The sequence below is a fragment of the Tsuneonella flava genome (assembly GCF_002870965.1).
In the GTDB taxonomy this organism is placed as follows: Bacteria; Pseudomonadota; Alphaproteobacteria; order Sphingomonadales; family Sphingomonadaceae; genus Tsuneonella; species Tsuneonella flava.
In genome coordinates, this window is record NZ_PHSO01000011.1 from 57672 (window position 1) to 113810 (window position 56139).

At 57.8% G+C, this 56139-nt stretch carries 63 protein-coding genes (2 of these 63 running past the window's edge); 12 read left to right on the top strand and 51 right to left on the bottom strand.

Annotated elements, in window-relative coordinates; all coding sequences use genetic code 11:
* Together CV013_RS14755 and CV013_RS14765 are read left to right on the top strand one after the other, a co-directional pair.
* Positions 1-372, top strand: partial view of a DUF4403 family protein gene (locus tag CV013_RS14755; RefSeq protein WP_102156462.1) — the final stretch only. The gene continues 1113 nt to the left of window position 1, outside the view; 372 of the gene's 1485 nt are visible here — the last part of the coding sequence; its start codon lies beyond the left edge, outside the window; it ends in the stop codon at positions 370-372.
* Positions 373-645: 273 nt separating this feature from the next.
* The gene (locus tag CV013_RS14765) at positions 646-1314 is read left to right on the top strand and encodes a trimeric intracellular cation channel family protein (RefSeq protein WP_102156464.1); all 669 of its coding nucleotides are present in this window, start codon (positions 646-648) and stop codon (positions 1312-1314) included.
* An 18-nt stretch (positions 1315-1332) separates the two neighbouring features.
* Here CV013_RS14765 and CV013_RS14770 read toward each other — a convergent pair whose 3' ends face one another.
* The 35 genes from CV013_RS14770 to CV013_RS14940 all read right to left on the bottom strand — a co-directional run bounded on the left by CV013_RS14770 (position 1333) and on the right by CV013_RS14940 (position 24613).
* Positions 1333-2139 carry a hypothetical protein gene (locus CV013_RS14770; protein WP_102156465.1) on the bottom strand — a complete coding sequence of 269 codons (807 nt, stop codon included), beginning with the start codon at positions 2137-2139 and terminating at the stop codon, positions 1333-1335.
* A gap of 123 nt (positions 2140-2262) precedes the next feature.
* Positions 2263-2862, bottom strand: coding sequence for a hypothetical protein (locus tag CV013_RS14775; protein ID WP_102156466.1), 600 nt, complete (start codon positions 2860-2862; stop codon positions 2263-2265).
* Between the two features lie 203 nt (positions 2863-3065).
* Positions 3066-3485 (bottom strand): 50S ribosomal protein L17, encoded by a 420-nt coding sequence (rplQ, locus tag CV013_RS14780; RefSeq protein WP_102156467.1) that lies wholly within the window; start codon positions 3483-3485, stop codon positions 3066-3068.
* Between the two features lie 173 nt (positions 3486-3658).
* A complete protein-coding gene (locus CV013_RS14785) occupies positions 3659-4711 on the bottom strand; it encodes a DNA-directed RNA polymerase subunit alpha (protein WP_102156468.1) in 1053 nt (350 codons plus the stop codon).
* A gap of 103 nt (positions 4712-4814) precedes the next feature.
* Positions 4815-5204, bottom strand: coding sequence for a 30S ribosomal protein S11 (rpsK, locus tag CV013_RS14790; protein WP_047805755.1), 390 nt, complete (start codon positions 5202-5204; stop codon positions 4815-4817).
* Between the two features lie 51 nt (positions 5205-5255).
* On the bottom strand, positions 5256-5624 hold the full coding sequence (gene rpsM, locus CV013_RS14795; RefSeq protein ID WP_102156469.1) for a 30S ribosomal protein S13: 369 nt from the start codon (positions 5622-5624) through the stop codon (positions 5256-5258).
* Between the two features lie 290 nt (positions 5625-5914).
* Positions 5915-6667, bottom strand: coding sequence for an SRPBCC family protein (locus tag CV013_RS14800; RefSeq protein WP_190276562.1), 753 nt, complete (start codon positions 6665-6667; stop codon positions 5915-5917).
* Positions 6668-6723: 56 nt separating this feature from the next.
* Positions 6724-7371, bottom strand: coding sequence for an adenylate kinase (locus CV013_RS14805; protein WP_102156470.1), 648 nt, complete (start codon positions 7369-7371; stop codon positions 6724-6726).
* A 30-nt stretch (positions 7372-7401) separates the two neighbouring features.
* Complete coding sequence (gene secY / locus CV013_RS14810; RefSeq protein WP_102156471.1) at positions 7402-8766, bottom strand: preprotein translocase subunit SecY; 1365 nt, start codon at positions 8764-8766, stop codon at positions 7402-7404.
* A gap of 188 nt (positions 8767-8954) precedes the next feature.
* Entirely contained in the window at positions 8955-9446 is a 492-nt protein-coding gene (gene rplO / locus CV013_RS14815; protein WP_102156472.1) for a 50S ribosomal protein L15, read from the bottom strand.
* Between the two features lie 130 nt (positions 9447-9576).
* Positions 9577-9765: a 50S ribosomal protein L30 gene (gene rpmD / locus CV013_RS14820; RefSeq protein ID WP_102156473.1), complete on the bottom strand. Its 189-nt coding sequence runs from the start codon at positions 9763-9765 to the stop codon at positions 9577-9579.
* A gap of 5 nt (positions 9766-9770) precedes the next feature.
* On the bottom strand, positions 9771-10553 hold the full coding sequence (rpsE, locus tag CV013_RS14825) for a 30S ribosomal protein S5 (RefSeq protein WP_223805383.1): 783 nt from the start codon (positions 10551-10553) through the stop codon (positions 9771-9773).
* Positions 10553-10897, bottom strand: a complete 345-nt coding sequence (rplR, locus tag CV013_RS14830) for a 50S ribosomal protein L18 (protein ID WP_102156474.1) — start codon at positions 10895-10897, stop codon at positions 10553-10555. The genes rpsE and rplR overlap by 1 nt, the downstream gene beginning before the upstream one ends.
* Before the next feature lies 1 nt (position 10898).
* Entirely contained in the window at positions 10899-11432 is a 534-nt protein-coding gene (gene rplF / locus CV013_RS14835) for a 50S ribosomal protein L6 (RefSeq protein ID WP_102156475.1), read from the bottom strand.
* Positions 11432-11827: a 30S ribosomal protein S8 gene (rpsH, locus tag CV013_RS14840; protein WP_102156476.1), complete on the bottom strand. Its 396-nt coding sequence runs from the start codon at positions 11825-11827 to the stop codon at positions 11432-11434. Before rpsH ends, rplF begins: the two co-directional genes overlap by 1 nt.
* Before the next feature lie 11 nt (positions 11828-11838).
* Positions 11839-12144: a 30S ribosomal protein S14 gene (gene rpsN / locus CV013_RS14845; RefSeq protein ID WP_102156477.1), complete on the bottom strand. Its 306-nt coding sequence runs from the start codon at positions 12142-12144 to the stop codon at positions 11839-11841.
* 29 nt (positions 12145-12173) lie between these two features.
* The gene (gene rplE, locus CV013_RS14850) at positions 12174-12755 is read right to left on the bottom strand and encodes a 50S ribosomal protein L5 (RefSeq protein ID WP_102156478.1); all 582 of its coding nucleotides are present in this window, start codon (positions 12753-12755) and stop codon (positions 12174-12176) included.
* On the bottom strand, positions 12748-13068 hold the full coding sequence (gene rplX, locus CV013_RS14855) for a 50S ribosomal protein L24 (protein WP_102156479.1): 321 nt from the start codon (positions 13066-13068) through the stop codon (positions 12748-12750). Before rplX ends, rplE begins: the two co-directional genes overlap by 8 nt.
* Positions 13068-13436, bottom strand: a complete 369-nt coding sequence (gene rplN / locus CV013_RS14860) for a 50S ribosomal protein L14 (protein WP_102156480.1) — start codon at positions 13434-13436, stop codon at positions 13068-13070. The genes rplX and rplN overlap by 1 nt, the downstream gene beginning before the upstream one ends.
* 88 nt (positions 13437-13524) lie before the next feature.
* Complete coding sequence (gene rpsQ, locus CV013_RS14865; protein WP_102156481.1) at positions 13525-13815, bottom strand: 30S ribosomal protein S17; 291 nt, start codon at positions 13813-13815, stop codon at positions 13525-13527.
* A 12-nt stretch (positions 13816-13827) separates the two neighbouring features.
* Positions 13828-14058: a 50S ribosomal protein L29 gene (gene rpmC, locus CV013_RS14870; RefSeq protein ID WP_102156482.1), complete on the bottom strand. Its 231-nt coding sequence runs from the start codon at positions 14056-14058 to the stop codon at positions 13828-13830.
* Positions 14058-14492, bottom strand: a complete 435-nt coding sequence (gene rplP, locus CV013_RS14875; RefSeq protein WP_102156483.1) for a 50S ribosomal protein L16 — start codon at positions 14490-14492, stop codon at positions 14058-14060. Before rplP ends, rpmC begins: the two co-directional genes overlap by 1 nt.
* A 15-nt stretch (positions 14493-14507) precedes the next feature.
* The gene (rpsC, locus tag CV013_RS14880; protein ID WP_102156484.1) at positions 14508-15203 is read right to left on the bottom strand and encodes a 30S ribosomal protein S3; all 696 of its coding nucleotides are present in this window, start codon (positions 15201-15203) and stop codon (positions 14508-14510) included.
* A gap of 3 nt (positions 15204-15206) precedes the next feature.
* Positions 15207-15584, bottom strand: a complete 378-nt coding sequence (rplV, locus tag CV013_RS14885; protein WP_102156485.1) for a 50S ribosomal protein L22 — start codon at positions 15582-15584, stop codon at positions 15207-15209.
* Positions 15584-15859 (bottom strand): 30S ribosomal protein S19, encoded by a 276-nt coding sequence (gene rpsS, locus CV013_RS14890; protein WP_102156486.1) that lies wholly within the window; start codon positions 15857-15859, stop codon positions 15584-15586. The genes rplV and rpsS overlap by 1 nt, the downstream gene beginning before the upstream one ends.
* A gap of 6 nt (positions 15860-15865) precedes the next feature.
* Entirely contained in the window at positions 15866-16702 is an 837-nt protein-coding gene (gene rplB, locus CV013_RS14895; RefSeq protein ID WP_102156487.1) for a 50S ribosomal protein L2, read from the bottom strand.
* A 13-nt stretch (positions 16703-16715) separates the two neighbouring features.
* Positions 16716-17027: a 50S ribosomal protein L23 gene (locus CV013_RS14900; RefSeq protein WP_102156488.1), complete on the bottom strand. Its 312-nt coding sequence runs from the start codon at positions 17025-17027 to the stop codon at positions 16716-16718.
* Positions 17020-17643, bottom strand: coding sequence for a 50S ribosomal protein L4 (rplD, locus tag CV013_RS14905; RefSeq protein ID WP_102156489.1), 624 nt, complete (start codon positions 17641-17643; stop codon positions 17020-17022). Before rplD ends, CV013_RS14900 begins: the two co-directional genes overlap by 8 nt.
* A gap of 2 nt (positions 17644-17645) precedes the next feature.
* Positions 17646-18533: a 50S ribosomal protein L3 gene (gene rplC, locus CV013_RS14910; protein WP_102156490.1), complete on the bottom strand. Its 888-nt coding sequence runs from the start codon at positions 18531-18533 to the stop codon at positions 17646-17648.
* A 184-nt stretch (positions 18534-18717) separates the two neighbouring features.
* Positions 18718-19029 carry a 30S ribosomal protein S10 gene (gene rpsJ / locus CV013_RS14915; protein ID WP_034905023.1) on the bottom strand — a complete coding sequence of 104 codons (312 nt, stop codon included), beginning with the start codon at positions 19027-19029 and terminating at the stop codon, positions 18718-18720.
* A 326-nt stretch (positions 19030-19355) separates the two neighbouring features.
* Positions 19356-20531 (bottom strand): elongation factor Tu, encoded by a 1176-nt coding sequence (tuf, locus tag CV013_RS14920; RefSeq protein ID WP_102156491.1) that lies wholly within the window; start codon positions 20529-20531, stop codon positions 19356-19358.
* Positions 20532-20628: 97 nt separating this feature from the next.
* Complete coding sequence (fusA, locus tag CV013_RS14925) at positions 20629-22722, bottom strand: elongation factor G (RefSeq protein WP_102156492.1); 2094 nt, start codon at positions 22720-22722, stop codon at positions 20629-20631.
* 143 nt (positions 22723-22865) lie between these two features.
* Positions 22866-23336: a 30S ribosomal protein S7 gene (gene rpsG, locus CV013_RS14930; protein WP_102156493.1), complete on the bottom strand. Its 471-nt coding sequence runs from the start codon at positions 23334-23336 to the stop codon at positions 22866-22868.
* A 122-nt stretch (positions 23337-23458) separates the two neighbouring features.
* Positions 23459-23830, bottom strand: a complete 372-nt coding sequence (rpsL, locus tag CV013_RS14935; RefSeq protein WP_006831873.1) for a 30S ribosomal protein S12 — start codon at positions 23828-23830, stop codon at positions 23459-23461.
* Positions 23831-24223: 393 nt separating this feature from the next.
* Positions 24224-24613: an MAPEG family protein gene (locus CV013_RS14940; protein ID WP_102156536.1), complete on the bottom strand. Its 390-nt coding sequence runs from the start codon at positions 24611-24613 to the stop codon at positions 24224-24226.
* Between the two features lie 208 nt (positions 24614-24821).
* Between CV013_RS14940 and rpmF the strand changes: the two genes are divergently transcribed.
* The 7 genes from rpmF to CV013_RS14975 all read left to right on the top strand — a co-directional run bounded on the left by rpmF (position 24822) and on the right by CV013_RS14975 (position 29283).
* A complete protein-coding gene (gene rpmF, locus CV013_RS14945) occupies positions 24822-25001 on the top strand; it encodes a 50S ribosomal protein L32 (protein WP_102156494.1) in 180 nt (59 codons plus the stop codon).
* Positions 25002-25029: 28 nt separating this feature from the next.
* The gene (gene plsX / locus CV013_RS14950; protein ID WP_102156495.1) at positions 25030-26076 is read left to right on the top strand and encodes a phosphate acyltransferase PlsX; all 1047 of its coding nucleotides are present in this window, start codon (positions 25030-25032) and stop codon (positions 26074-26076) included.
* On the top strand, positions 26073-27047 hold the full coding sequence (locus tag CV013_RS14955; RefSeq protein ID WP_102156496.1) for a beta-ketoacyl-ACP synthase III: 975 nt from the start codon (positions 26073-26075) through the stop codon (positions 27045-27047). Before plsX ends, CV013_RS14955 begins: the two co-directional genes overlap by 4 nt.
* A 90-nt stretch (positions 27048-27137) precedes the next feature.
* The gene (locus tag CV013_RS14960) at positions 27138-27437 is read left to right on the top strand and encodes an integration host factor subunit alpha (protein WP_190276561.1); all 300 of its coding nucleotides are present in this window, start codon (positions 27138-27140) and stop codon (positions 27435-27437) included.
* A 27-nt stretch (positions 27438-27464) separates the two neighbouring features.
* A complete protein-coding gene (locus CV013_RS14965) occupies positions 27465-27950 on the top strand; it encodes a MerR family transcriptional regulator (RefSeq protein ID WP_102156497.1) in 486 nt (161 codons plus the stop codon).
* Positions 27951-28624: 674 nt separating this feature from the next.
* Positions 28625-28816 (top strand): hypothetical protein, encoded by a 192-nt coding sequence (locus tag CV013_RS14970; RefSeq protein ID WP_102156498.1) that lies wholly within the window; start codon positions 28625-28627, stop codon positions 28814-28816.
* Positions 28817-28920: 104 nt separating this feature from the next.
* Positions 28921-29283: a hypothetical protein gene (locus tag CV013_RS14975; protein WP_123640006.1), complete on the top strand. Its 363-nt coding sequence runs from the start codon at positions 28921-28923 to the stop codon at positions 29281-29283.
* Between the two features lie 421 nt (positions 29284-29704).
* Here the strand turns inward: CV013_RS14975 and CV013_RS14980 are convergent, their stop codons facing one another.
* The 3 genes from CV013_RS14980 to cysD are packed head-to-tail and all read right to left on the bottom strand — an operon-like array spanning position 29705 to position 33294.
* A complete protein-coding gene (locus CV013_RS14980; RefSeq protein WP_408057064.1) occupies positions 29705-30445 on the bottom strand; it encodes a 3'(2'),5'-bisphosphate nucleotidase CysQ in 741 nt (246 codons plus the stop codon).
* 22 nt (positions 30446-30467) lie between these two features.
* Positions 30468-32387 (bottom strand): sulfate adenylyltransferase subunit CysN, encoded by a 1920-nt coding sequence (gene cysN / locus CV013_RS14985; protein WP_102156501.1) that lies wholly within the window; start codon positions 32385-32387, stop codon positions 30468-30470.
* Between the two features lies 1 nt (position 32388).
* Complete coding sequence (gene cysD / locus CV013_RS14990; protein ID WP_102156502.1) at positions 32389-33294, bottom strand: sulfate adenylyltransferase subunit CysD; 906 nt, start codon at positions 33292-33294, stop codon at positions 32389-32391.
* A 93-nt stretch (positions 33295-33387) separates the two neighbouring features.
* On the opposite strand from cysD, the gene CV013_RS14995 reads away from it, so the two are divergent.
* A complete protein-coding gene (locus CV013_RS14995; protein WP_102156503.1) occupies positions 33388-34494 on the top strand; it encodes a helix-turn-helix transcriptional regulator in 1107 nt (368 codons plus the stop codon).
* 124 nt (positions 34495-34618) lie between these two features.
* On the opposite strand, the gene CV013_RS15000 is transcribed toward CV013_RS14995, so the two are convergent.
* Positions 34619-36583: an alpha/beta fold hydrolase gene (locus tag CV013_RS15000; protein WP_223805396.1), complete on the bottom strand. Its 1965-nt coding sequence runs from the start codon at positions 36581-36583 to the stop codon at positions 34619-34621.
* Positions 36584-36673: 90 nt separating this feature from the next.
* Positions 36674-39673 carry a TonB-dependent receptor plug domain-containing protein gene (locus CV013_RS15005; RefSeq protein ID WP_102156505.1) on the bottom strand — a complete coding sequence of 1000 codons (3000 nt, stop codon included), beginning with the start codon at positions 39671-39673 and terminating at the stop codon, positions 36674-36676.
* 150 nt (positions 39674-39823) lie between these two features.
* Between CV013_RS15005 and CV013_RS15010 the strand changes: the two genes are divergently transcribed.
* A complete protein-coding gene (locus tag CV013_RS15010) occupies positions 39824-40738 on the top strand; it encodes a LysR family transcriptional regulator (protein ID WP_102156506.1) in 915 nt (304 codons plus the stop codon).
* 144 nt (positions 40739-40882) lie between these two features.
* On the opposite strand, the gene CV013_RS15015 is transcribed toward CV013_RS15010, so the two are convergent.
* The 5 genes from CV013_RS15015 to CV013_RS15035 all read right to left on the bottom strand — a co-directional run bounded on the left by CV013_RS15015 (position 40883) and on the right by CV013_RS15035 (position 48292).
* A complete protein-coding gene (locus CV013_RS15015; RefSeq protein WP_102156507.1) occupies positions 40883-41158 on the bottom strand; it encodes a DUF3325 domain-containing protein in 276 nt (91 codons plus the stop codon).
* Positions 41155-42708 (bottom strand): PepSY-associated TM helix domain-containing protein, encoded by a 1554-nt coding sequence (locus CV013_RS15020; protein WP_102156508.1) that lies wholly within the window; start codon positions 42706-42708, stop codon positions 41155-41157. Before CV013_RS15020 ends, CV013_RS15015 begins: the two co-directional genes overlap by 4 nt.
* Positions 42705-43016 (bottom strand): hypothetical protein, encoded by a 312-nt coding sequence (locus CV013_RS15025; RefSeq protein ID WP_102156509.1) that lies wholly within the window; start codon positions 43014-43016, stop codon positions 42705-42707. The genes CV013_RS15020 and CV013_RS15025 overlap by 4 nt, the downstream gene beginning before the upstream one ends.
* Positions 43017-43033: 17 nt before the next feature.
* Positions 43034-45199, bottom strand: a complete 2166-nt coding sequence (locus tag CV013_RS15030; protein WP_232806608.1) for a TonB-dependent siderophore receptor — start codon at positions 45197-45199, stop codon at positions 43034-43036.
* Between the two features lie 579 nt (positions 45200-45778).
* On the bottom strand, positions 45779-48292 hold the full coding sequence (locus CV013_RS15035; RefSeq protein ID WP_102156511.1) for a YadA family autotransporter adhesin: 2514 nt from the start codon (positions 48290-48292) through the stop codon (positions 45779-45781).
* Between the two features lie 450 nt (positions 48293-48742).
* Here CV013_RS15035 and CV013_RS15040 point away from each other — a divergent pair, with 450 nt between their 5' ends.
* Positions 48743-49726 carry a PAS domain-containing protein gene (locus tag CV013_RS15040; protein ID WP_102156512.1) on the top strand — a complete coding sequence of 328 codons (984 nt, stop codon included), beginning with the start codon at positions 48743-48745 and terminating at the stop codon, positions 49724-49726.
* Positions 49727-50906: 1180 nt separating this feature from the next.
* Here CV013_RS15040 and CV013_RS15050 read toward each other — a convergent pair.
* From CV013_RS15050 to CV013_RS15070, 6 genes are all read right to left on the bottom strand, one after another.
* Positions 50907-51116 (bottom strand): cold-shock protein, encoded by a 210-nt coding sequence (locus tag CV013_RS15050; RefSeq protein ID WP_102156514.1) that lies wholly within the window; start codon positions 51114-51116, stop codon positions 50907-50909.
* Between the two features lie 188 nt (positions 51117-51304).
* Complete coding sequence (locus CV013_RS15055; protein WP_102156515.1) at positions 51305-51529, bottom strand: hypothetical protein; 225 nt, start codon at positions 51527-51529, stop codon at positions 51305-51307.
* Positions 51530-51588: 59 nt separating this feature from the next.
* Positions 51589-51741 (bottom strand): hypothetical protein, encoded by a 153-nt coding sequence (locus CV013_RS15915; RefSeq protein ID WP_232806609.1) that lies wholly within the window; start codon positions 51739-51741, stop codon positions 51589-51591.
* Positions 51742-51782: 41 nt separating this feature from the next.
* Positions 51783-52049 carry a translation initiation factor IF-1 gene (gene infA, locus CV013_RS15060; RefSeq protein WP_102156516.1) on the bottom strand — a complete coding sequence of 89 codons (267 nt, stop codon included), beginning with the start codon at positions 52047-52049 and terminating at the stop codon, positions 51783-51785.
* A gap of 712 nt (positions 52050-52761) precedes the next feature.
* A complete protein-coding gene (locus CV013_RS15065) occupies positions 52762-55206 on the bottom strand; it encodes a PAS domain S-box protein (protein WP_190276560.1) in 2445 nt (814 codons plus the stop codon).
* Between the two features lie 686 nt (positions 55207-55892).
* Positions 55893-56139, bottom strand: the 3' portion of a protein-coding gene (locus CV013_RS15070) for a hypothetical protein (RefSeq protein ID WP_102156518.1). It continues 62 nt past the right edge of the window; the window shows 247 of its 309 coding nt (coding positions 63-309); its start codon lies beyond the right edge, outside the window; its stop codon occupies positions 55893-55895.

Consider the following 56139-nt stretch of genomic DNA (forward strand, 5'->3'; position numbering starts at 1 on the left):
GGTGCGGCCAACGGGACGGTCTGGCTCACCGGCGTGCCGCATAACCAGCCGAATTCACGCAAAGTGTCGTTCAGCGATGTCTCGGTGACGGGCGACAGCGACCGAATGGAAACCGATATCCTGATGCGGCTTGCCAGTGCGCCGGGATATCAGCAGGCAATCGCCGATGCCCTGACACAGAATTTCGAAGGCGACTTCGATGATCTGAAAGGCAAGATCGAACGTGCGATAGCGCGGCGCCGCGAAGGCGATCTGGTGATTCACGCCCGGATCGATGAAGTGAACACCGGAGAGCTGAAGGCGGCCGGACGCGGGTTGTATCTTCCGGTGCAGGGCTCCGCGACGACATCGATCACAGTGACCGCCCGCTGACCAGCCGGCCGATTGCAAACCTGCTGCGCCTAGCGCCTGAATTCGGGAGTAAATCCTGGAGAAGCCGATGTCTCTCAGGCCAACCGAAGAACCCGGCGCAATCGCGTTGGCGCAGCTGATCGAGAGAGAGCTGGGATAGCAGCTGATCCGTGATTAGCATGAGCAGGTACTGATCGCACATTCTGCACGTAAACAGATATTGCCGCTTCTCGGTTCGATATTGGGGACAATCCCGCTTTCCCCCCATCGCCTGATTCGGGTAAAGGCGAGCGTATGATTTCCCCTGCTCTGCCCCCGTTTCTCGACCTTGCCGGCACGGCAATATTCGCGCTTACCGGTGCACTGCTGGCCGCCAGGCTACGCCAGACATTCGTGACAATGGCCTTCTTCGCGCTGGTAACCGGCGTCGGCGGCGGTTCTTTGCGGGATATGTTGCTGGGTGCACCGGCATTCTGGTTGCACAGCCCGTGGGTGGCGGCAGTGATCTTCGCAACCGCGCTGATGGCGTGGTTCACTCCGCGCAAATGGTGGGACAACGAATTGCTCGAATGGGCCGATGCGATGGGGATGGCTGCTTTCGCGGTGCTGGGCGCAGCCAAGGCGCTGGCGTTTGGTGTCGCCCCGTTGCCTGCTGCGGTGCTGGGGATCGTCACCGGCTGCGCGGGCGGCGTGATCCGCGATGTCATCGCGGGCGAACCATCTATTCTGATGCGGCCAGAGCTCTATGTGACGGCAGCGGCGCTATCGGCAATGCTGACAGTAGGCGGCGAAGTGGCGGGTCTGCCCGCCCTGATCGCGTGGAGTGTTGCATGGGCCGCCGGTTTCGCACTGCGTGGGGCAGCAATCCGCTGGCGGCTCGCCTTGCCATCATATCGAGAGGGCAAGGAACAAGACGAGACCAGTGCACCGGCAGATCCGCCGCCCGCGAAGAACGATCGTTAGGTCCAGGACCTAAGCCGATCAACCGTTGAAGTCAGGCTGCTCCGCAGTCGAGTAACGCCCGTCGTCAGCTTCATTGCCAATCGGGCCACCGGGATAGGCCGGTGCAGCATTGCGATCGATATCGCTATCGACCGCCGGGCTGGATGCACCGCCACCGGGCATGGCCGATTGATTCTGCCACGCCTGAGCATATCGCTCGCTACTCCACTGCCGGTCCTCCACCGCCCCGCGTGAGGACCGCCCGAAATCGATGCCGTCGATCCGGCCATCGCGCCCGACCATGCATGTGAAAGACGCACCCGTCGTCAGATTGCCTTCCACCCGCCAGCCTTCGCCGTACCGTTCGGCCGAATGGATGCTGTCGACCCGACCATTGCGCCCTGCGGCATCGGCACAGCTATCGACCGCGCGCCTCAATCCCCCACTGTCACCATACGGCGACCGATCAGGGCGGCTGCGATATTCGGGATAGCGATTGTCCGGGTAACGCGTATCGGGATAGCGGCTGTCGGGATAAGTCCGGTTGCGATAGCGATCGTCGTTATCGCGCGAAGACTTGGTTACGGCGCTGGCCACCGCTGCAATTGCCCCAACCACCAGCAGACCGCCGATAACATCGCCTGCATCGATACGGTCGCGGCGGTAGTGGCGCCCCCACCGTCGCGAATGATCGGCATTGTCGGAATCGGCATGAAATCCACCGTTGGCGACGACATCGCTGGCGATGGAAGCGTGCGGCATCTCCGCAGCGGCCAGCGGCGTCACGGCCATCGATGCGCTGGCCATCAGTGCAACGGCAGAGGCGAATTTGGAATAAGCTGTCATATCAATGTCCCCATCCAAGGAGATCTGCGACAGAGTGCCGCATAGTGACGACGAAATTAGGCGGTCCAGGCTTGCGTAAGCCTGAACCGCCCCTTCGGTGGCTCGTTAGCGGGCGCGCTCAGATCAGAGCCCACGGATGCCGCGGTAATCGAGATCGACGACGCGCCCGTGGCGCACTTCGCATTTGAACTTGCCGCTGTCCCAACCGCGATAGCTGTTGTTCCAGCCACGGTAGTCGTTACCCCAGCCCGACCCGTAATGCCGGTCGCCCCGGCGCCAGTCGCGGCCCATATTGTTCACCGCGATCCGGCCTTCAACCTTGTAGCCGTTACGTTTGCGATCAATATCGCGAATGTCGGTCACCCGCGCGCCGCGATAGCCATAGCGTTGCGCGTTGCGCTGTGCCGCGGCCACGCACTGCTGCACCGCATCGCGCGATCCGGCACGGGCGTAACGGTCGTTGCCATAGCGGTTGTCGTAACGGTTGCCGTAGTCATAGCGATCGTCATATCGGCCATCGCGGTAGCTGCGATCTTTGCCGATTGACGAAGCGACAGCCGCGATACCGCCGATAATCAGCGCCCCTGCAATGATTTCACCTGCACCGATACCGTCATGATCGCGGTCGCGTGCCATAGCGGGGCTTACCGAAGCCATTGCCATCGCGCCAGCCGCGACGGCACCGATGGTTCCTTTGGCCAATGCGTTGGTCATGATCTTCATAGTGTCCTCACTTTCGGGCGGCGAAGGAGTGCCGCCTTGTGAAGACGTTGTAAGCGATTCGCGGTGTGGCATCCCTGAACTGGCAGTGCAGCCATCATTCATGTAATGCGCCACTTTTATGAACAGGCAAAGCAAAAGGCCGCGAGAGTTTCCTCTCACGGCCTTTCTCATTTCATCCCCTTTGAGCAGGGGCTAGGACGCGATCAGGCGTCTTCGAATTCTTCTTCGTTCATGACCGGGCCGCTGTCCTGCCCCTTGGCATCGACATCGCGGTCAACCAGTTCGATAATCGCAACCGGCGCGGCATCGCTGCCACGGATACCGGCCTTGATGATCCGGGTGTAGCCGCCTTCGCGATCAGAATAGCGTTCGGCCAGAACATCGAACAACTTCTTGAGCTGGGTCTCGTCGCCCAGACGGCTCATGGCCAGACGGCGGTTCGACAGGCCGCCTCGCTTGGCAAGCGTAATTAGCTTTTCGATGTAGGGGCGCAGTTCCTTGGCCTTCGGCGTAGTCGTCATGATCTGCTCATGCTTCACCAGCGCAGTGGCGAGGTTGCGAAGCAGCGCGGCGCGGTGGCCGGATTTACGCTGCAGCTTACGGCCGGAAAGTTTATGACGCATATCTATTCCTTCATTCGTAGGGGGCCCGTGCGAGGTAGCCCGATCCAGGACCGATAAGGGACGGCCCATTGCCCTGATCGCGATACCCCGAAACGGTCCGGGGCATCAAACTGCCAGTGAAGCCCTGACAGCGTGAGCAGCCCCCGCACTATGCGAGGGCCGCACATAATTGCTTAGCCGAGCAGTTCCTGTTCGAGCTTCTTGGCCATTTCTTCGATATTTTCCGGCGGCCAGCCAGGGATGTCCATGCCGAGGCGCAGACCCATCGAGCTCAGGACTTCCTTGATCTCGTTGAGCGACTTGCGACCGAAGTTCGGCGTGCGGAGCATCTCGGCTTCGGTCTTCTGGACCAGGTCGCCGATGTAGATGATGTTGTCGTTCTTCAGGCAGTTGGCCGAACGCACCGACAGTTCCAGTTCGTCCACCTTCTTGAGCAGGTAACGGTTGAGCTGGTTGGTGTCGTTTTCTTCCGGCTGAGCGGCAACGCCGATCATCGGGCTGGAAGGCTGCGGAATGCCATCTTCGAAGTGGACGAACAGCGTGAGCTGATCCTGCAGGATACGCGCGGCATAGGCCAGCGCATCTTCCGGGGTCACGGTGCCATCGGTTTCGATCGTCAGGCTAAGCTTGTCAAAGTCGAGCTCCTGCCCAACGCGGGCGTTTTCAACTTTGTAGCTGACCTGACGGACCGGCGAATACAGCGAATCAACCGGGATCAGACCAATCGGCGCATCGGCCGGACGGTTGCTGACTGCCGGGACATAACCCTTGCCGGTATCGGCAGTGAGTTCCATGTTCAGCGTCGCACCATCGTCGAGATGGCACAGCACCAGATCCTTGTTCATCACTTCGATGTCGCCCGAAACGGCGATATCGCCCGCCTTCACCGGGCCGGGTCCAGTGGCGGAAAGCTGAAGACGCTTAGCACCTTCGCCTTCCATCTTGAGGGCAATCTGCTTCACGTTCAGCACGATATCCGTCACGTCTTCACGCACACCGGCGAGCGACGAGAACTCATGCAGAACATTTTCGATCTTGATCGAAGTGATCGCGGCACCCTGAAGGCTGGAGAGCAGCACACGGCGCAGCGCATTGCCGAGCGTCAGGCCAAAGCCCCGCTCAAGCGGTTCGGCAACGAATGTTACCTTACGACCCTTGGCGCCTTCTTTGACGTCGAGGGTATTGGGTTTCTTGAGTTCCTGCCAGTTCTTGGTGTTGACGGACATGGATTTCCCCTGGGGTTAAATGCGGGCGGGACCGGCTGCGCTGGGCGGCGCGTCCGGTCCGTGAATGGCGGCGGGGCTCAACACCCCGCCGGGCAGGTACGGATCAGACGCGACGACGTTTGGAAGGCCGAACCCCGTTGTGCGGGATCGGGGTCACGTCGCGGATCGAAGTAATGGTGAAGCCCACAGCCGCCAGACCGCGCAGCGCACTTTCACGACCCGAACCCGGGCCCTTTACTTCGACTTCCAGCGTACGGACGCCATGCTCGGCAGCTTTCTTGCCAGCATCGTCGGCGGCAACCTGAGCTGCATAAGGAGTCGACTTGCGGCTACCCTTGAAGCCCATCATGCCTGCGCTGGACCAGCTGATAGCATTGCCCTGCGCGTCTGTGATGGTGATCATCGTGTTGTTGAAGCTGGCGTTGATGTGGGCAACACCGCTCGAAATGTTCTTCTTATCGCGACGCCTGATACGGCCGGGTTCGCGTGCCATGATGGTATTCCTCTATCTCTACGGATGAAGTGAAGTAGCGGGGAGCCCGGCTTACTTCTTCTTCCCGGCGATCGGCTTGGCCTTACCCTTGCGGGTACGGGCATTGGTGTGGGTGCGCTGTCCGCGAACGGGCAAACCCGAACGGTGACGCAGACCACGATACGAACGCAGGTCCATCAGACGCTTGATGTTCATCGCGGTGTCGCGACGCAGGTCGCCTTCCACGCGGTGATCGGCGTCGATCGCTTCACGGATCTGCAGGACTTCCGCATCGGTCAGGTCCTGAACCCGACGCGCATGGTCAATCCCCAGCTTGTCGGCGATCTTGACGGCGGTCGTGCGACCGATCCCGTGAATGTAGGTGAGCGCAATAATAACGCGCTTGTTGGTGGGGAGGTTTACCCCGGCAATACGAGCCACTTAATTCTCCATGCTCCACAGAGGCTTGACCGACCAACTTACGAAGGGCGGCAGACCCCTATCTCAACGCTGCAACTTCTCGACAAGGCGGATGCCCTGACGGCAAAAAGCCCGGTTGGCGCGCTTTCGGCTGCCGCCTGCCGGACCGATTCCGTCATGTCGAAGAACGCGGCGCTTACGGGGATTTTCCTGCCTCGTCAACAGCCTTGCACACGATTACTGAGGCAAGAGCGCATATGGGCACCGCAAGCCGTTGTGCAACTCTGCATTACTACGCAACAGCGTGCGCGTCAAAGCGCGTCGGGATCCTTCGCTTCGGGGGCTACATTACCATCGGCCTTGCCGCTCTGCTTATCCGGCTCATCATTCAGCTTCTCGTTCGCGAGCGCATCGAGCGCAGCCCCCACATCCGCCGCATCGTCCGGCAACAATGGGTCGGAGCCAGCATCCTGTTCCACCTTATCGAGCTTATCCTCCCCGGCCTCTATTCGTCCCAACTTGTCCGCCAACCCATTGAGTTGCTGGCTCATCACGCCGTCAACCGCCTTCGATATCGTGTCTGGAGGATACCGGAGCACTCCGCCCACGACATACTCCCACACTATGCGCGTGCCCCCTTCGTCGGCGGCCTTCATCGTAATGGTCAGAACACCTTGCACAGGCTCACTCTGCAAAGGCCCCAGCGCACCACGCATACGCAGCGCCTTGCCCGGCTCCGCCAGAACGACCTCCATATGCTGTGCACTGCCAGCCAGCCCCGGGCTGTTCGCAGTTGGTTTTGCGGGAATCCCCTCGCAGAAGCATCCCCCGCCTTGCGGAGTCAGCGTCAGATTAGTGGCATCGCCCGACCAGGTGTGCCCGCTGTTCCACCACTCGCCTGGCTTTATCAGCATCAGCCATGTGGCCAGAGTGTCCGTTTTCACGACCACGCTATCGCGCGTTACGAACAGCGATGCGTCGGCCTGCATAACCTCAGCGCGCGCACCATGTGCTGTAAGCAGCGCAGGCATACCCGCCAGGCATGCCAGAATCATCTTCCTCATCGGATACCCCTTCATCCCTTCCGCGTTATCTCACGCGGAAAGGCGATAGAAAAGGGTCAACCGCCCAGAATACTCTCGATCTCTTCGCTGACGGTATCCATATCCGCCATCCCGTCTACCCGACTAACGATGCCACGTTCTTCATAAATGGGCAAAATCGGCGCAGTTTTGGCGCGGTATTCTTCCATCCGTTTCCGAACAGTTTCTTCATTGTCGTCAGGTCGGCGCTTGAATTCGGTAGACCCGCATTTATCGCAGACCCCCGTAACTTTCGGCTGCTTGAACACGTCATGGTAACCGGCGCCACACTGAGCACAGGTAAAGCGACCCGTGATTCGTTCGACGAGCGCGTCTTCGTTGACTTCCAGCTCGATCACATGATCGAGCTTACGGTCATGTCCGGCCAGAATTGCATCGAGCGAATGCGCCTGCGCTTCGGTGCGCGGATAGCCATCGAAAATGGCACCCGTATCGGGGCCCATCGCCGCCAGTTCGGCATCGATCAGCTTGCTGACAATCTCATCCGAGACAAGCTCACCACGCTCCATCACCGCCTTGGCTTCAAGGCCGACCGGAGTGCCAGCCTTGACCGCCGCGCGCAGCATGTCGCCTGTGGAGAGCTGGCGCATCCCGTGCCGATCGACCAACCGTTGAGCCTGAGTACCCTTGCCCGCTCCCGGCGGTCCAAGAAGGATGATGTTCACTTTGCGCCACCCCCGAAAATTATGTGAAACTTACCGCAAACGCCCCTTGAGACGAGCTTTCTTGATCAAATCGCCATACTGGTGCGCCAGCAGGTGCGACTGAATCTGGCTGATCGTATCCACGGTAACGTTGACGACGATCAGCAAGCTCGTTCCGCCGAGGAACAGCGGAATACCGGTCTGCGCGATCATATATTCGGGAATCACGCAAACCAGCGTCAGGTATATTGCGCCAACCACGGTGATGCGAGTCAGCACATAGTCTAGGTAGTCCTGCGTGCGCTTGCCTGGACGGATGCCGGGAATGAACCCACCGTTCTTCTTCAGGTTCTCTGCCGTTTCTTCCGGATTGAAGACAACCGCAGTGTAGAAAAAGCTGAAGAAGATAATGCCCGCCGCATAGAGCGCCATGTACAGCGGCTGCCCGTGGCGTAGATAGAAGTTGAGCGTGTTGATAACTCCGCCCATCCCCGAATCGGGATTGATCCCCTCACCGGCGAATTGCGTGATCGTGAGCGGCAGCAGCAGGAGCGAGCTGGCGAAGATCGGCGGAATAACGCCGGCCGTGTTCAGCTTCAGCGGCAGGTGGCTGCGGTCGGCCTGCATCATTCCACGTGCGCTGGCACGCTTAGGATACTGGATCAGCAAGCGACGCTGAGCACGCTCCATGAAGCAAATCAGCAGCACGAGGCCGACGATCATCGCGACAAAGAAAATGATCACGAACGGGCTGATCGCACCGGACCGGCCGCCTTCGAACAGGTTTGCCGTAAAGCTCGGAAAGCGCGAAATAATACCCGCCATAATGATCAGCGAAACGCCGTTCCCGATCCCGCGACTGGTAATCTGCTCGCCCAGCCACAGCAGGAACATCGAACCGCCGACGAGACTGATGACAGCCACGATACGGAACATGATCCCCGGCATCACAACAGCCTGAAGACCTGCCTGCGCGCCGTAAGCCTCAAGGCCGGTCGCAAGGAACCAGCCTTGAATGGCACAGAGGAATACCGTGCCGTAACGCGTATATTGATTGAGCTTCTGACGACCGCTGGCCCCTTCCTTCTTCATCGCGGCAAGCGCGGGATGGAGCGAGGCGGCAAGCTGAATCACAATCGACGCCGTAATGTAAGGCATGATGCCAAGCGCAATCAGGCTCATGCGTTCGAGGCTTCCGCCTGAGAACGTATTGAACAGATCGAGGATACCGCCCTGCGTCTGCTCATACAGCTGTGACAACACCAACGGGTTCACACCCGGCAGCGGCACGAAGCTGAGAAAGCGAAAGACGATCAGGGCACCGATCGTGAACCAGATACGGTTCTTCAGTTCGGTAGCCTTGGAGAAATTCGCGAAGCTGAGATTGCTCGCAATATTGTCGGCGCTGGATGCCATCAGTAAACCCGATATTCCTGCATTGTTGCCCGGACCCTCCCGGTGAGGGAATTCACATAGGGTGCAGGTTGGCAAATGTCGAACCTGCAAGGGCCATAAAATGCACGATCCCGGTGAAAGCTGGGGTCAAGGGCGGTCGATTGACGACAAAATGCCCACAACCCCGGCTTGCACCGGGACGACAATTCTTACTTAGCGTCGGCCTTCGCGTCAGCTTTCTTCGGTGCAAAAACCTCGACCGAACCGCCAGCCTTCTCGACTGCGTCGATCGCACCCTTACTGGCTCCGGCGACAATGAACTTGGCCTTAGCCTTCAGTTCACCCTTACCGAGCAGGCGGACGCCATCCTTACCGCCGCGCGCCAGTCCGGCAGCCTGCAGAGCGGAATGGTCGATATCCTTCGATGCATCGAGCTTCTTCGCATCGATGAACTTCTGGACCATGCCGAGGTTCACTTCGGCGTAATCTTTTCCGAAGGGGTTGTTAAAGCCACGCTTCGGCAGGCGCATATGCAGCGGCATCTGACCGCCTTCGAAGCCCTTGATGGCCACGCCGGAACGAGCCTTCTGACCCTTCTGACCACGGCCGCCGGTCTTGCCTTTGCCCGAACCGATGCCCCGGCCGATCCGCATTTTGCGGTGACGGGCGCCTTCGTTGTCGCGGATGTCATTCAGTTTCATAGTGTGCACTCGCTTTCGCTTTGTCTCGCGCTTTAAAAAAGTGATCCCCCGCACACGGCGGGGGCCTCTGGCCACAGGCTAAACACCCTGACCGGAGATCCCCGCGCTGTTACGGGGACTCACGAATTGGTCAACCCTCGACGACTTCCACCATGTGGGGAAGCTTGGCGATGGCACCGCGGGTTTCAGGCGTATCAGCCACTTCCACTTCACGGTGCATCTTGCCGAGGCCGAGGCCAATCAGAATCTTCTTCTGGGCTTCGGGCCGACGGATCGGAGAACCGATCTGACGGATCTTGATGGTTTTTGCTTTAGCCATCCTGCTTACTCCGCAATCGCGGCGGCGTCGGCTTCAGCCTCGGCCTCCGAAGCGCCACCGCGACCAAGCAGGTCAGCGATTTTTTTGCCGCGACGCTGAGCGACAGACTTCGGAGAAGTCTGGTCCTGCAGCGCAGCAAACGTAGCGCGGATCATGTTGTAGGGGTTCGACGTGCCAACCGACTTGGTGACAACGTCAGCAACACCAAGGCTTTCGAAGACGGCGCGCATCGGACCACCGGCAATGATGCCAGTACCGGGAGGAGCCGTACGGAGCGTCACCTTACCTGCACCGAAACGCCCATTGCCATCGTGGTGCAGCGTGCGGCCTTCTTTCAACGGAACGCGGATCATCTTCTTGCGCGCCGCAGCAGTCGCCTTGGTGATCGCTTCCGGCACTTCGCGGGCCTTACCGTGGCCGAAGCCAACGCGGCCCGATCCGTCACCAACCACAACGAGAGCGGCGAAACCGAAGCGCTTACCGCCCTTCACCGTCTTGCTGACACGGTTGATATGAACCAGTTTTTCAATGATGCCGTCGTCTTCTTCCTCGCGACGGTTGCCGCGACGATCATCACGTCCACGACCACGGCCACCACCATCACGGCCACCGCGGCCACCACGTCCACGACGCGGCTGCCCTTCGGCACCCTGAGCCGGGTCCTGATTAGCTGCCGCTTCGGACGGAGTATCGGCAACTGCCGGAGCTTCGTTGGTCACCGCGTTTTCGGTTTCGGCAGTCGCCACGACCTTATCCTCGGTGTTTGCGTTGTTCTCGTCAGCCATCATCAGAACTCCAGCCCGCCTTCGCGAGCGGCATCGGCCAGCGCCTTCACGCGGCCGTGGAAAAGGAACCCGCCGCGATCGAACACGACGGAAGTCACGCCCGCCTTCTTGGCGGCAGCGGCGATGTCCTTACCCACCTGCACGGCAGCATCGACGTTGGCACCCGAAGCCTTGGCTCCAAGGGTCGACGCGGCGGCCACAGTGCGGCCTGCCTTGTCGTCGATAATCTGCGCGTAGATGTGTTTGCCGGTGCGATGCACCGACAGACGCGGCCGTTCACCGGCACGGGACCTGATCGCGGTACGCACGCGGCGGCGGCGGCGTTCGAAGAGGGAAAGCTTTGCCATCTTACTTCTTCTTCCCTTCCTTGCGGAAGATGTACTCACCGCGGTACTTGATGCCCTTGCCCTTGTAAGGTTCGGGCTTGCGCCAGCGGCGAACTTCGGCGGCAAACTGGCCAACGGCCTGCTTGTCCACACCAGAAATCTCCACAGTGGTCTGATCCGGCGTCTTTACTTCGAGGCCTTCCGGCACATCGAGATCGACATCGTGGCTGAAGCCGAGCTGAAGCTTGAGCTTCTTGCCCTGCGCCTGCGCACGATAACCAACACCGCTGATTTCCAGAACTTTGGTGAAACCTTCGGTTACGCCTTCGACCAGGTTAGACACCAGCGTGCGCTGCATACCCCAGAAGGAGCGTGCGGCCTTGGTATCGTTGGCCGGCTTGACACGAATCTCACCGCCTTCGACTTTGTAGTCGATCAGTTCGCTCAGGCCCAGCGACAGGGTGCCCTTGGGCCCCTTCACGGTCAGAGTGTCGCCCTCGATGTTGGCGGTAACGCCACTCGGGATTGCGACCGGCTTTTTGCCGATGCGGCTCATCAGAACACCTCCGCCAGCACTTCGCCGCCGACGTTCTGAGCGCGTGCTTCGTTGTCCGAAAGCACACCCTTGGGCGTCGAGACGATGGTGATGCCAAGGCCATTACGCACAGTCGGGAGCTCTCGGCTACCCGAATAAATGCGACGTCCCGGCTTGGAGACACGAGCGACATGCTTAATTGCAGGCTCGCCTTCGAAATACTTCAGTTCAATCCGCAGGGCCTTGTGCTTGCCCGAAGCGTCTTCGCTGTAGCCACGGATGTAGCCTTCGCGCTGAAGCACTTCGAGAACGTTTGCACGCAGCTTGGAAGCTGGCGAAAGAACGGAATCCTTCTTCGCCTGCTGGCCGTTGCGGATGCGGGTGAGCATATCACCCAGGGGATCGGTCATAGCCATCGGTCAGATCCTCACCAGCTCGACTTGGTCACGCCCGGAATCATGCCTTTGTTGGCAAGATCACGGAGTTCGATCCGACAAAGGCCGAACTTGCGGTAATAGCCGCGGGGGCGGCCGGTGGTCGCGCAACGATTACGCACCCGGGTCGGGTTCGCATTGCGCGGGATTTCAGCCATCTTCAGGCGCGCGATCAGACGCTCGGATTCATCGAGCGACTCGTCATCGGCAACCGCCTTCAGCTTCGCGTACTTGTTCGCGAATTTCTTCACGAGCTTCTTGCGACGCTCATTCTTATTGATGGAACTCAGTTTCGCCATGGACTTAAGCTCTCTTCCTTACGGGCGGCTCACGCCGCTTCCTTCTCTGCCGACTGCTCAGCCGGGAACGGGAAACCGAACAGGCGCAGCAGTTCGCGCGCTTCTTCGTCGGTCTTCGCCGTGGTGGTTACGATGATATCCATACCCCGAACCTTCTCGATCTTGTCGTAGGAGATTTCGGGAAAGATGATCTGTTCCTTCAGGCCCATGGCATAGTTGCCACGACCATCAAAGCTCTTCGCGTTCAGGCCACGGAAGTCGCGAATGCGAGGCATCGCGATGGTCACCAGACGGTCGAGGAACTCGAACATACGTTCACGACGCAAGGTAACCTTGCAACCGATCGGCATGCCTTCACGCAGCTTGAACTGCGCGATCGACTTCTTGGCCTTAGTAATCACAGGCTTCTGCCCGGCGATCAGGGCCATTTCCTCAGCCGCGGTCTGGACCTTCTTCTTATCCTGGCTCGCTTCGCCCACACCCATGTTGAGCGTGATCTTTTCGAGCCGCGGAATTTCGAGCGCGTTCTTGTAGCCGAACTTTTCGGTCATCGCCTTGGCGATTTCCGCGTCATACTTGGCCTTGAGGCGCGGTGTGTAATTGTCAGCCATCGATGGTTTCCCCCGATTTTACGGCGACGCGAACCTTCTTGCCGTCCTTGACTTCAAAACGGACGCGAGTCGGCTTGCCATCCTTGGGATCGGCCAGCGCAACCTTCGAAATGTCCATCGGCGCGGGAATGCGGTCGATGCCACCCTGCGGGTTCGTCTGGCTCGGCTTGCGGTGACGGGCCATCACATTGATACCGTCGACAACAACCTTGCCATCGCGCGGATGCACAGACTGGACAGTGCCGGTACGGCCCTTGTCCTTGCCCGAAAGCACGACGACGTTATCGCCCTTCTTGATCTTTGCGGCAGCCATTACAGCACCTCCGGAGCGAGCGAAATAATCTTCATAAACCCGCGGCCACGCAGTTCGCGCACCACCGGTCCGAAGATACGGGTGCCAATGGGCTCCTCGTTCTTGTTGACGAGAACCGCAGCATTGCTGTCAAAACGGATCACGCTGCCATCCGGGCGGCGCACGTCCTTCTTCGTGCGAACGATCACCGCACGGTGAACGTCGCCCTTCTTAACGCGGGTACGCGGGGCAGCTTCTTTGACGGAGACAACGATAACGTCGCCCACGCCGGCAAAGCGCCTCTTCGATCCGCCCAGTACCTTGATGCACTGGACGCGCTTGGCGCCGCTATTGTCTGCGACGTCGAGCGTGGATTGCATCTGGATCATCGATCCGGTTCCTTCTTGCTCGGCTTGCCGGAACCAGTCCGGCAGTTCCTAAAAATCCCTTCCCGCCTAAAGCCAGCGGAAAACCTGCTCAGTTGCCCGCTTCCTCAACCTCGAGGTTAGCTTCGACTGCCTGAACTCCACCGGCCTGCACGCGATCTTTCACCGCCCAGGTCTTAGTCTTGGAGATCGGCTTGGTCTCCTCGATACGCACCACGTCGCCGGGCTTGTACTCATTCGCCGCATCGTGGGCGTGGTACTTCTTTGAACGACGAATGATCTTGCCGTAGAGCGGGTGCTTCACCTTACGCTCGACCAGCACGGTCACGGTCTTGTCGGTCTTGTCGGAAACAACCGTTCCGATCAGGATACGCTTAGGCATATCTGGTTATCCTTACTTCGCTTCGGCAGCGCGAGAACGCTCGCCCTGCAGCGTGTGGATGCGCGCGATATCGCGACGGACTTCCTTGATCCGCGCGGGGCGTTCAAGCTGGTTGGTTGCCGCCTGAAAGCGCAGGTTGAACTGCTCACGCTTGAGTTCGACGAGCTGCTCCGAAAGCTGATCGTCTGTCTTAGCGCGCAGATCGGCCGCCTTGCCGGAGCCGGTTTCGGGCTTTTTGGCCATTATTCGCCTCCCAGATGGGATTGGTCGCCCAGACGGGCAACAACCTTGGTCTTGATCGGCAGCTTCATCGCTGCACGCTCAAACGCTTCGGCAGCCAGCGGGCCGGGAACGCCATCGAGTTCGAACAGAATGCGACCCGGCTTCACACGAGCAGCCCAGTATTCGATCGAACCCTTGCCTTTACCCTGACGGACTTCAGCAGGCTTCTTGGACACCGGAACATCGGGGAACACACGGATCCACAAACGTCCCTGACGCTTGATGTGGCGGGTGATCGCACGACGAGCGGCTTCGATCTGGCGCGCCGTAACGCGCTCAGGTTCGAGAGCCTTGAGGCCGTAGGAGCCGAAATTCAGCGCGGTGCCACCTTTGGCATCGCCCTTAATCCGACCTTTGAAGGCCTTGCGGAACTTAGTTTTCTTCGGTTGCAGCATTGCTCTTACCTAATCTCAGCGAGCCGGACGGACGCCGGAGGTCTGTGCCTCCATCATCAGGCGGTCCTGCGCGGTCGGATCATGGCCGAGAATCTCACCCTTGAAGATCCAGACCTTGATACCGATGATCCCATACGCTGTCAGCGCTTCGGCTTCGGCGTAATCGACATTGGCGCGCAGGGTGTGCAGCGGCACACGACCTTCGCGATACTGCTCGACGCGGGCGATTTCCGCACCGCCGAGACGACCGCCGCACATGATCTTGATGCCTTCAGCACCCAGACGCATGGCGGACTGCATGGCGCGCTTCATCGCCCTCCGGAACGCTACGCGGCGGATCAGCTGGTCGGCAATACCCTGAGCGACAAGCTTGGCATCGATTTCCGGCTTACGGATTTCGACGATGTTCAGCTTCACTTCGCTTTCGGTCATCTTCGACAGCTTAGAACGCAGCTTCTCGATGTCAGCGCCCTTCTTGCCGATGATGACACCGGGGCGCGCAGCATAGATCGAGATGCGGCACAACTTCGCAGGACGCTCGATGACGACCTTCGAAATCGCGGCCTGCGGCAGGTTCGAGACGATGTACTTGCGGATCTCGATGTCTTCAGCGAGCAGCTTCGCATAGTCACGCCCTTCAGCGTACCAGCGGCTGTCCCACGTCCGGTTGATCTGCAGGCGCAGGCCGATCGGGTTGGATTTATGACCCATGGATCAGGCCTCCTCAGCTTCGCGAACCACAATACGCAGCCGGCTGAACGGCTTAAGGATGCGCGTGGATTTACCACGGCCCCGCGTGTGGAAACGCTTCATGGTGATCGACTTGCCGACACTGGCCTCTGCAACGACGAGCGCGTCGACGTCGAGATCGTGATTGTTTTCGGCATTGGCGATAGCCGAGGCGAGCACTTTCGATGCATCCTTAGCCATTGCCTTCTTAGAGAAGGCAAGGATGTTCAGTGCATCCTCCGCCTTCTTGCCGCGAATCAGCCCGGCAACGAGGTTGAGCTTCTGTGCGGAACCACGGATCATGGTGCCGACAGCCAGCGCCTCGTTATCGGCGACGCGGCGGGGTGCTTTCTGCTTGCCCATCAGCGCTTGCCCTTCTTGTCGGCGGCATGCCCCGGGAATGTGCGCGTGGGCGCAAATTCACCAAGCTTGTGACCGACCATGTCTTCGTTGACGGAGACCGGAATGAACTTGTGGCCATTATAGACGCTGAACGTCAGGCCGACGAACTGCGGAAGGATCGTGCTACGACGCGACCAGGTCTTGATCGCCCCACGGGCACCGTTTTCCTGAGCGTCTTCTGCCTTCTTCAGCAGGTGCAGGTCGACAAACGGACCTTTCCAGACGGAACGAGCCATTTTCGCTTACCTCTTCTTCTTGGCGTGGCGCGAACGGATGATCATCTTGTCCGTCTGCTTGTTTTTGCGGGTCCGAGCACCCTTGGTCGGCTTGCCCCAAGGCGTAACCGGGTGACGACCGCCCGAGGTCCGGCCTTCACCACCACCGTGCGGGTGATCGACCGGGTTCTTCGCAACACCGCGAGTCAGCGGGCGACGGCCCTTCCAACGGGTACGACCGGCCTTGCCGAAGTTCTGGTTCTGATTGTCCGGGTTGGACACGGCACCGACGGTGCCCATGCAATCCGCACGCAGGTAGCGCTGCTCACCACTGTTGAGACGCACGATAACCATACCGCGGTCACGACCGACGAGCTGGACATATGCACCGGCAGACCGGGCGATCTGTCCGCCCTTGCCCGGCTTCATCTCGACATTGTGACAGATAGTGCCGACCGGCATCTGCCCCAGCAACATCGCATTACCCGGCTTGGTATCGACCTTTTCCCCGGCAACCACCTGATCGCCAACAGCGAGACGCTGCGGAGCGATGATGTAAGCCAGTTCGCCATCATCGTACTTGATCAGTGCGATGAATGCGGTGCGATTGGGATCGTATTCGATCCGCTCGACGGTGCCAGCAACGTCCCACTTACGACGCTTGAAGTCGATATAGCGGTACTTCTGCTTATGGCCGCCGGCGATACCGCGACTGGTAACATGACCTTTGTTGTTACGACCGCCGGTCTTGCGCTTACCTTCGGTAAGTGTCTTGACTGGCTTGCCCTTCCACAGGCCGGACTTGTCAACCAGAATCAGGCCGCGACGGGCCGGGCTGGTCGGTTTGTAGTTCTTGAGTGCCATCTTCCGATCCGCCTCAGATACCGCTGGTGATGTCGATCGATTCCTGGCCTTCAGCCAGGGTCACAACCGCTTTTTTCACGTCGGAGCGCTTGTAGGGCTTGCCCTTCCAGCGCTTGGTCTTGCCCTTCACGACAACGGTATTCACCGCAGCGACCTTGCGATCGTAGATAGCTTCAACAGCCTCCTTGATCTGTGGCTTGGTCGCGTCGTTCGCCACCTTGAAAACAACGGCGTTGTGCTCGGAAGCCAACGTCGCCTTTTCCGTGATGTGCGGAGCGATGATTACGTCATAGTGACGCGCGTCGATTTCTTGCTTTTTAGCCATTGAAGCGCGCCTCCAGCTTTTCGACCGCAGCCCTGGTCAGGACAAGCGTGTCGTGCTTCAGGATATCGTAAACGTTGGCGCCCATCGCGGGCAGAACGTTTACACCCGGCAGGTTACCGGCGGCCTTTTTGAAATCGCCATCGACCGCGTCGCCGTCGATCACGAGGACTTTCCCGGCCCAGCCGTTCTTGTCGAAGTAACCTTTGAGAGCCTTGGTCTTGGCATCTTTCAACTCAAGGCTGTCAACGACAACGAGGCCGCCCTTCACCTTACTCGAAAGCGCCATTTTCAAACCAAGCGCACGGATCTTCTTGTTCAGCGAGATATCGAAATCGCGCTTCTTCGCACCGTGAGCCTTACCACCGCCGATAAACACCGGCGCAGCGCGGTCACCATGACGAGCCGTGCCGCCGCCTTTCTGGCGACCCCACTTCTTGCCAGTACGTGCAACATCGCTGCGTTCGCGTGTCGGACGCGCCGTAGCACGACGGTTCCACAGCTGCCATGTAACGACGCGGTGCAGGATATCCTCGCGCGGCTCGACACCGAACACGGCATCGTTGAGCTCGAGGTCGCCAGCAGCCTTGCCGTCGATTTTCTGGACCTTGACCTTCACGATCAGGACTCCTTGCTCTCGTCCGCAGAGCTTTCGCCTGCGGCCGTGTTATCTTCGCCAACTGCCGGAGTGACATCGTCACCGGCGCCAGCCTGCTGCTCCTTCAGAAGCTCAGCCTGCTGCTCTGGCGACACTTCGGCGTGGACCTCGTGCTCAGCTCCATGCTCAACCAGACCAGCTGCAGCCTCATCATGCTCGGGAGCAGACGACTTCTTTTCAAGGATTGCAGCGGGGAACGGCAGCTCGTCACTTGCCTTCAGCTTCACCGCATCGCGAACCAACAACCATGCATTCTTCGCGCCGGGCACAGAACCCTTCACGAAGATCAGGCCACGGTCGGCATCAGTGCGGACAACTTCGAGGTTCTGCTGGGTACGCTGACGATCACCCATGTGACCGGCCATCTTCTTGTTCTTGAAAACACGGCCCGGATCCTGGCGATTACCGGTAGAACCATGCGAACGGTGGGACAGCGAAACGCCGTGGGTGGCGCGCAGACCGCCAAAACCCCAACGCTTCATCGCACCGGCAAAACCCTTGCCCTGCGTGTGACCGGTGATGTCAACTTTCTGACCGGCAATGAAGTGCTCTGCACTGATGTGCGAACCAACGGGGATCAGTCCGTCTTCGCTACCAACGCGGAACTCGGCCACGCGCATCTTGAGAGACACTTCAGCCTTGGCGAAATGTTCACGCTGCGGCTTGTTGACGTTTTTCTGCTTCGCCGCACCGGCCCCGAGCTGGACAGCGAAATAGCCATCACGCTCTTCGGTACGATGGGAAACGACCTGACAATCTTCCAGCGCCAGTACGGTGACCGGCACATGGCGGCCGTCCTCCTGGAACAGGCGGGTCATCCCGACTTTCTTTGCGATCACGCCTGAGCGCATGACCAAATCTCCTAACAGAGGCCTGTCGGGACCATCCCGAGAGGCGTGCCAGCCCGAATTGTCACACGTCGCCCCGCCCGGGCTGAAACTTGCCCTCCCTTTCAGGAGAGCGAGACGGGGGACGCTTACCCGGCACACGCCGGAGGTATCCCTTAACCCGCAAAGCCGAAGCCTTGCAGAGAAATCAAGCCAGCTTGATTTCCACGTTCACACCCGCCGCCAGATCAAGCTTCATCAGCGCATCAACGGTCTGGGCGTTAGGCTGCACGATATCGAGCAGCCGCTTGTAAGTACGCACCTCGAACTGCTCACGCGACTTCTTATCGATGTGCGGGCCGCGGTTCACGGTGAACTTCTCAATACGCGTCGGCAGAGGAATGGGGCCTCGAATCAGCGCACCCGTGCGACGGGCGGTATCAGCGATTTCACCAGTCGCCTGGTCAAGTACGCGATGATCAAACGCCTTGAGGCGAATGCGGATATTCTGAGCTTCCATGTCCACTTACCGATGCGAAAGAGCCAGAGAGCTTGCGCCCTCATAAAAATAAAAAGCCCGCCCGACTTATCCGGTTTCCCGGAACGGGCGGCCTTCTGTGAATTCTGTTGTCAGGGACTCATCGAAACGACGAATCTCCGTCTGTGAACGCGCCTATACGGTCGACACGATTTCGTTGCAACCCCGCTTAGTCGTATTTTTTCATCTACCTCACAGCTTACGCTCAAACGGGAAAACGCCACTACAGTGTCGCCCCTCACAAAAGGAAAGGCCCGCCCCTCAAACGAGGAGCGGGCCCAAATCCCTGTGCGCCTTGCGCGCGAAGATTACTTCGTGATCTTCGCCACAACGCCCGAACCGACGGTACGGCCACCTTCGCGGATAGCGAAACGCAGACCTTCATCCATCGCGATCGGAGCGATCAGCTTCACACCGATCGAAACGTTGTCGCCCGGCATCACCATTTCGGTGCCTTCCGGCAGAACGACTTCGCCAGTCACGTCGGTGGTGCGGAAGTAGAACTGCGGACGATAGTTAGCGAAGAACGGCGTGTGACGGCCACCTTCGTCTTTCGAGAGCACGTACACTTCGGCTTCGAAGTCGGTGTGCGGGTTCACCGAACCCGGCTTCGCCAGAACCTGGCCACGCTCAACTTCTTCACGACCGACGCCACGGATCAGCGCGCCGATGTTGTCGCCAGCTTCACCGCGATCAAGCAGCTTACGGAACATTTCAACGCCGGTAACGGTCGTCTTCTTGGTGTCTTTGATGCCGACGATTTCAACTTCGTCGCCAACGTTCACAACGCCGGTTTCAACACGACCGGTAACAACCGTACCACGACCCGAAATCGAGAATACGTCTTCGATCGGCATCAGGAACGCCTGATCGACCGGACGGTCGGGCTGCGGGATGTATTCGTCGACAGCCTTCATCAGTTCCTTGATCGAGTTTTCACCGATTTCCGGATCGCGACCTTCGAGAGCGGCCAGAGCCGAACCCTTGATGATCGGAATGTTGTCGCCGTCGAAATCATACGAGCTCAGCAGTTCGCGAACTTCGAGTTCGACGAGTTCGAGGATTTCCTCGTCGTCAACCTGATCGACCTTGTTCATGTACACAACCAGAGCCGGCACGCCGACCTGGCGAGCAAGCAGGATGTGCTCGCGGGTCTGCGGCATCGGGCCGTCAGCAGCGTTCACAACAAGGATAGCGCCGTCCATCTGGGCTGCACCGGTGATCATGTTCTTCACGTAGTCGGCGTGCCCCGGGCAGTCGACGTGTGCGTAGTGGCGCGCATCGGTTTCGTATTCAACGTGTGCGGTCGAGATGGTGATCCCGCGCTCACGCTCTTCCGGAGCCTTGTCGATGTTCGCGAAATCAACCGCGGAGCCCTGCACCTTGGTGATGGCGGCAGTCAGCGTGGTCTTGCCGTGGTCAACGTGACCGATGGTGCCGATGTTGCAGTGCGGTTTGTTCCGCTCGAATTTTTCCTTGGCCATTTTACTCGTAACCTCTGTCTGTCAGAAAATGAATTTCACCAAGCCTTGAGGTCGGCACCCGGTGAATCAGGCGCCGCCCCTAGACGCTTGCCAATGCTTAGGCAAGCTTCTCCTTGACTTCCTGCGCGACGTTTGCCGGCACTTCGTCATAGTGGCTGAACTGCATCGAGTACTGCGCACGACCCTGCGTGAAGGAACGCAATTCGTTCACATACCCGAACATATTCGCCAGCGGGACCATCGCTTCGACAGCCTGCGCGTTACCGCGAGTGTCGGTCCCCTGGATCTGTCCACGCCGACTGTTGATATCGCCGATCACGTCACCGAGATATTCTTCGGGGGTGACGACTTCAACCTTCATGATCGGCTCAAGCAGCTTGATACCGGCCTTCTGAGCCACTTCACGCATAGCGCCGCGACCGGCGATTTCGAACGCGATCGCGCTCGAGTCGACGTCGTGGTACGCACCGTCATACAAGGTGACCGTGAAGTCGATGATCGGGAAGCCGACGAGATAGCCGCTTTCGGCCTGCTCGCGGATACCCTTTTCGATCGCAGGGATATATTCCTTGGGAATATTACCGCCCTTGATTTCATCCTGGAAGATGAAGCCCTGACCGCGCTCGCCGGGCTCGACCTTAATCTTCACGCGACCGAACTGGCCCGAACCACCCGACTGTTTCTTGTGGGTGTAATCGACATCCACCGGCTTCGCGAGATATTCGCGATAGGCCACCTGCGGCGCACCGACGTTAGCCTCGACCTTGAATTCACGCTTCATGCGATCGACGAGAATGTCGAGGTGAAGCTCGCCCATGCCCTTAATGATCGTCTGACCTGATTCGTGATCGGTAGAAACGCGGAAGCTCGGATCTTCGGCAGCCAGACGATTGAGCGCGACGCCCATCTTTTCCTGGTCAGCCTTGGTCTTCGGTTCCACCGACAATTCGATAACCGGTTCGGGGAATTCCATACGTTCGAGGATGATCGGCGAACGTTCGGCACACAACGTATCGCCGGTGGTCGTTTCCTTCAGACCAGCCAGCGCGACGATGTCGCCTGCGAACGCCTCTTCGATGTCTTCACGGTTGTTGGAATGCATCAGCAGCATACGGCCGATCTTTTCCTTCTTGTCCTTCACCGAGTTGAGCACCGAACCCTTGGCCAGCTTGCCCGAGTAGATGCGGGTGAAAGTCAGCGAACCGACGAACGGATCGTTCATGATCTTGAATGCCAGAGCCGCGAACGGTGCGTCGTCGCTCGAAGGGCGCGTATCTTCCTGATCGCTGTCGGGCAGCACACCCTTGATCGCCGGAACGTCGAGCGGGCTCGGCATATAGTCCACGATGGCGTCGAGCAGCGGCTGAACACCCTTGTTCTTGAACGCCGAACCGCACAGAACCGGAACGAATGCACGCTCCATCGTGCCCTTGCGGATCAGACGCTTGAGCGTTGCAGCATCGGGTTCGTTACCTTCAAGGTACTGCTCCATCACGTCATCGTCCTGCTCAACTGCAGTTTCGATGAGTTTTTCGCGATATTCGGCAGCCTTGTCGGCCAGCTCAGCAGGAACATCGACATAGTTGAACTTCGCACCCAGCGATTCGTCTTCCCAGACGATGCCACGGTTGTTCACCAGATCGACAACACCCTTCAGGTCGCTTTCAGCGCCAATCGGGAGGTAAAGCACCAGCGGATTTGCACCCAGACGATCAATGATCGACTGCACACAGTAATAAAAATCGGCGCCGGTACGGTCGAGCTTGTTGACGAAGCACATGCGCGGCACGCCGTACTTGTCGGCCTGACGCCACACGGTTTCGGATTGCGGCTCAACACCGGCAACGCCGTCGAACACGGCAACCGCACCGTCAAGCACGCGCAGCGAACGTTCGACTTCGATGGTGAAGTCAACGTGGCCGGGAGTGTCGATGATGTTGATGCGGTGCTTCGGGCCTTCACCGTCTTCGGCAGCCCAGAAAGTGGTGGTCGCAGCAGAGGTGATCGTAATCCCACGCTCCTGCTCCTGCTCCATCCAATCCATCGTCGCGGCACCATCGTGCACTTCGCCGATCTTGTAGGACTTGCCGGTGTAGTAAAGAATACGCTCGGTCGTAGTGGTCTTGCCGGCATCGATGTGAGCCATGATGCCGATATTGCGATAGCGCTCCAGCGGATATTCGCGGGCCATGGAAAATTCCTCAGGTGAAAGTGGGGAGCCCCGGGTGAGGGATCGCGCCCCATATAGTCAATAATATGACCACTTGAAGACCGGGCGGGTTACTTTCCCCTACCCCGGCCCTGCAAGCAGCACGCCTCACAGCGCCGCGTGGATTACCAGCGGTAGTGCGAGAAGGCGCGGTTGGCGTCAGCCATACGGTGAGTATCTTCCCGCTTCTTGACCGCGTTGCCACGGTTGTTCGCAGCATCCATCAACTCACCCGACAGGCGCGCAGCCATCGTGGTTTCAGGGCGACCGCGAGCAGCGGTGATGAGCCAGCGAATGGCCAGCGCCTGAGCACGCTCGGGACGCACTTCAACGGGCACCTGATAGGTGGCACCACCGACACGGCGACTGCGAACTTCGATCTGCGGCTTGATGTTGTTAAGCGCATCGTGGAACACGGCAACCGGATCGCTCTTCGCACGGGCTTCGACAGTGTCAAGCGCACCGTAAACGATACGTTCCGCGACGGACTTCTTCCCGTCGAGCATCAGGTTATTCATGAACTTCGACAGAACCTGATCACCGAACTTCGGATCAGGCAGAATTTCCCGCTTCTCGGGACGACGACGACGACTCATTGGTCAAATTCCTTATCTCTTGCGTGAGCTCCCGCATCAGCGGGAACCTCAATGGGCCTGACCGACATCAAACAGCCGGATGGCCTGAGACTCCCGCTCTGCACGGGAGCACACGGGAAAGCTTACTTGGGCCGCTTGGCGCCGTACTTCGAACGGCTCTGCTTACGGTCCTTCACACCCTGCGTATCGAGCACGCCGCGCAGGACGTGGTAACGCACACCGGGAAGGTCGCGCACACGACCGCCACGGATCAGCACAACGCTGTGTTCCTGCAGGTTGTGGCCTTCGCCGGGGATGTAGGAAATGACTTCGCGCTGGTTCGTCAGGCGCACCTTGGCAACCTTACGGAGAGCGGAGTTCGGCTTCTTCGGCGTCGTGGTATAGACGCGTGTGCAGACACCGCGCTTCTGCGGGTTCTGCTCCATCGCAGGGACCTTGCTCTTGGCCTTCTGCGGAACGCGGCCCTTGCGGACCAGCTGGTTGATCGTCGGCATGAGTCTCTTTCTCTTCACCGTGTGAAGGTGACAACTGACTGGGTAGGAAGGAGTGTTGCACGCTCATACAGCGGGCCCATTGGACATCTGCCCGCTGGGAGATTCGCCGCACGAAACCGAAACGCTCCACCCACGGCCCATTCGGCCACCGGGTTACTTTGACGGCTGCCCCAAGCGTTTCCGCTCCAATAGAAAAGAGCCTAAGTGCAACAGCACCAGGCTCCGGGACATAACCGGCAATGTTCAGCTCTATCTGACCGCGGCACGGCAAACCCTGCCTCGGATGAGCGCGCCATTAGAAGGAAACCATCGCCCGGTCAAGAGCACAGCGATGTCCAGTACCTGGAGGTGCAGCACCGGCAGCACCTCCGGACCCACACCGATCCGACAAGGTTAGATCACGCCCAGCACGATCAGTGTACCAGCAACCGCCAGCCCAAGCATCACCAGCATTGTCACTACAATTCCCACAGCCCGCCACTTGCTGCCCGTGGCCGAATCCATACCAAAAGCATGTGCGATACGCGCCAACATGTAGGCCGCCGCAACCCACGCCAGCCAGGGCGCGCCCTTCCCGGTCATCTCGATGGCCGCGATCAGAATCAGAACGATCGGGGTGTATTCGATGAAATTGGCATGTGCGCGCATCCGCTGCATCAGCGGACCGCCATCGTCGCCGTGCAGAACTTTGAGCCGGACACGCAACTGCCCCACACGCAAGGCAAGCCAGAAGTTGAGGATCGCTGCCGCAGCGGCAGAAGTAAGTGTGACAGGCAGCAAGATTGCCATCGGCATTTCCCTCTCTGATGAGCGGCGGATGGCTAGCAGGTTCACGCGCGCTTGCAACTGCGAAGAATTCCGCTATAGGCCGCGCCTTCCCGCCACGGCAGGGTTTCAGTCGCGCCGCACGCGCCCAATGGGTTGTGCGTCGCCTGAGCTTGGCCTAGGGCGAACCCGATCAACGAACGAACATATTGGAACAGGTGACGCAATGGCTGTCCCCAAAAGAAAAGTTAGCCCTTCCCGCCGGGGTATGCGCCGGGCCCACGATTCGCTGAAGGTAGAGGCATTCCACGAATGCTCGAACTGTGGTGAACTGAAGCGCCCGCACAACCTGTGCCCGCACTGCGGGTTCTATAACGGTCGTGAAGTCGTCGCTGTCGGTCTCTGACCGGCCTGATAGGAAGACGGAGAGCGCCATGAGCCTGCCGCGTATCGCTGTTGATGCGATGGGCGGAGACGAGGGCGTGCGCGTCATGGTCTCCGGCGCGGCGCTTGCCCGTCGGCGACACGATCAGTTCAAATTTCTTCTGGTGGGCGACGAAACGCGAATCAAAGCCGCGCTCGATGCCCACCCGAACATGCGCGGTGCATCCGAAATCCTCCATTGCGAGGATGTCGTCGGCGGCGATGAGAAGCCGACGCAGGCGCTCCGCCGTGCCAAGACCACCAGCATGGGCCTTGCCGTCAATGCCGTGAAAGCAGGCGATGCTGGCGCTGCGGTCAGCGCTGGCAACACCGGGGCGCTGATGGCGATGAGCAAACTTGCTCTACGCACAATGCCGGGTATTGACCGGCCTGCACTTGCAGCCTTGCTGCCGACACTCGGCGACAACGATGTGATTATGCTCGATCTCGGTGCCAACACCGGATACGATGCTCGCAATCTGGTGCAATTTGCGATCATGGGCGCTGCTTATTCGCGAATCGTCAGCGGCCAAGCGGAACCGCGTGTGCGTCTGCTGAATATCGGCACAGAAGATATCAAGGGCACCGACCAGTTGCAGGACGCCGCCTCACGCCTCCGCGAAGCGACTGGTCTGGCTATGCAGTTCGATGGCTTCATCGAAGCCGACAAGATCAATCGCGGCCAATGTGATGTAGTCGTAACGGATGGATTTTCCGGCAATATCGCGCTGAAAGCCATCGAAGGGGCTGCGCGGTTTGTCACCGACCTGTTGCGAAACGCGTTTACGAGTTCGCTCCGGTCGAAGATCGGTTTTCTCGTTTCCCGACCAGCAACCGAATTGCTGCGCCATCACCTCGATCCGAACAATCATAACGGCGCGGTATTCCTTGGCCTGAACGGCGTGGTCGTCAAAAGTCATGGCAGCGCCAATGCTGCAGGCGTTGCCAATGCCGTCGCCGTGGCTGCACGGTTGCTGGAGGAAGACCTGACTCAACGTATTGCCGCCGATCTCGGCACCCTCCAAGCTGCACAATCGACGTCTGGTGAAGCCGCGTGATTCGTTCGGTTATTGTCGGAAGCGGGTCCGCCCTGCCCAAGCGCGCGGTTTCCAATGCCGAACTGGCGAAAACCGTGGATACGAGCGACGAATGGATTGTCGAACGGACCGGTATTCGCAATCGCTACATCGCTGGCGAAGGCGAAACCACTGCCACGCTGGCGACCGATGCCGCGCGCGCAGCACTTGCCGCCGCAGGTGTCGACGCCAATGAAATCGGTCTGATCGTTCTGGCAACTGCCACGCCGGATCAGACATTTCCTGCCACGGCCACCCGCGTGCAAGATATGCTGGGTTGTCATGGCGGCATCGCCTTCGATGTCGCAGCGGTTTGTTCCGGGTTCCTATATGCGCTGGCCACCGCCGATTCGATGCTCCGCACCGGAATGGCAAGCAAGGCGCTGGTGATCGGGGCGGAAACTTTCAGCCGTATCCTCGACTGGGAGGACCGTGGCACCTGCGTACTGTTCGGCGATGGCGCGGGCGCTCTGGTTCTGGAAACCCGCGATGTGGACGAAACGGCAGCCGATGCGCCGGGTATTCTCGGCACAAAGCTTCATGCCGATGGAGCGCACAACGAATTGCTCTACGTCGACGGTGGCCCTTCCACTACCGGCACAGTCGGCAAGCTGCGGATGAAAGGGCGCGAAGTCTTCCGCCACGCCGTGGTCAACCTCGCCGATGTACTGCGCGAAGTGCTGAGCGACACAGGCTATGACGCGGAAGATATCGACTGGGTCGTTCCCCATCAGGCCAATGCGCGCATTCTGGATGCAACCGCACGCAAACTGGGGCTGCCATCGGAGAAAGTGATCGTTACAGTCGATCGCCATGCCAACACATCGGCCGCCTCGGTTCCGCTCGCATTCGACGTCGCAATGCGCGACGGGCGAATCAAATCTGGCGATCTTGTCATGATGGAAGCGATGGGCGGCGGGTTCACCTGGGGCGCCAGTCTGATTCGTATGTGAATCTTTCTGGAAACTTTGATTGCGAGCCCGTGTAATCTTCGTTACTTTGAATTCGAAAATTGGGGTCGCACCACATGGAGGTACACGCAGATGATGCGTTCAGTGGGCACGCTTACGCGTGCGGACCTGGCTGAGACTATTAACCGCAAGATGGGTTTCTCGCGCGCCGAGTCGCTCGATATGGTAGAGGCGATCCTCAACCATATGAGCAAGGCGATGGAGCAAGGGGAAAACGTCAAGATTTCGGGCTTCGGCAGCTTTGTGCTGCGCGACAAGAAGGAACGCGTTGGCCGCAACCCCAAGACAGGGGTCGAGGTACCAATCACACCCCGCCGGGTGTTGACCTTCCGCGCCAGCCAGTTGCTGAAGGAACGCGTGGCCAACGGCTAAATCCGGCCGACGGCAGGGAGAGCGGCGATGAGCAAAGGTTTCGACGACGGCAAAGATGCGGGCGCATTGCGTACCATCGGTGAAGTCGGCGATGCCTTAGCCATCAAGCCTCACGTTCTGCGTTATTGGGAACAGCAGTTTCCGATGCTCGAACCGCTAAAACGATCGGGTGGGCGGCGCTATTACCGTCCCGAAGACATCGCGCTCGTCCACCGTATTGACCAACTGGTCAATGGGGAAGGCTATACGATCAAGGGAGCTGTCGCCTTGCTTGAGAACGATCCATCCAAGGGTGGATCGCCTAAGGCAACCCAGGCGGAGCCCCTTGAATCGGCGTCCTCCCAGACTGCTCCCGATACTTCGAAATCAGGCACCGCGTCGGTTGATCTGTTCGCCAATGTTGCCCCTTCACCATCGGGTGCAACGCCACGGCCCAATCAGGCCGCACCATCCGAAGTGGTCGCTCGCCTGAAGAACATTCGCGAAACGCTCGCGGCGGCGATATCGGCGTAGAGCCAGCATCCGGTGTCGGCGTGTGAACTTCGCGCGCCAGACTTATCCGACTTTAACCTCACCCTGATTTGCGAAGCAGTTTTCGGGCCAGATTATTTATCTGACCTAGGCTCAGGATCCGTTACTGACGCCGTTGAGGCGTCCAAATGGCGAAACATATCGGGCCAAACTGCCCGCCGGGAAGGCTATATGCCGCTCCAAGGGCAGTTTGGGTTGAGATGGAAGCCATTTGGTCGTCCCGCAGGGATTTGACCAAAATGGCCCATCGCTGCGTCAAAAGGTCTTGAAATATTGACATATTCCCGCGCCCTTTCTCCTTGCGCTGTGCCATTTTGCTTCAAGCCCCAATGGAGCCAGTAATGAGTCCTGAGCCTAATTGAACTTCGTGGAATCTGGATGAACAGCCTGAGCCTGGCCCGTTTATCCGGCTGGGCTAGATTTCATCCCCACCCCCTTCCCTACCTTTTAAGGCCACCCTTCCAAAGTATTGAACCTCGTAGTGCGGGATCGGAACAAGATTGAACCGCATACGATTTCGATGAAGTCGAGTAGTATGTATCTGTACTTTGCACATCTCCGGAAAAAAATATCCTCTGTCATAATCATTTTTCTTGACAGTAAATGGATATGATTTATTTTAATATAACCATTATTTATTGTGGAAAATTTCAGTAATGAAAATACTTATCGATTATGAAATCGGCGCGGTCAATGGTGGTCGTGGATCTTTACTACGAGCCGCCATTAAGGCTATCGATTGGATTGGCCGAGGCCTTACAGTAGCAGAAGTCGCGAAGGCCACAAAAGTTGATATCAAAGAATTTGGAGAGTTCGAGCAAAAGCGCACCGGCGGAAACATGAAATAATCTTCTTTTCAGGGTAGCGCTGCGTTGAAACTTTTTGGATATATATTGTTTGCCTCTACCACTTTGCTGCTTCCCCGGCTTTTGCCTACATCGATTCAACCTCGTTGAGCGTTGGTCGGGGACCTCTATTTGAAGAGGCTTTTAAATTTCTTTTTTCTTTTTTTGCCCTTCGCGATTTTAGTATTAGAATGCAGTCTATTATCATAGGCCTTGCGGTTGGCATTTCTGAAACCACTTTAAACAGCCTATTGGTTTTTAATGAAATGCATGCGGACATTAGTTCAAATACAAGTGGAATTGATGAGACGGGAATCGCAATAGCTATTGCGATTGGCATAGCCGCAAAGTCTATTATCTCCATTATTGCACACGGACTAATATTCTTTTTCAGTCTGAAATTAGCAAAGGGAGATTACTTAATAGGCTTTTTCATTGCTGCACTTATTCACTTTTTTTCAACCTATTGATAAACAGCATTTGAGCACTATAATGTCGTGTCCCACGACAAGATAATACAGCGACATCGGGAAAGTCTCACTAGCGATGCAGGGATTACTATTCTTGTTTCATGGCAGGCCATAAGTTATCCGCTCCTTGTAAGTTTCGCCATGACCATGATTGGTCCCTTGACTGCAGAGTTGAATCCTGAACCCAGGGGGAGGCATCGTAACCGCTATCTAAAAATGATGGGTGGTACGGATATTAGAGATGAAAGCTGATGCTCTCACTCCTCTGATTTTAGCGTCAAATCAGGCGTAAACCCGCTGCTCAGTACCGACGTCAAACACCTGCGGAAATCATCTAAGTCGGCCCCATGCTTGGTGCCAGTAGTTCGGCAGGCAAATTCACGACCCCATCCATATCCGCCAGCGAACTTGTCCGCGCCGCCTAGGTAGATATATCAGTCAAGGCATCGCACACCGGCACCACCCATTCCGACCGACAGATGAGAAGATCGGGGATATAGGTGTCCCGCTGGTTGTAGATAAGCGGGCTGCCATCAAGCCGCGAACAGTGCAAACCATGTGCCGCCGCAACAGCAACCGGGGCGCAACTGTCCCACTCGTATTGCCCGCCGGAATGCAGGTAGATATCCGCCTCCCCGCGCACAACGGCCATCGCCTTTGCCCCGGCGGAACCCATCGGAATCAGTTCCGCACTAAGGGTTTGTGCAACGGCGACAGCTTCTGCAGCAGGTCGTGTGCGACTGACCACCATTCTTGGTCTCGAATGGCCAGGGCCGAGCGGCTGCGGCTTGTCCGACCGAAAGACGGTACCGCCATCAAGGCCGGGGAGCGCCACTGCCCCCACACTGGCCGCGCCATCGACAGCAAGAGCGACGTGCACTGCCCAGTCGCTACGCGCTTCACCATATTCACGGGTGCCGTCCACGGGATCGACAATCCAGACCCGACGCGAGGAAAGGCGATCGTAGTTGTCCTTTTCTTCCTCGGAAAGCAGGCCATCGTCGGGGCGCGCATCTCGCAATGCGTGGACCAGAAACTGATTGGCCGTAGCGTCGCCCGCATTGCCCAGCGCCTTGCCACCGAAAACGTCCGATGCGCGCACTTCCAGCAGGATTCGTCCGGCTGCTTCGGCAAGGTGCGCGGCAAGTTCGCCATCGGACATAGTCATGATTGCGCGAGCCCCCTTATTTCAACGGCATCAGTTTGCGAACGATATAGTCGGCTGCTTCGGCCGCAGTCATCTCGGCGGTGTTAACCCGTATTTCCGGCGTCATCGGCGGTTCGTATGGACTGTCGATCCCGGTGAAGTTCTTCAGTTCTCCACTCCGGGCCTTCTTATACAACCCTTTGACATCGTGGGCCTCTGCCACTTCCAGCGGAGTATCGACGTAAATCTCGATGAATTCCTCGTCCGACAGCATTGCGCGCACCATCTGACGCTCGGCGCGGAAGGGGCTGATGAATGCCGTCAGCACGATCAGGCCCGCATCGACCATCAACTTGGAGACTTCGCCCACGCGGCGAATGTTTTCGATCCGGTCCGCTTCGGTAAAGCCCAGATCCTTGTTCAGGCCGTGCCGAACGTTGTCACCGTCGAGCAAGAAAGTGTGTCGGTTCATCAGGTTGAGTCGTTTCTCAACCTCGTTTGCAATCGTGCTTTTGCCTGCGCCCGAAAGCCCGGTGAACCACAACACTTTCGGTGTCTGGTTCTTGAGCCGGGCGTGAGCCTCTCGATCGATGTCGGTCGGCTGCCAGTGAACGTTCTGCGCGCGGCGCAAACTGAAATTGATCATCCCCGCGGCAACCGTTGCGTTGGTCATCTTGTCGATCAGGATGAACCCGCCAAGCGCGCGATTGTCGGTATAGGGTTCGAAAATGATCGGACGATCGGTGCTGAGTTCCGCCACACCGATAGCGTTCAGATCGAGTGTCTTGGCCGCCATATGCTCCATCGTGTTGACGTTCACCGCATATTTCGGCTGACGCACAGTGGCGGAAACGGTTTGCGTTCCGATTTTCAGCCAATAGGCACGGCCAACGTGCATAGTATCGTCGTTAAGCCAGACAATCGTCACTTCGAACTGGTCTGCCACGGCAGGCGGATTATCGGCAGGGGCAATCACATCGCCACGCGAGCAGTCCACCTCATCGGCGAAACACACCGTTACCGACTGCCCCGCTACCGCTTCGTCCAGTTCACCATCCATAGTGACAATTTTGCTGACGCTGCTGGTTTTACCTGAAGGCAACACGCGCACCGCATCGCCCGGCCTGACCAAGCCTGTCGCTATCTGCCCGGAAAAGCCCCGAAAATCGAGATTGGGGCGGTTCACCCACTGAACCGGCATGCGGAACGGCTTACTGGCATCGCGCGCCGAATTAACCTCAACCGTTTCAAGGTGCTCGATCAACGTCGGGCCATCGTACCAGGGCATGTTATCGGATAGCGTCGTGATATTATCGCCTTTGAACCCGGAAATCGGCATCGCGGTGAAGCTCTCGATACCGATGGATTTTGCGAACTCGCTGTATTCGCCAACGATCTTGTCAAAGACATCCTGCGCGTAATCGACGAGGTCCATTTTGTTGACCGCCAGCACGATGTTCCGAATGCCGATCAGATGGCAAAGATAGCTATGGCGCCGGGTCTGAACCAGAACTCCTTTACGCGCATCGATCAGTATCACCGCCAGATCCGCGGTCGAAGCGCCTGTTACCATGTTGCGGGTATATTGTTCGTGACCAGGGCAATCGGCGACAATGAACTTGCGCTTTTCAGTGTTGAAAAAACGATAGGCCACGTCGATCGTAATGCCCTGCTCCCGCTCGGCAGCCAGACCATCCACCAGCAGCGCAAAATCGATATCCTGCCCTTGTGTACCGACTTTCTTTGAATCGGATTGCAAAGCGGCCAACTGATCTTCGAAGATCATCTTCGAATCGTAGAGCAAACGACCGATCAGCGTCGATTTGCCATCGTCCACCGATCCGCAGGTGATGAAGCGCAGCATCGTCTTGTGCTGATGCGTGTCCAGATATGTATCGATATCTTCGGCAATGAGCCTGTCGGTTACATAAACGGAGTCGTTCTGTGTCTCAGGCATGTCAGAAATACCCCTGCTGCTTTTTCACTTCCATGCCTGCACCGCCGGCATCTTTGTCGATCGCGCGGCCCTGCCGTTCCGAGGTCGTGGTCAAAAGAGTTTCCTGAAGCACTTCGGGCAAAGTCTTCGCAGTGCTCTCCACCGCACCGGTCAGCGGATAACAGCCGAGCGTCCGAAACCGGATCGACCGTTCGACGGGCACTTCACCGGGCTGCAACGGGAAACGATCGTCATCGATCATCAGCAACATGCCATCGCGCTCCACGGTCGGGCGCTTTGCCGCGAAATAGAGCGGAACAATCGGAATGTCGTTCAGGTGGATATATTGCCACACGTCCAGCTCGGTCCAGTTCGAGATTGGGAAGACGCGGATGCTTTCGCCTTTGTGTTTGCGCGCATTGTACAGGTTCCACAGTTCCGGTCGCTGGTTCTTCGGATCCCACCCGTGACTGGCGGTGCGGAATGAGAATATGCGTTCTTTCGCCCTGCTCTTTTCCTCGTCGCGGCGGGCACCGCCAAATGCCGCGTCGAAATTCCACTTGTCCAGCGCCTGCTTCAGCCCTTCGGTCTTCCACATATCGGTGTGCAGCGAACCGTGATCGAACGGGTTGATCTCGCGCTCGACTGCTTCGGGGTTTTGATAGACCAGCAGCTCCATGCCGCTTTCCTGCGCCATGCGATCGCGCAGTTCATACATCGCCTGAAACTTCCACGTCGTGTCAACATGCAACAGAGGAAACGGAGGCGGTGACGGGAAAAACGCCTTGCGCGCGATATGCAGCATGACGGCGCTATCTTTGCCGACGCTGTACAGCATGACCGGGTTTTCGGCCTCTGCTGCGACTTCGCGAATAATGTGAATCGCCTCTGCCTCAAGCCGTTCGAGGTGGGTCAATGTTCGGGACATGCGATAGTGCTCTTTCCAGCCATCAATGATTTGCTTCTACAAATGTGCGTGATCGCGCTGGACATTTAACCTCCCATTTGGGAGCATCTAGTGATGTTCGTGATCCAGGAGGAAACCGACCTGCTGTCTGCGGCCTTCGATGGCCCTTTCGAGCAACCGATGTGGCAGACCTTTCTGGAGCGGCTCCGCGTGCGGACACGTGCAGATAGTGCCACCATTACGTTTCGCCCGCCTGACCGGTCGCGTAACAGCACTATTCACCTCGCCGCCGGGCGCGCGATGCCGCGTGAACTCGCGCAGATGTACGAACGCGATGTTTGGGAGCGCGATCCCCTTCCCTATTTCGATCTGCGCGAAGAACGGGTCTATTCCTTGTCCGAACTGCTGCTGCCCGGCGACCCGATTCATGACGCCTTTCGCCGTGACATGATGATCCCCAACAAAGTGAACGCCATGCGGCTGATGCGTATCACCGAGCCGGGCGGAGTCAGCGCATGGATATCTATCAATCGGGAAACCAATGACTTCACCCCGGCCGACGGAGCGCTGCTGAGCCGGATCGGGCCGCATTTTCGCCGGGCATTGCGCTGCTATGCCGAAATCGAACGGCAGAAGGCCAGCGCGCGGATCGCCGACAATGTCATGGCCCGACTTAATTTCGGGTGGATCCGGCTCGATGCAGATGGCGTAGTAATGGAGGAAAGCCACGAGGCGGCGAAGCTGATGCAGTACGGCGTCGGGCTGCGCCGGACCCGCAGCGGTCGACTGATTGCAGACGATTCGCTGATCGATCGCAAGCTATCCCGCGCATTGCGCGCCATTGTGAAAGAAGCCAACCCGCGCCCCCATGCCATCAATGTGTCGATGGATCCGTGGGTCGACCTGCTGATTGTCCCCGCAACGCCGGACCCGCAATCCCCCGCTGCCAGCGGTGCTGCGGTTGCCTATATTCAAGGCGACAACCGCAGCCGATCCGACCGCCATGAACAAATCGCCGAACTGTTCGGCCTGCTTCCCAGCGAAGCCCGCCTTGCGCTGGCTCTGTCCAATGGCCAGTCGATTGCCGAAGCCGCCCAGAGCCTTGGAATCACAATCGAAACAGCAAGAAACTATTCCAAGAAAATCTATGCCAAGATGGGCGCTCGCGGGCAATCCGATCTGATCCGCTTCATCCTGACCAGCGTCCTCGCCCTAAGCTAGCTCACCGCACACACACCGGCTCTGCAATCGCCTGTCACACTGTCACATGAGGCATGCAATTGAGAGTTGCGAGCTGAGTCGTCTTTTCCCACCCATACCCGCTCCATCCAGATTGCCGGGACATTTATTGCAGCAGCATTTCTCGTAAAAACGCAATCTGCGCGCCGTCGGAAACTCGGGCGTTCTCGCTTTTCTTGAAACCATGCCCTTCATTGTCAGCGAGGACATAGGAAACACGCACGCCGTTCGCCCGAATGGCAGCAATCATGTCTTCGGATTGCTGCTGGGGTACGCGAGGATCGTTGCCTCCCTGAATGAACAGCACGGGCGCGCGAATGCGCGAAGCATTCTGCATCGGGGACATTTGCTGGAAGAACTTTGCGACTTCGGGGTCGCGTTCATCGCCATATTCGCGGCGCCGATTGTCGACCCGATAAGGTTCGGTATTCGCCATAAACGATGCAAAGTCGCTTACTCCGAAGCGAGAAATTCCGCCTTTGAACCGGTCGGGATAGGCAACCAGCGAAGCGAGAGTCACGAAGCCACCGTAAGACCCACCGGCAATGACGACGCGATCGGCATCGAGATCGGGCTGCTCTTTGATCCAGTCGAGCAATGCGCCGATATCCTTGATCGCATCGCCGCGCTTCACGGTTTCATCCAACTGTTCGAAGGTTTTTCCATATCCCTCCGACCCGCGGATATTCGGTCGGAGGACTGCGATCCCCATTTGTGTCGCAATATAATGGTAAAAGCGGCTGAAGCTCGGTCGCGACTGGGATTCTGGCCCTCCGTGAGCGAAAATCACCACAGGGACAGGGTGATCGGCAGACGCAGCATCCGGGCGATATACCAGCAAAGGGATCCGACGCTGTTTATCGCCGTCCATATCGAACGTCGGGAACGTAGTAATATCCGGCGTCATCCGGGCGATTTTCTGATCGGGCCGGAAGCCCCCGGTCCAGACTTCGAAGCTATCGTCGCGATAATCATAGATGCCCGAACGCCAGGGAACATCGGGTTGAGACACGCTCAACGCGAGTTTCTTTCCATCGGGCGAAAAGCGCATCGCACCGATCACACCCAGCGATTTTTCGGAAGGTCCGGAGATCAGGCGAAGAGCCTTGGTATCGAACACTACCAATGTGGATAGTCCGCTGCGATTGAACGATACAGCCATACGGCTGCGATCTGGCGACATGACGATGGAATCGATGTCCAAGCCCACATTGCTCAGCACCGGTAATATTTCGCGATTTTCGAGATCGAGGCGGAACAGTTCAACGTATTCGGAGAAAGCGTTGGTTGTGAAGAAGACATACCGTCCATCGGCAGAGTAGTAGGAATCTTTGATATCCTCATCGGCTTCGATCAGGATAGTCTCCTTCCCACTGGCAAGTTCAATCTGAGATAGTTTAAAACCACCCTCTGACGGGCCTTCTGCCAGCAAGCGTGTGCCATCCGGACTGAAGTCATCGGGATAGAAAGGGATATTGCTGCGTTCCAGAATGCCAGTCTCGTTATCTGGACATGTCGACTGGACAATAAGGCTCCACATGCCAGTGCCAGCCTCTGCACTTGCATAGGCGATCTTGTCCATTTGATCGGAAACGAGAAGAGATACGTTGCGTGAGCGGCCCGGGGACAGCTTTACGGCATCGTGCGATCTGCCATCGGTAACATAGACAGCGCTGTACTCGTCACCGTCTTTGTCGCTGGTGAAAACATAGCCCTCGCGATCGCACACCATTGCATTGCGCGCAGTTGACAGGCTCAAGCCGGGCAGATCGAGTATCTCGGTATAATCGGCGTTACGCGTCGCGCGGCGATAGAGGTTTCCGCGATCGGCAAACAGCATAGCCTTGCCATCATGCGTCCAACCACGGGTAGAATAACTGTTGCTTGTCCGCATGTGTCGGGCGACGTTCTGGCCATCGTACAGAACGGACTCAGGGACATTTTCGAGGAACAGATGTTTGCCGAACTGCCGCCGTTCGGTCGGTTCTGCCTCAGACTGCTGAGGCACCTGATCTTGTGCCAGCGCTGTTGCAGCCCATGCCAGAGACACCGCCGAAATGCAGCAGAACATCTTACGCAAAACACTCTCCATGATTTATGGCATTAATCCAAATGCCGGGGCGGTCCGTTTTGACCGCCCCGGCATTCTGGCATTCGGGTTTTAGAAGCGGAAACGCGCCCCGACGTAGAATTCGCGTCCATCAAGATCGTTCAGCGCCGAAACGATGTTGCGGCTGCTACCGTAGTTCAGGCCCGACGGAATGAACGGCCCCAGATCGTTGAACACGTTGTTCACGCCGCCGTAGATTTTGATATGGGGGCGATTGCGAAGCGTATAGGACATATACAGGTTATGATATGCCTGTCCGCCGACCTTGAAGTACTCGGAATCGGTAGGCGCGACGTGATTATCGTCCACTCCACCGCTGCGATAGAGCGTCGTCCAGCTGATACGGATATTCCGGTCGCTCCATCCGAGTTTGAGGCGGAATTCATCGGTGGGTTTGCCGATTTCTCCCAATGAGTCCTCAGTTTCGAGTCCGGCGATACCCTGATATGTGAACTCATCCCGGAAATAGTGAGTATAGATCAGGTTAGCGCCAAACCGACCGGGAATACCGGAGATCGCCCAGTCATAATTGAACGTAACGTCCACCCCTTCGGTCAGGTAGCTGTCGAGATTTTCCACCTGATTGATGATCTGGCTGATCGTGCCGGTCTGCGAATTGCGGGAAATGACATCACAAAAACGGTTATCTGGATAGTTATCAGCAGTATAACACAGGTCTGCGGTCAATTGACTGGATATCGATCCAATCGCATCCCGCACACGGATCTGATAATAATCTGCAATCAATGACAGACCCGGAATGATCTTCGGAGTCAGGACCACACCTGCAGTATAGGTATCTGCGGTTTCTTCCTTCAGCTTGTTATTACCCTGGTTTGGACCACGGATGCTGCCATCGAATTCAAACGGCTGCCCGGCATTTGCCGGGTCGGCGAAGTAGGCCTGAATACCCGGAACAGCCAGACAGTTGGCAGCCAGCACTGCGGTGCTGGTATTGCTGCCTGCCGGTGCTGTCACGCCCGATCCATCCGGCATCAGGCCATCGCATGGGTCACGAACGCTGTCGTAATCGCCGCGCGGGGGCGAAAAGAACTCAGTCAGCGTCGGGGCGCGTTGTGAGCGCGAGTACTGTGCACGAAAACGAATGCTGGAACTGGGCGACCAGCTCCCACCGGCGTTGTAGCTGAATACCCCACCGACTGTCGAATAATCGGCGGCACGGCCTGCAAGCTGCAATGAAAGACGGCTTGTAATCGGGATATCGAGTTCAGCGAACGCTTCGACAACATCGAAATGAGCTTCGATGTCCGGCACGCCTGTCGACGTTGTGGCCATGATGACATCGCCATCCTGCCCCCAGGTCTTCTGATATTCCCGGCGATATTCCAGACCAGCAGCCGCCTTCAGAGGGCCGCCGGGCAGTTGCAGCACAGTGCCGTTAGCGCTGGCCAGACCGGTAATCTGCTCACGCTTCTGATAGAGGTTGGCGTTATAGCGGATGTAATTCGCCATATCGTCCGTGATCGAGTTCTCGCCGAACAGATCGATCGGCACACACCCTTGCGAACGGGCAGTGGCATCGACGCACTGATAGCCCCCTGCCCCATCGGATTCGACGTCCAGAGCATAAGCGAGATTCTGAAGATTGATTTCGTTGGTATCGCGCTGATGCTGTTTGTAGGTGCCGTATGTTCCGGAAACCTGCCACTGCCAGTCGCCCCATGCAGAGCCATTCAGTGCAAGGCTGGATCGTAGCGTATCGCGAAAGTTGATTTTCTCGTCCCAGCCCAGTTCGGCAAAGCGACGATACCAGCTCACGGTACCCGAACGGGTTTCCTCGACTGCATCAGGAATGAACGGATTGTTGGCCGCAATTTGCGGAAGCTCGCCGTAGATTACGTTTCCATTCGAATCCCGCAGTGCATTGCCATTGGCATCGAGCCGCGCATATTCGTCACCGTAAATGGCGGCTTCAGACGAGCTGCGCGCGCGCGTGTAATTGTAAGTGTACATGACGCTGGCGCTCACGTTGACGCTCGGTGTCAGTTCGTATTCCAATTTCACCGCGCCGGACGCCATCAGATATTCTGGCGACAGTGTCTGACCGGGGCGATAGTTGAAACCATCGGGGTAGGTTTCGAACCCGGCTGACGCTGGTCGACCATCATCGGGCAGAAGCGATTTATCGTTGTACCAGACGCCGCCGATATTCCATGCGTCGTCGGATTCGAAGCGACCGCCGGGGAGATAGGAGCTGAGGCTGGGAGTGAAACAATATCCACCGCTCTCACAACCAGGGAACACCGATTCATCATTGAACGCGCCAGCATAGCCGGGCGTATCCCAGGTTAGTGCAGCAATCGATTCGGGCCGGGTTGAATCGGCATAGATCGCGCGTTGGTGTTCGAAACTGGCACCGACCAGGATATTGCCCCGGCCATTGGCAAAGTTCTTGCCCCACGTAAGGTCAGCGTCGATTTCGTTATCGCCACTGCGTTCCGGCGCAAGATACCGGAGATTGGCTTCGAACCCCTCCCAGTCTTTCTTCAGGATTATGTTCACGACACCTGCAATGGCGTCTGACCCATAGATTGCCGAGGCACCCCCGGTCGTCACTTCGATCGATTCGACAAAGCCCGCCGGGATCGTAGACAGACTGACGCGTTCGCCATTGCCTGCGTTCGAAATAGCCCGGCGACCGTCGATCAGCGTCAGTGTCCGGTTGCTACCCAAGCGCCGGAGGTTGACGGAGCTAATACCCGAATTTTGCACACTGGTGTTCGAACTTTCAGGCGAAATATCCGAATCCACACCGGGGATTTCCTGAACAATTTCCGCAATGCTGGTCGTGCCACTTTCCGAGATATCTTCGCGGCCAAGAATTTTCAGCGGAATTGCCGAAGTCGCGTCCGAACGGCGGATGCGGGATCCCGTCACAACGATCGCATCAGTTTCGCCAGCGCCCGCCGATGAAGCCCCCTGTTGACTATCCTGCGGCTGCCCATTCGTTGCATCTTGTGCAAATGTCGGTGTTGCATAGACCGCCGACATCGCGAGAGTACAGGTAGTTAGGAACAAACGTTTTTTCATAGGTATCCCCCATTTCGAAAATTACAGCCGTGCCTGACGCAACTATTGCTCATATATCCCCTAGCGCACGACATTTGATTGCTTTGGTGAAGGAGCTCTGTCTCCATAGGCAAATTCAAAAATCGCGATCCTTGATGACAGAATCGCAAGATGCAGATAATTAACAAATTTATGGAACTGAAATGGCTGGAAGACTTCGTATGTGTTGCACAACAGGGACACTTTGCCCGCGCAGCAGACGCGCGCCGTATAACCCAATCCGCACTTAGTCGTCGGGTGAAGTCGCTTGAGGAATGGGTCGGGGTTACCCTTCTGGATCGAACGCAGCACCCGATCCGGTTAACAGCTGCCGGACGCGAGTTTTACGGCGCCGCTCAGGATATCATACGCCAATCATATGATGCGCGATCAACATCGGAAGAACTGACACAAGGCATCCGTGATACGATCACCGTGTCATCGCTTCACACGCTGGCCCTCTACTTCGTTCCCAGTATGCTGGCTGAATTACAGCGGAAACTCGGGCCATTCGAAGTCTCTGTCGTTGCCGAAACCCGCACAGTGGATGAATATCTCGTCGCCCTGGCCGAAAACAGATCTGATTTCTTCGTCAGCTACAGTCGCGGCGGGCTTTCGGCAGCAGCCGATTCTGGTGCATTCGAAAGTAAGTTGATTGGCCGCGATCAGATACGACCGTTCATTCATAACAACGCGCCCGATCTGGATCTGGATGCACGACGAGGGCTGCCAATTCCGTACCTCGCGTATTCGGGAACGACGCTGATGTCGCAACTGGTGCGTGGAATCATATCCAATGCACCGTTCCAGAACCGGTTGAATGTACGCTACCGTGCGTCGTTGGCCGAAAGCATTCGGACTGCCGCTTCGTTTGGGATGGGGTTATGCTGGTTGCCAGACAGCACCTTTGCCTGGCGGGGTGAGACCAACAAATTGCGCCTGATTGAGAGCCGCTGGCAAACAGAAGTTTCGATCAGAATTTACAAGTCACGCAATAATTTACGACCAATAGTCCAGGCCATATGGGATTCTCTGGAAACTCTTTGACCCACACAAAGGCAGATATGACCTCGATGAGGTTGGGTTGTTTCTGGCAGCGCATAGATTGTGTGAAAGTTCTGGGTGGATCGCGCGGTGACGTTACGAGCATAATCTACGCCCAGACAGCATAGTGCCGGAAATCCGATTGCGCTAATTGAGGCGCGCGCGCCAGCAAAGCATGGCGACAACGATCCAGGCCGCGATGGACATATGCCCGAACCATGCAATGGTGCCATAAGCGGGGCCGAAGCCAACCATATCGAGCGCAAGACTGGCTGTAATTGAAAACCACCCTGCAGCCCGCGTGAGGCTCTGATCTCTTTCAGACAGTCTGCGGCCGATAATGTCGCGCTGATGCCGCTTCATCGACAGGGCAAGTGCCGCGAGGCCAGCCAGTGAAAATAGTACAGCAAGGATGTGGGTCATGCCGACTTTCTTTCCAACGTCCGCCGCGGCTTGCGAGGCTCTGCCGAGGTTTTTCCAACCCACGCCTTGCGCGCTGCATATCCGAATCCCGCCGCGAGTAGCAGCATGACGATGTCGAAGCCGACATAGACCCAGTCGTGGTCCAACAGACTAACAAACAGGCCCCGCGATGTCGTGATGGTATCGACCGGCAAAATGGCGAGGAACAGCGCCGAAGTTGCCGCAAGCGTTTCAGCCCATGCGCGGCAAACGGGGCGGATCGCTCCCCATAGAGCAATTGCTGCCCAGGCAAGGAACAGGCTGTTTATTTCCCAGTCGGCACGCTGCTCCATACCGAGAGGCAGCAGACGGTTGGCGAGGAAATAGGTAGCTATGCCTGCACCCAATCCCGATATTGCTGCGATATTGAGCCGTTCGACAAGCCTGAATCCGAAATACGGATGTTGCGGATCGGGCAGGCGTGTCCGTCGCTTGGCGGTCCACATGACCAGCCCGCTACCGACCATAATCGTACCGCCCAGCCCTGAGACAAAATAGAGCCATCGCAAGCCCCATTCGGCAAACCGCCCGGCATGCAGGCCGATCATCACACTCTCTGTTTTGAGCGCTGGCCCCTTGGGTAATCCGGCCTGGATCAGTTTTCCGGTGGCGCCATCGAAGCGTAGCGTTTCGCCCCGTGCCCCGATCGCATCTTCGGACGAACTTCCGAGCGTGACTGTCGCGGTTGAATCGCCTGGATTGGTGACGTTAACGGAGCCGGGCATCGCCCCGTTCCACTGGGATGAGGCGGTGTGCATCATCGCCTCGACAGGTGCCAGAGGAGCTCTTTTGCCGGCGCGCTGGACATCTGGCGGCGATGAGAAGAGGCTTTCGAAGAAGGTCTGTGGCGCGGTGTAGTTGGCAGCAATTCCCCACGGCATGTACAGCGTCGCCAGCGTCACGAGCCCGGTAAAGGTAATCATCAGGTGGAAGGGCAAAGCCAGAACCGCCGTCACATTATGCGCGTCGAGCCAGCTTCGTTGGCCCTTTCCGAAGCGCAACGTGAAGAAATCGACGAAGATCTTCTTGTGCGTTATGACGCCTGACAGGATTGCGACAAGCATGAACATCGCCGCAACGCCGACCAGATAACGCGCCCAGGTGACAGGCAAATAATGCAGGTCGAAATGGAACCGGTAGAGGAAGTAGCCTCCATTCGTCTCGCGCGCGGTGACTTCCTTCCCATCGGGACCAAGAAGGGCGCTGCTATAGGATTGCCCTTCTTCCACGGAGGGCTGCCAGAAAAGCTGTGTCGTTGCGCTCCTGCTGTTCGGAAGCGTGATAATCCAGCTGTCTGCATTTGGCGCGGTTTGCCCGAGAAATTCCACTGCATTTTCCGCCGCCGTTACAGGATCGCTGCTGCCGACAATTTCAGGCTGCATCCAGCGGGTAATCTCTGCCTCGAAATAGGCTGCGGTGCCTGTTGCGAACATCGCGAATAGCAGCCAGCCGAACAGCAGGCCGACCCACGTGTGCAGCAAAGCCATAGACTGGCGAAGGCTCTCCTTCACAGCCGACCTCCGGCCATGATCGACAGCCACAAAATGCCCCCCAAAACCACCGCTGCGCCAAGCATCCAGAGCCACAGGACAGCTACCGAGCGCACGCCGAACGCAGTCAGTGCAATCACGGCAAATAACGCAAAGGAAAGCAGCGTCGCAGCAATTGTCGCCTCTGCAGGAGGCATTGGCAACAACCGCGCAAAGCAGGCCGTTGCCAGCGATGTCAGCAGATAATTTGCCGGTATCGCGGCAACTATTCGCGCCGCGATGTTCCAGCCATTGGTCCGGTGGGCTCCGGTCGCCTTGCTCGCCGCCATCAGATCAACCCGATCGATCAGAACTGATAACGCAATGTCAGCGTTACGTTGCGCGGCTCACCATAGGCAAGCTGGTTGTAAAAGCCGATCTGCGAATAATAGGACTTGTCGAACAGGTTTTCGACATTGAGCTGAGCCGACAGGCCATTTTCGAACTGATAGCGGGTCATGAGGTTGACAAGGGCATGGCTTTTCACCTCCAGCCGCTCTTCCAGGCCTGTCACCGGATTGACAGTGTCGGTATAGCTGGTGTCTTCCCAATTAACTCCGCCACCGACCATGAGGCCGCTCAGCGGCCCCTCGAACCGATAAGTCGTGAACACACGTAGAAGCTTTTGCGGATAGAGCGTGTTGATACGCTCATCATTCGCGTCCTCCGCCTTGAACTGGGTGTAATTGGCAGCGACCGACCAACCGGGAAGGATCTCACCATTGGCCTCCACCTCGAAGCCGGTACTGGTCGCCCCCTTGGCGGGATAATAGGCTTGTGCAGGTGGAGTGGTCCCCGGAACAGTCTGTCCGCCATCAGGCTGAGCCAGGTTGTCCTGCTTTATGTGAAAAACCGACAGTGCCGTGCTGAGCGCACCATTGAAGAAGCTGCTCTTCAGGCCAGCTTCGAAGTTCTCGCCAGTAACGGGAGGCAGATAGTCGCCGTCGCGGTTTCGGTTGTTCTGCGGTTCAAAAATCTTGGTGTAACTTGCGTAAACGGTGTGGTTCGGAACGACATCGTAGAGAACGCCCGCATAAGGCAGGAAGCGATTGTCATCCCCGAAATCGAGGTTCGCACCATAATTGAGGCCCTTGCGCTCCCAACTTGAGAGGCGACCGCCTGCGATAACCTTCAGCGAGTCGCTAAATGACAGACGCGTGGCGGCAAAATAACCCCATTGGCTGGTGTGCATATCGACAACCTGGGTCGAAGCTCCCCATGTGGGTTGCGGATAGGATCCGTCCCACCCATTAAAGTCGCCCACAGGCGGAAGAGGATCGTTGGCATAGGTCAGCGAGTCGTAATCCTGCCTGGCATAACTGGCTCCGAAGACCAGATCATGCGTCTGCCCGAACAGGTGATATGTGCCTTTGGCGCGAAAGCCGACGTCGATCTGCGAGCGCTCGGTATCCGCACGATAGGACGAAATACCCATGCCAAGGCCGGTGACCTCATCGGGCTGGCCAGAAAGATACAGCAGGCGCAAGTCGCCCTTATTGACCGAGTGCGAGCCATAAAGTTCAACTGACCATGACGGCCCGATCTCCTGCGTCAGGTTGGCAAAGTAGGTCTCGTTGGTCGACGCCCAGCTGGTCCAATCGGCACCCACGGTCTTCGAACGCGCCCAGTCTGTGCGCGATCCGTCTGCATACCAGACAGGCAGACCGCCCCATAGCGTGCCGCGCGGATCGTTATCCTGATAGCTCGCGCCAAAACTGAGCTTCGTGCCAGGCGTGATATCGGCATCGACAACACCGTACAGCACCAGCTTCTTGTCGTGCAGCAGGTCGACGTAGCTGTCATTTGCGGCATATTTGGCCACAGCGCGTGCCCGAACCGAGCCATCTGCAGTAATCGGTGTGCTGATGTCGCCCATCACCGAATAGGCATCCCAGCGCCCGGCGCTGACCCAAAAGGTGCCGGTTAGCCGATCACTGTCAGCATGTTTGCGGACCAGATTGATCGAGGCGGACGGCTCGCCTGCACCGGTCAAAAGACCTGTAGCCCCACGCACGATTTCCACACGTTCGTAAATTGCAATGTCGAGCAATGATTCCCCAGCCGAATCGCCCGCGCCCCATTGCAGAGGCACGCCGTCGATCTGGTAGTTGCTGATGCTGAAACCGCGTGCAGAAAACCCGTTGCGCGAACTATCGTAGGCCCTGGCGGAAACCCCGGCGGCATTATTGACCACATCGGACAGGGTGCGGATCGCCTGATCCTCCATCCGTTGCGAAGTCATCACTGTCACCGACTGCGGTGTTTCCTGGATCGAAAGACCAAGGCCAGTGGCCGATTCCAGTTCATCGTCGGTGGTATAGGAACCGATGACAACAATGTCCGCCCGCTCGTTTTGCGCGGAACTCCTTCCTTCGTGGTTGCTGGATGCTGCCTCCTGATCCTCTGTCTGTGCAGCAGCAGGGCTCACATAAACGATAGTCCCGACAGCGACCGAAAGCACCAAAGCACGCAAACTCGAAGCAGAAAATAGTCCTGATCGAACACCCAAAACAGCCCCCATCGCGGCAAAACCCCTGTTACTAATGCGAATGATTATCATTTGCTGGCTTGGTAGAGAGGCACCTCTTCGATGTCAACGACTACAGTGGCAGGGGTCTGGCAGACTTGGCAGGGCACGGCCCCTGCAGGGCAGAGATGTATCGTTCATGGAGATGTCCCAAGCATACACATTTCGCGGATTTGGCTACGGCAGATGTAGCGGGGGCGCTGAATATCCTCCTCATCGAACAGCATGGGCTGAGCCGATTAAATGACGATCGGATCAGGGTATGATACTGCGAACAGATCGCCGAGCTTCACGAGCCGCGAGATCGACTTTTCGGGCCACATGTCTCCGCGCGTTGCGATAGGTTTCGAACGCACAGCCGATCGCTCCGGAGCAAGCATCGCCGTGACGAGCAACGCCAACGGGAGCGATGCGACCGTCCTTAGGCTCAGTCGTGATCACTTCGGCTGATACGCAGTAAGAAAGAAGGCCGCAGCACATGGTGCTGCGGCCTTCTTCTCATAAGCCTTCAGGGGGAATTTCTGCTCAGAAGCTGAACCCGGCCCCGGCGCTCACACCGCCATTGCCTCGGGTATCCATCGTCGCTCCGGCTTTCACCACGGTGCGGCCCTCGTTGAGAGTGGTCGACATGCCGAGCGCGAAGGCGGTCTCGCCGCGATAGTGGGCCACGCCGCCGCCGACCATCGACCGACCAACAGTGATCGTCTGGGGAATACCCGACACGGCCATCGCGCTGGCGGTCCCTGCATTCGCATCCCGACGTGCTTCCCTCATGTCGAAGTCCAGCTGTGCGATGCCGGCCTGCAACTCGCCGAAGCGCATGTCGGTATAGGCACGGGTATCGGCCATTGCGGACGCCATGCTGCTTTGCATCTGGCCCAGGTTGACCGCATCGGTGCTGTGCATTCCGGCGGCGACGTTGTGGAGCGCGACCGGGGTGGTCGTATCTGCGCCAACCAGTGCGACGTCGTTCGTCACCGTACCGCCATTGCTTACATTCGGACTGTCCGGGTTCGAATACTGCACCGCGACCACGGTGCTACCCGATAGATTGTTGTTGATGGTGGCGATATCGGCGGTGTTCCGGTCGATGTCGGCGCGGTTGCGTACGACTTCGCCGTTGGTCGCCGCGAGTTGCGCGCCATTGACCGCGTCGGTGGACCCCGCGGCAACCGTACCCGCCGCCACGTTGGTCAGACTGACCGCATTTCCGCCCGCGCCGATCAGCGCCGCCGTGTTCGTCGGCGTATCGCTGACCACACCCGGATCGGTATCCGAGACGTAGCCCAGCGGGAGATTGGAGAGCTGGTTCTGCACAAGCGTAATCTGCGTCGAGTTATCGGTGACCCGCGCATCGAGGTTCGTGATATCTCCTTCGTTCACCGTTACGCGATCGTCGAGCGTGGAGATATTCCCTTCGTTCACCGCGACCCGCGCATCAAGGTTGGTGATGTCGCCCTCATTGACCGTCATACGGTCGTCCAAATCGGAAATGGCGACTTCGTTGATGGTCACGCGATCGTCGAGATTGGCGATATTCGTTTCATTGACCGTGACGCGCCCATCCAGATTTTCGATCGCATCGCTATTGGCTGCGACTGCCTGATTAGTGGCAAACAGCTGCGCGCCATTCACGGCCTGGTCCGAAGTGGCGCTCAGTTCACCGGCGGCGACATTGGCCACAGTTGTGCCCCCTGCACCATCCAGCGTCAGCGATGTGCGGGTTGCATCGTCATAAAGCACCCCCAGCGGGTCGCCCGTGCTCGTGTCGCCGAGCGCTGCAATGGCATCCGCATTGGCTTGAATTCCGGCGCGGTTGATATCGACCTGCTGATTGGTCGCGAACAACTGGCTACCGTTGACAGCCTGGCTCGATCCTGCGGCCAGTTGACCGTCAGCGACATTGCTCAGCGTGACACCCCCCGGAGCAGCGCCGATCAGGGCCGTGCTGTTAGTGGGCACGGAACTGGCGACACCGGGATTGCTGTCGCTCACGTAGCCAATCGGCAGGTTGCCCAACGAAGTCTGCAGCGCGGCAATGTCGGTTGTGTTCTGCGTAACGCGGGTGTCGATCGTAGTCACGGTATTGTCGAGACCGGAAATGTCCTCGGCGTTGATCCTGATCCGGTCGTCGAGGCTGCCGATAGCGGTGGTGTTGGCCGCCACCTGCTGGTTGGTCGCGAAAAGTTGAGAGCCATTGACCGCGTCGCTGGAGCCTGCGCTCAGCTCACCATCGGCCACATTGGAGATGGTCGTGCCGCCTGCCCCGGCGAGCCTCACGCTGGTCTGCGCCGCAGTATCATATTGCACGCCATTGCCGAGGGCCGTCTGGAGCGCTGCGACCGCACCTTGAACCTGGCCAACCGTCGCAGCATCTGTCGCCTGTGTGCCAGCCGCGACATTGGTGATCTGCCGCAGGCTGCCCGACGCGCCGACCGAGACCGAGCCCACAGAGTTATTCGTGCCCGTCAGCCCGAAGGCGCTATAGCCGGTCAGGGCTCCCCGATCGGCGAGCGAGCCGTTGCCCAGCGCAATACTGTTGGCGACTGTCGCGCTCGAATTGGTGCCGATGGCGATCGCACCATTTGCGCCAGCAGCGGTCTTGGCATTGTTACCGAAGGCGATCGCATCGAGTTCACCGGCCGATGCGACCTGGCCGCTACCAAGACCGGTGATCTGGTTGCCCCCGATCGCAAGGCCCGCCTCGTCGGTCAGGGTGTAGCTGTTTGCGGTCAGATTGCAGGGAGAGTCTGCGGCAAGCAGCGTTCCGCTGGTATCGGCCACGCGCAGCGCGATCGGATCGCCGTCGGCATAGGCTTGCAGCGTATCCGCCGCGCCGATTTCTACGTCGCCGAGAGTGAGGATCGGTGCGCCGAGGATCGAGACGTTCAGCAGCGCACTGTACAGGTTTTCGACAGCGGTGGCGGTGGGGACTGCGACGTCGCCCACAATGTCGGTGACGGCTGACGGATCGAGGCTGATGCCGGTACAGACATCGACTGCCGGCTGCAATGCCTGAGCGTGGGCGGATGTGGTCATCTGGGGAGCGCCCCCTGCCATGACGAATGCTGCTGTCGCTAGAAGCGTAATATGCAGCTTGGCATTTCTACTCATCATCGTGTGCGCCTCTCTCTTTACAGTGCTCGCAACCTCGGTTTTTCTTTGTCGAGCGCAGATGAGGCTACCGGGGCCAACTTAAGTTTTTGGAACAAGGCAGAAAGTCGAAATTACAGAAAATGCGTTACTTTCTGCGATCGGGAAAAGAGTGCGCGTCAACGTGGCGCAATCCGCGACAAACGGCGGGTTTTGAGCACCTGGGCAGTCGTTTCAATGCCTCACCGATTGTTTTTGCAGATCAGGTTCAGTCAACGAATTACATAATTTACGGAATTGCGAAGGATATCTTAGCAATTAGTATAGTAGTTTGTTATTAAGGGATTGGAGAGTATATTATACTGCGTATGACAGCATTCCTGTGGGGAGGAACCAATGCCAAACAAAGGCGTCCAGCGGAAAATTGGTAGCCATAGCGACTGCGGCAAGCCCGGGCCTTTGCGGCTTGTGACCGATCCCGAACCCGCAGGTGATGTCGGCGTACCGGCTGCGAATTTCGTCCGTTCCTTTTCGAAATGGCGAGACGAGGCGCTAGTAAAGCCGGTTTTTGTGACCAATCACGGCCGTATTACCCATGCAATGGTCGGCATCGACCAGTTTGTGCAGATGAACACAGGTCAAAACGCCGCCAGGGCGGAGGCCGATCCGTTCGAACTGGCGGAATGGGTCGATGAGGCGGTCATCATCTGCGATACCGATCTGACTGTGGAATCGATGAACCGGGTCGCTGCGGCTGCCTGCCGCAATTCGAGCGCGCAATGCGTTGGACGCAATCTGTATGACTGCCTGCCGCAACTGCGCGGCACCTTGCTCGACGTTCATTTGATGCGAACGGTCCAAGCAAACGAGTCCACCCAGGCAGACATTCCGTCACCCTTGCGCGAGGGCAGCTGGCTACGGCTGCAGAGTTTCCCGCTATATGGACGCAACGTTCTGATGTTTCGAGACATCACCGAAGAGGTGGAGCGACACCGGCTGGCCGACGTCAAGGCAGCCCTGCTGCAGGCGATGGCGGTTCACAGCGGGATCGGTTACGTGCACGTATCCATAAGCGGCCTAATCGAAATGGTGGACGAGCCCTTCTGCGACCTTCTGGGCTTGCCTGAAAGTCGGTTGCACGGCGCAAGGCTGGTCGATCTGGTAACCCGAGAGAAGCGGCTGATTTTCAAATCCGAACTTGAAGAGGCCATGGCTGGCGGCGAAGCTCGCCGGATCATTTCGAGGTTCATTTCGAACCGCGGCGAAACGGAGGATGTGGTGGCTGCGATTGTTCAACTGCGGGGCGCCTATGGAGCTGAAGGAGCGGTCATCCTGTTCACGCCTGTCAGGATGGATCTAAGCGCCGAGGCCGACGACTAGACTGGCCTGTGCCCCCAAAGTCCTTGTATATCATACCAACTTAGTTCCGATGGCGCGGTTATTGGTATGCGTAAACGCCATCGCCGCATTGCCAAACGCGCATCCGCTTTCGAATAGTCGCGGCCGTAAACTGCCAGTCTGGAACCAGCCCACATTCCCCTATTGGCCACACGATGAATGGAAGGCAGCTTCGCACGGTTGGGATTTGGCCCGCAAATGTTGGCTGTGTCAGCGGGGGCTGTCGTCGTTGAATGCCATCCTGAACGTCATTTTCTCTGACTTTTGGATCTCGAACAGAACAGGCAAATGCCGGTCCACTGGGGGACTCACTCACCAAAGCAGGCACCCAGCCGAACAGCCGTTCTGCTTGATTCACTCGATTTACCTGCTGAAATAGGTGGGGTCGCTTACGTGACTCGAACACGTGACCCCATCATTACGAATTTAGCAGAAGCGATTACAAAAGCCGATGTGACGCAACGGTTTGCGGGCTCCCTTCCCCACCCAAAGCCACATAACCCAAGCTCTACCCAAACTGGGTCGGCAACACGGTAGGGAAATTTGGACTGCGAAGTACGATGGCAGGATCGTTATTTTACGGCTGTCCAATCAGGCCCCAAATGGGCGGGGTGGGGTAGCACAAATTGCGTTTCGGAGGGGCGTGTGAAGAATTGCGCCGTTCGCCCGGCGACGCACACAAAAAGAAATTCAGGAAGCCCTACGGACCATGTTTCCGGCTCACGGGCGATCTGCGCGGTTAAGCGGGAGCGCAACACGTGTCTCTCAGTCGCAGCCGCCCAAGATCACCTGCTGCAATTATGCATACATAGCATGCCTGCTCATGGCTGTATTGCGGAAACACAACTTTGCATGCCTCCAGATTGGATCCGCGAATCTCAGTCCAATTGACCGGTAATTTGCCGGGATGCCCGCTCAAGCCGCGCTTTCTCACGCTCCAGTTCCATCCGGCGCGTCCGCTCTGCCATCTGTCGCCACGCTGCTTCGGAACGCAGTGCCCTCGCCCTCACGTTATCGAGAGAGGCTAACTTCGCCTGGGCCGCGCATTCCGTTGCCCGTGTCATGAGAAACTCGTAGGTAGGTGTCATGGGCGGCTGTCTTTCGATGGAGAAATTCGGGATTACCCCGAACCACCGAGCAGGTGATCCGGGGTATCAGTCGATCAGTCGGCAGCCGAGAGATTGACAGCGCTGGCTTTACCATTGTTGCCGGTCTCGACCTCGTAATTGAGGCGCTGGTCCTTATCGAGCGTCGTCATACCCGCCGCTTGGACAGCAGAGATGTGCACGAAGCTGTCAGCAGAGCCATCGTCAGGCTGGATGAAACCGTAGCCTTTGTCGCCATTGAAAAATTTTACAGTACCGATTGTCATTTCGCTTCCTTTCAAGAAACGGTCTGGTCGACTCGCGAAATTGCGAGCCGAGGTCGTGCGTCAAGTCGTAAATTGAAAGGATTCGTCGTATTAAAGGTACAAAATCGAAAGATAGGATTTTAGTACCCAGCGTCGATACCGGTCGAAATTCAACGAGAGCAGGATTGGTATGGCAGGTTGAGAAGTTACTATATAATTGCTTCTGTTCCCGCGTCGATTTGTACCGGATTAGCAAATTGCGCCTTACTCCACGCACACGCTGCGGCCGCACCGAGCCTGTGCTGAAAGTCACTGATACGTCCGGCAATGCGTGATGCCTTTACCAGCTTCGCAAACCGATCGTCGTCATTCGCGGCGACATCGGCGCTCATGAGCGCACACTGATGTGCTGCGTATTCGCGGTTCAGGTCCATGTCAGTTCTCCTGCAAGGGCGGGAATGCTAGCGCATGGCCGCAGAGGTAAGGGCATATGTCAGTCGACCATTGTCGCGACGAGGCGCCGCAGTTCTATGGCCGGAATCATGGCGGCAACCGGGGCAAGATCGGTCGACGCTGGCGAATGTGCTGCGCCGTAGCGCAACGAAAGTTTGTGGCGCGGTGTATCGCGCGAGATTGTTTGATTCATTTGTTGTTTATCGGCAGGTTTTCCCGCCGCCTTCTAAAGTGTCAGCGCCTGTATCCGCGCTTGCGGCCACCGGCCGGGCCTTGCCCGGGTGTCCGTTCGCGGAAGACGATCCGGCCCTTGGTCAGATCGTAAGGCGTCATCTCGACATGCACGCGGTCACCAACGACCGATCGGATACGGTAACGGCGCATTTTCCCGGCCGTGTAGGCGATGATGCGATGCTCATTATCGAGAATAACGCCGAAGCGTCCATCGGGCAGGATCTCGTCGATCGCACCCTCCATCGTAATGAGCTCTTCCTTCGCCAATCCGTTTTCCTTGCGTACAAAAAATCATCCGCACGGACGCATTCCGGTGCGGAGCCAAAGTGCATGAAAAGGAAGTGGTGCCGACCTCACGCTTGTGCGTTGACTGCGGCAATCATAATCCGTCGCAAACGACGTCAGGCAACATCTATATAACAGCGTAAAAAAAAATTTCAATGCGTTTGTCAGAATAGTTTGGAAAGTGTCGTATACACAAAAACATCCCGCTGCGGCCAGTCGCGAACCTATTCAGGTTCGGACCGAGGCGGGTACTTTGCCAGGGCATCGTCCAGGTTGATATAAATGCGTGTGCCAACCCACACTCTTGGTGGTTTCACGTTTTTTCGATTCAACGAGAAGACAATTGAATCTGGTGTTTTGTGAATTCCTGATCGATCGCCGACTGACCGCTCTTGGCTTGAGACTATCGAAAGTTGTCGCCGGCACCCAACTCTCTGAAAAGTTACCCTCAACGGCTTTGTGTTGCTCGTTCGTCAGCCTGTCTCGATCCGTATCGAGAACCGCCGCAACCCTCGCCAAAAACCCGAAATTTGCGCTCCATCCCTGCAGGCCAATTCCGGTCCATCGCGGCCACACGGCAAGAGGTCGGAAGATCGAGTTAAGCAAGTGATTCCGCTTCGCGCATCGCAGGGGCGAAGCTCCCGAGTCACGCTCCCACAGCAACGGAGACGCGAGGCTCGGCGGCAAACCGCATTCAGATCGAACGAAAACCGTAACGAACTCGCTTCGAGGCATCTATTGTCGAAAGGCAGTGCCTTCGAATATCCGTAACTGAGAAGGTCCACGTCACGCCATCGCCCTCAGGGCCTGTGCAGGCCAGCGTAATCCGGCCGGCCGAGGTAAACTTGACCGCATTGGACACGAAGTTCGCCATGATCTGCTGGATGCGCCCCGGCTTTCCGATGGTGGTCTCGTGCGAAGCTGGCTCAAGATCGATTGACAGACCCTTTCGTCGAGCCAGCGGGCGGAAAAGCCCGGCCACGCGCTCGACAAGAGCCATCGGGACGAATTCGACTTCTGTTTCCTCTAGGCGATCCCGCTCGTTCCTAGTCCGATTCAATGTCGCATCGAGCGTTTCCAAAAGCACGTTGGACGATTCCTCGATCAGGGTCAGCGCCCTGCTTCGCTCGGCATCCGACCTTTCACGGCGAATCTGGTCGATAAGGCCCAGGATGCCGGAAATCGGTGTGCGTATTTCGTGCGAAATGACCGCGAGAATGTCGCTGCGTGCGCGCGCTTCGGCCTTGGCCTCAAGTGCGCGGACCAGAGCTTGCGCACTGGCCTTTTGCTCGGAAATGTCCTGCAAAATCCCGTAATATCCGATGAGCCTCGATTTGCCGGCTTCGCCGCCCTCATCGAAAACTGTCGTGCCGCGAAGAAGTGCGGGAAAAGGCTTGCCGTCGGCACCGACCGCGATCGTCTCGAACGAGAAATCGGATTTTCTCTCAATCGCATGAGCAATATCGGCCATCGTCGCTTCACGGTATTCCTCGTCGATCAGCGCCGGCACCGCCGACAGATGCAACACCGCCTCCTCAAGGCCCAGGCGGTCTCGTAACCAGGGCGAGATGGTGATCATCATGGTCTGCGGATCGAGCGCGAAATGGCCTGCCTGTCCGCTGGATTGCGCCATTTCGAGATAGAGGAATGAATTTTCAGCCTCGCGCTGCGCATTGCGCAAGCTGGTGAGGTCGTGCGCGATGTATGCAAAGCCAAAAGTCTCACCGGCTTCATCGTCAAGCGGGATGAATGTCTCCTCGAGCCATGCAGCGGTACCGTCATCCAGGATTCGCTCGCGCATTCGCGTCTCCGAGCGCTTCCCATCCTTGGAAAGCCCGCCTTCCGATTGAGAGAATTCAGCTGCAAGCTGCTCGATTGCCCTCTGTCCGAAGAGGCGTGTCGCCCCCTCGTTCGCTCTGACGAGCACACCGTCGCCGTCAAACAGGACCATCGCATAGCCCCTGGCCGCATCGACCAGTGCATCGAAAGAACGGCTCTCGCGCGAACGGGCTTGATCGAGGCGGTCCTCCATTTTGTCGAATGCGCGTTTGAGCTGGTGAATCTCATCGCCCTTGCTTTCAACTCCGTCCGTGTCGCCGATTTCGGCAATACGGTTGGTCCGGTCGGCGAGCCTGGAGATCCGCATGGCGACGGTCCGATGGAAAACCGCTGTCAGGATGATGCCGATAAGCAGCGCACCGGCAAAGGCCACGAGGATAACGCGCTGGGCAATCGCCCAGGCGCGATCGCTCAGGGCTTCGTCCGGAAGGATGGTAAAGACGGTCCAGTCTGGAGCCTCCAGCCGCTCGGCGGCGACATAGGCGCCCAGCGCTTGCGAATATTCGACCCTCTGTTCAATCCCGCGATCAAGATAGGGGAGGAGGCCGCGCAGCATCGGATCGCCAGATGCGGAAAGATCGATATTCGCGGCAAGACCGTTCACGCTACCCTCAGCCAAGGCCGAGTGATGGATCAATTTGCCATCGCTACTGGCAATTACAGTGGTGGCACCGTTAAGCGGGGCTTGAAGGCGCCGGGTGAGATTGGAGAGCGGAATACTTATGCCCCATGCACCCAGATGCCTGCCGTCTACCCGAAAAGGCAGCATGCAACCGGTCGTCCAGTTCTGGCCTGTTGTGTCATAGATCGGCTGCTGCAGGCTGGTGCAACGCATCTCGCCCTCCGGGTTCTCCCGCGGCGAGGTAATCGTGCTGAATTCCGCATCCTGGAAACCGAAGTCGGCCGGCGCCTTGCGGTAGAAGCCAAGCTGGTCCTGACGGGTCGGGGCGTAAATCAGCAGGTCGTTGAACGGCGAGAAGAAATAAAGGCTCTCTATGTCACTCGGTAGTCCGCCGGACATCGCTTTGATCGTATCGAATGCCGCCATCACGGTTGCGCGCCGCTCGCTCGACAATTGAGGCGCGACAAACCCGCCGAACCCGCGCAACCCAATTGAGCCCGGCAACTCCGTCCCGTCCCACAATTGCGCGCGAGAGTGGTAGGCTCCGTCCGCAGCCCGGGTAAAAACAGTCTCGAAAGAAGTTGTCTCTTCGACGCTTAGCCGCTGCTTCATCAACTCGGCGGCTTTGCGCTGTGTCTCAGCTACAAGACCGAGGTCCTGACCAAGTTTGTCTGCCACCGCACTATTCGAGACGAGAAGTTCGGACGCAGCGTCGGCCCTAAACTCCGCGATCGCGGATCTGTACGTAAAGAAAGCTATACCCCCGATGATGAGCGCTACGATCGGGAAAGCGATCAACAGACCTCTGAGTGAGAGCGACATGGCATCACACTCGCGCAAACGCCCGATCTTAACAACTGTAATTGCGATGGTGGCTACAGAAGGATTCTGCAGGCGGCTTTCACCCGGTTACTAGTTGGGTCGTCAGGAAGTTGGGGATTGAGGGTCACTTCCGATTACCGTTTTCCAGTATTTTAATGACAATAGCAGACGGTCAGTAGCCGGCCCAGTTATGCTCCTTCATCTCACAGCTGATCGCCCGTCAAAGCTGTAGTGGGATTGAGTTGGGTCCGAGCAATTTTCCTGCCCAAAGCGACCCAAGCAGCACCCAAAGCGCGCAACCAGCCGAATGGCCCTTCGCCTTAGAGCGCTGAATTTCCCTACTGAAATTGGTGGTGCGCTTACGTGACTCGAACACGTGACCCCATCATTACGAATTTAGCAGAAGCGATTACAAAAGCCGATGTGACGCAATGATTTACGGACTCCCTTCCCTATCCAAAGCCACATAACCCAATCTCTACCCAAACTGGGTCGGAAACACGGTAGGGAAATTTGAACTGCGAAGTGCGATGGCAGGATCGTTATTTTCCGGCTGTCCAATCAGGCCCCAAATGGGGTGGGTGGGGTAGCACGAATTGCGTTTCGGAGGGGCCCGGCGACGCACACAAAAAGAAATTCAGGAAGCTCTCCACATCGTAGACGTAGGTATTGCTTCCATCCGATGTGAGGTTGCCATTGGCATCGTAGGTGAAGCTTGCCGGACCCGCCGCGGTATACTGGTTGAGCCCGTTGGTCGTGTAATTGCGATCGACATTGGCATGACCGGTC

What these genes read in the sequence shown, in the direction of transcription:
- CV013_RS14765 (WP_102156464.1), top strand. Translation starts at nt 646, where the DNA reads ATGATTTCCCCTGCTCTGCCCCCGTTTCTCGACCTTGCCGGCACGGCA.
- CV013_RS14770 (WP_102156465.1), bottom strand. Translation starts at nt 2,139, where the DNA reads ATGACAGCTTATTCCAAATTCGCCTCTGCCGTTGCACTGATGGCCAGC.
- CV013_RS14775 (WP_102156466.1), bottom strand. Translation starts at nt 2,862, where the DNA reads ATGAAGATCATGACCAACGCATTGGCCAAAGGAACCATCGGTGCCGTC.
- rplQ (WP_102156467.1), bottom strand. Translation starts at nt 3,485, where the DNA reads ATGCGTCATAAACTTTCCGGCCGTAAGCTGCAGCGTAAATCCGGCCAC.
- CV013_RS14785 (WP_102156468.1), bottom strand. Translation starts at nt 4,711, where the DNA reads ATGTCCGTCAACACCAAGAACTGGCAGGAACTCAAGAAACCCAATACC.
- rpsK (WP_047805755.1), bottom strand. Translation starts at nt 5,204, where the DNA reads ATGGCACGCGAACCCGGCCGTATCAGGCGTCGCGATAAGAAGAACATT.
- CV013_RS14800 (WP_190276562.1), bottom strand. Translation starts at nt 6,667, where the DNA reads ATGAGGAAGATGATTCTGGCATGCCTGGCGGGTATGCCTGCGCTGCTT.
- secY (WP_102156471.1), bottom strand. Translation starts at nt 8,766, where the DNA reads ATGGCATCCAGCGCCGACAATATTGCGAGCAATCTCAGCTTCGCGAAT.
- rplO (WP_102156472.1), bottom strand. Translation starts at nt 9,446, where the DNA reads ATGAAACTGAATGACATCCGCGACAACGAAGGCGCCCGTCACCGCAAA.
- rpmD (WP_102156473.1), bottom strand. Translation starts at nt 9,765, where the DNA reads ATGGCTAAAGCAAAAACCATCAAGATCCGTCAGATCGGTTCTCCGATC.
- rpsE (WP_223805383.1), bottom strand. Translation starts at nt 10,553, where the DNA reads ATGATGGCTGACGAGAACAACGCAAACACCGAGGATAAGGTCGTGGCG.
- rplR (WP_102156474.1), bottom strand. Translation starts at nt 10,897, where the DNA reads ATGGCAAAGCTTTCCCTCTTCGAACGCCGCCGCCGCCGCGTGCGTACC.
- rplF (WP_102156475.1), bottom strand. Translation starts at nt 11,432, where the DNA reads ATGAGCCGCATCGGCAAAAAGCCGGTCGCAATCCCGAGTGGCGTTACC.
- rpsH (WP_102156476.1), bottom strand. Translation starts at nt 11,827, where the DNA reads ATGGCTATGACCGATCCCCTGGGTGATATGCTCACCCGCATCCGCAAC.
- rpsN (WP_102156477.1), bottom strand. Translation starts at nt 12,144, where the DNA reads ATGGCGAAACTGAGTTCCATCAATAAGAATGAGCGTCGCAAGAAGCTC.
- rplE (WP_102156478.1), bottom strand. Translation starts at nt 12,755, where the DNA reads ATGGCTGACAATTACACACCGCGCCTCAAGGCCAAGTATGACGCGGAA.
- rplX (WP_102156479.1), bottom strand. Translation starts at nt 13,068, where the DNA reads ATGGCTGCCGCAAAGATCAAGAAGGGCGATAACGTCGTCGTGCTTTCG.
- rplN (WP_102156480.1), bottom strand. Translation starts at nt 13,436, where the DNA reads ATGATCCAGATGCAATCCACGCTCGACGTCGCAGACAATAGCGGCGCC.
- rpsQ (WP_102156481.1), bottom strand. Translation starts at nt 13,815, where the DNA reads ATGCCTAAGCGTATCCTGATCGGAACGGTTGTTTCCGACAAGACCGAC.
- rpmC (WP_102156482.1), bottom strand. Translation starts at nt 14,058, where the DNA reads ATGGCCAAAAAGCCCGAAACCGGCTCCGGCAAGGCGGCCGATCTGCGC.
- rplP (WP_102156483.1), bottom strand. Translation starts at nt 14,492, where the DNA reads ATGCTGCAACCGAAGAAAACTAAGTTCCGCAAGGCCTTCAAAGGTCGG.
- rpsC (WP_102156484.1), bottom strand. Translation starts at nt 15,203, where the DNA reads ATGGGTCATAAATCCAACCCGATCGGCCTGCGCCTGCAGATCAACCGG.
- rplV (WP_102156485.1), bottom strand. Translation starts at nt 15,584, where the DNA reads ATGGGCAAGCAGAAAGCACCCCGCCGCGTCGCCGATAACGAGGCGCTG.
- rpsS (WP_102156486.1), bottom strand. Translation starts at nt 15,859, where the DNA reads ATGGCTCGTTCCGTCTGGAAAGGTCCGTTTGTCGACCTGCACCTGCTG.
- rplB (WP_102156487.1), bottom strand. Translation starts at nt 16,702, where the DNA reads ATGGCACTCAAGAACTACAAACCGACCAGCCCGGCCCGTCGCGGCCTG.
- CV013_RS14900 (WP_102156488.1), bottom strand. Translation starts at nt 17,027, where the DNA reads ATGGCTAAAAAGCAAGAAATCGACGCGCGTCACTATGACGTAATCATC.
- rplC (WP_102156490.1), bottom strand. Translation starts at nt 18,533, where the DNA reads ATGCGCTCAGGCGTGATCGCAAAGAAAGTCGGGATGACCCGCCTGTTC.
- rpsJ (WP_034905023.1), bottom strand. Translation starts at nt 19,029, where the DNA reads ATGGAAGCTCAGAATATCCGCATTCGCCTCAAGGCGTTTGATCATCGC.
- tuf (WP_102156491.1), bottom strand. Translation starts at nt 20,531, where the DNA reads ATGGCCAAGGAAAAATTCGAGCGGAACAAACCGCACTGCAACATCGGC.
- fusA (WP_102156492.1), bottom strand. Translation starts at nt 22,722, where the DNA reads ATGGCCCGCGAATATCCGCTGGAGCGCTATCGCAATATCGGCATCATG.
- rpsG (WP_102156493.1), bottom strand. Translation starts at nt 23,336, where the DNA reads ATGAGTCGTCGTCGTCGTCCCGAGAAGCGGGAAATTCTGCCTGATCCG.
- rpsL (WP_006831873.1), bottom strand. Translation starts at nt 23,830, where the DNA reads ATGCCGACGATCAACCAGCTGGTCCGCAAGGGCCGCGTTCCGCAGAAG.
- rpmF (WP_102156494.1), top strand. Translation starts at nt 24,822, where the DNA reads ATGGCTGTCCCCAAAAGAAAAGTTAGCCCTTCCCGCCGGGGTATGCGC.
- plsX (WP_102156495.1), top strand. Translation starts at nt 25,030, where the DNA reads ATGAGCCTGCCGCGTATCGCTGTTGATGCGATGGGCGGAGACGAGGGC.
- CV013_RS14960 (WP_190276561.1), top strand. Translation starts at nt 27,138, where the DNA reads ATGATGCGTTCAGTGGGCACGCTTACGCGTGCGGACCTGGCTGAGACT.
- CV013_RS14965 (WP_102156497.1), top strand. Translation starts at nt 27,465, where the DNA reads ATGAGCAAAGGTTTCGACGACGGCAAAGATGCGGGCGCATTGCGTACC.
- CV013_RS14970 (WP_102156498.1), top strand. Translation starts at nt 28,625, where the DNA reads ATGAAAATACTTATCGATTATGAAATCGGCGCGGTCAATGGTGGTCGT.
- CV013_RS14980 (WP_408057064.1), bottom strand. Translation starts at nt 30,445, where the DNA reads ATGTCCGATGGCGAACTTGCCGCGCACCTTGCCGAAGCAGCCGGACGA.
- cysN (WP_102156501.1), bottom strand. Translation starts at nt 32,387, where the DNA reads ATGCCTGAGACACAGAACGACTCCGTTTATGTAACCGACAGGCTCATT.
- cysD (WP_102156502.1), bottom strand. Translation starts at nt 33,294, where the DNA reads ATGTCCCGAACATTGACCCACCTCGAACGGCTTGAGGCAGAGGCGATT.
- CV013_RS14995 (WP_102156503.1), top strand. Translation starts at nt 33,388, where the DNA reads ATGTTCGTGATCCAGGAGGAAACCGACCTGCTGTCTGCGGCCTTCGAT.
- CV013_RS15000 (WP_223805396.1), bottom strand. Translation starts at nt 36,583, where the DNA reads ATGTTCTGCTGCATTTCGGCGGTGTCTCTGGCATGGGCTGCAACAGCG.
- CV013_RS15005 (WP_102156505.1), bottom strand. Translation starts at nt 39,673, where the DNA reads ATGAAAAAACGTTTGTTCCTAACTACCTGTACTCTCGCGATGTCGGCG.
- CV013_RS15010 (WP_102156506.1), top strand. Translation starts at nt 39,824, where the DNA reads ATGCAGATAATTAACAAATTTATGGAACTGAAATGGCTGGAAGACTTC.
- CV013_RS15015 (WP_102156507.1), bottom strand. Translation starts at nt 41,158, where the DNA reads ATGACCCACATCCTTGCTGTACTATTTTCACTGGCTGGCCTCGCGGCA.
- CV013_RS15025 (WP_102156509.1), bottom strand. Translation starts at nt 43,016, where the DNA reads ATGGCGGCGAGCAAGGCGACCGGAGCCCACCGGACCAATGGCTGGAAC.
- CV013_RS15035 (WP_102156511.1), bottom strand. Translation starts at nt 48,292, where the DNA reads ATGACCACATCCGCCCACGCTCAGGCATTGCAGCCGGCAGTCGATGTC.
- CV013_RS15040 (WP_102156512.1), top strand. Translation starts at nt 48,743, where the DNA reads ATGCCAAACAAAGGCGTCCAGCGGAAAATTGGTAGCCATAGCGACTGC.
- CV013_RS15050 (WP_102156514.1), bottom strand. Translation starts at nt 51,116, where the DNA reads ATGACAATCGGTACTGTAAAATTTTTCAATGGCGACAAAGGCTACGGT.
- CV013_RS15055 (WP_102156515.1), bottom strand. Translation starts at nt 51,529, where the DNA reads ATGGACCTGAACCGCGAATACGCAGCACATCAGTGTGCGCTCATGAGC.
- CV013_RS15915 (WP_232806609.1), bottom strand. Translation starts at nt 51,741, where the DNA reads ATGAATCAAACAATCTCGCGCGATACACCGCGCCACAAACTTTCGTTG.